The organism is Kluyvera sp. (genome assembly GCF_965301105.1).
Genome location: NZ_CBDKZX010000004.1, coordinates 1 through 55,674 on the forward strand (window position 1 = coordinate 1; position 55,674 = coordinate 55,674).

Consider the following 55,674-nt stretch of genomic DNA (forward strand, 5'->3'; position numbering starts at 1 on the left):
GGCTTATGAAGACATTACTAACATCGGGGTGTACTAATCAACGGGGAGCAGGTCATGACGTGTTGCGATGGGAGTATTATTATCGAAGTAATCGATATGCGTCAAATTAAATCGATAGACAGGGGCGAAAAAAAACAGCAGGTCATGACATGACCCACGAAATGTGGAAGGAGATAGAGGGGCTTATTTAGTAGGGGGAATAAGGTTTCTTTTTTGTAGATAGGCCTTTGCGAAATTATCAAGTTCCTCAAGACGCATGTCTATAAGGCTGATAATTCTCTCTTTTTCATCTTCAGTTGGTAACTGTTCAAACGCATTAAGAAGCCTTGCCTGGAGTTCAGAAGACGGCTTGATTTGAACGTTTGTCTCCCATGGGTCCCTATCTTGAGATACTTCACCATCTTCCATAAAAAACCATGAAAGCGGATAACCCGTTGCTGCCGGCAGAAGATTTAAGATTTCAGATCTAGGCAGAATATCAGAGTTACACCAGCCGCTTACCGACTGAGCCTTAACTCCCAACCTGCGGGCTAGCTCAGATTGAGATATGTCGAGATCTTTTATAGCCCTTTGCAATCTCTTTCCGAAGTTCATCTCTTCATCCAATTCATAAAGTTACCACTAATTATACAGATTTTTTCTGTAGGCCTAACTATCGAAATAATTTGACGATATCGATTTAATTTGTTTTATTGTCTTCCATCGACAACTAATGAGATCAACCGATGAAGACATCAACCCAAAAAAAACTCTTGAACATCTGCAGCCAAGCTGAGCTCGGCCGCCGTATGAAAAGGAGAGCCCAAACAGTTAATGGGTGGTTTAAAAATAAAATACCAGGAGAGCTAGTGATCAAGGTGAGCAAAGCTGTCGACTGGAAGGTAACACCACACGAATTGCGCCCAGATCTTTATCCGAACCCTGCTGATGGACTTCCAAAGGAGTAACCATGCAAACCATCTCTTTTGAAAATCATACCCCGGTGAAAGGTATGCAGCTGAAAACAGAAAATCAGTATTCGCCACGTCGCCGGGATGGCATGCAGTGTCAAAAAATCTATGCCGCCGTGCAGGAGTGGGAATCCACCATCCCCGGAAAATCTCAGGAGGTGGTGGCTCAGCTGGTGGCCGAACAATGGGAAAAACAAAACGGTCGAGGAATCAGCGTTAACAAACAAAACCTGTACCGCTATCTGAAGAACGAAGCCGGTTCCGAAAAGTACACCAGTTATGTGATCCAGCTTTCCTCAGCAATTGCTGATGCGATGCCGATCGAAATCGCCCGTAAATATGGGTTGAAGCACGGGTTAACGGAAACTGAGCTGGTGGCCAGTGCGATCAAAGAATGCAGCGAAGCTCACCAGGCGAAGTTGTTAGGCGCTCCAGTTCAGAAGCTTGAACGCGAGATAAGGGAGGCCGCAATTGCTTTGTTTAACCTGCTACCTGCAGATCTGGCGGGACCACTACTGGCGAGCGTAGCCGCCGTAGCGCCACAGTGTTTTTAATCGAGTTTAGACCAATGACCATAAATCCTCTGCAAGTCGAGGGTAGGAGTAACCATGGCAGCACTGCCTTACATGCAACTCTACATTGCTGACTATCTGGCAGACACCATGCATTTGTCTACAGAAGAGCATGGAGCGTACCTGCTGCTGATGTTCAATTACTGGCAGACAGGCAGGCCGATCCCAAAAAACCGACTGGCGAAAATTGCACGGTTGAGCAACGACCGTTGGATTGCCGTTGAAGCTTCGTTGAAAGAGTTTTTCAACGACAACGGTACGGAATGGGTTCAGGAACGAATCGAGCGGGACCTTGAAGCCGTAAAAATGTCGATTAGTCAGAAGTCAGCAGCAGGGAAAGCCTCTGCACAGGCTAGAAAAGCCAAAAAATCAACGAAAGGCCAACAAAACGGGAACGGTCGTTCAACGGGTGTTGATTCTCCGTTTGAACAGAACTCCAACGGAAACCCAACTAATAAAGATACAGATACAGATACAGATACAGATCTAATAAATAAAACCAGAGAGAGAGAAGCGCGCGAGCCCGACGAAGAACGGGACGGGAATAACCCCGAGTACATCGCGCCTTTCGGGAAATTCTCGATCACTCCTGAATGGAAGCCGGGGCCCGACTTCGTGAAACAAGCCGCTTTGTGGGGTGTTAATCTTGGCCCCGAACCGGGCTATTCACAGGAGGAATTACAGCAGTTTCGCGATTACTGGGGGCCAGAGGGGAAGGTGAAGCACCACCAGCAGTGGGAGCAGGCGTTTGCACAAAGCCTCAGAAACTCCCGGGCACAGCCACGGAACTTCACTGGCTGTTCGAAAAAACCAGCGGGGATAAAGATTTCTCAACCTGACACAACGATCCCACCGGGATTCAGGGGCTAGCCATGAAATCAACGAGTGACCTGTTTAGCCGTTTACAAAAAATGATGCCACCGGGTGTTCAGCCTCGCTTCCAGAACGCGCAGGAGTTGATGGAGTGGCAGCGCACGGAGGGGGAAAAACGAGCTGCCGAAGTCGAGAAAGAAAACCGGAAGGTGCGCACCGAAAAGATTTTCGGGCGGTCTGGCATCTGTGATCTTCACCGCGGCTGTACGTTCGCCAGCTACCAGGTGAACAACGAAGGTCAGCGCCACGCGTTGAGCATGGCCAAGAGCTATGCCGAACATTTCGGTACTGGATTCGCCAGCTTCATTTTCAGCGGTGGCTGCGGCACAGGAAAAAACCATTTGGCGGCGGCCATCGGCAACAGCCTGATCAAGCGAGATCACAGCGTACTGGTTATCACCGTGATGGACCTGATGCTGAAAGTTCGGGAGTGCTACGACGGTGGCCAGTCCGAAGCGTCTCTGCTGGATAGCCTATGCCGTGTTGACCTGCTGGTACTTGATGAAGTCGGAGTACAGCGCGAAACACGCGGCGAACAGGTGGTGCTTAACCAGATTATCGACCGCCGCCTGGCGGCAATGAAGCCGGTCGGGGTGTTGACCAACCTCAACCATGACGAGCTGACGAATATCTTAGGCGAGCGAGTTATGGATCGCCTGACGATGGATGGCGGTATCTGGGTGAATTTTACCTGGGGAAGTTACCGCAAAAACGTGACCCATCTACGGGTCGTTAAGTAACAAAGCGAGTTTTGACCAATGACCAAAAAGACCAAAAACCGAGTAACACAGGCGCAGCTGGTGCTCGCCATCGTGGACAGAACGCCAGATTGCGTCCTGCAGGATGTGTGTGAAGTTCTGGAACTCCCATCGAGCAGCGCTGGTAATCATCTGCGCAGCCTCCACAACGCCGGAAAACTGCGCCGGGAGCATAACGGCACCCAGTTTGTGTATTACGTTGCGGCTGGAACCGAGGTGCCTGATGTTGAACTACCGAACATGGAACCGCGGCCAGCAGTTGAGAACATGCAGGAAGTTCAGGCAGCGATAGGCCAGGCCAAAAAACTGGAAGGCAAAGGGTTGTGGCGCCGCGCTGCGACAGTTTATACGGCAGTCATGGGGATGGCCGGTACTTCAAACGAGCTGTGGAGAATCGCCAGAATGCGGTCTCGCTGCCTTCGTAATGCTCAGAGGTGCTAACGATGACCAGGAGAATGCGGAAGAAATGTAAGGACTGGTGCCGAGCTGAATTAATCGTTGTTCATCAGTGTAGCGGGAACATGAGAGTAAAACAGATTGGTTTGCTCATTGGGCGCTCAGAATCTGCGGTCAGAACGAAAGCCCGGGAAGTTGGTATTAATTTGCGACTCCGCGGCAGGTTCCACCAGTCGGTTAAATATCCGGAAGCGGATGTGGAGCTTGCGCGCGAACTGCACGCTGGTGGGGTGAAACTCCGGGATATAGCTGAAAAGTTAGAGCTGCCGCTGGGCATGGTGAAACGGTATGTGTATCTGGAGCGGAGAGCATGAACGAAACCACTGTGAAAGAAACCAAAAAGGCGATCGCAATTATCGCTGAATACCTCCAGCGCGCCAGCCGGAACGAGCAGCTGCAGGAAGCCAAAGTTCGCCTGGATAAGAAAATTGTTCTGCTTTCCGACGATGAGAACTGCGATCAGGGCATGCTGATGGCTGCGTTTGTACCGGCCATGACCAGCCACACCCGGGAGAAGTTTTTCGAAGAGATCGCCGCAGCACTCGAAGGAGCCAAGCAATGAGCAATCTGATTTTCCTGAAATGCATCAAAGACACCGTAGGTTACTGGTCTGAAGGTGAAATGTATCCGGCCCGTGTTGTTACTGGCGGCTTCGTTCTGGTTGGTGATGATGACGACCCAAGCGGCGAAGAATGGAGCGCAACCCCGATTGAATATCGGGAAGATGGTTCAATCGTCTATCAGATCGGCGGGGTTGAAGGCGACGTTTTATTTGAGGAGTCAGCCCAATGAACGATATCACCGTACTGGTAGAGCGTATGAAAGTGACATGAGGAAAAGATTTATAAACTATGATTGTTTTTATGCTTACTAAGCTGACGAAGTATTAGGTCTGATGCATAATTAAATAATACTCACATTCCTAAACTATCAGGTGATGTAATTAAATTAATCATAAATGTTGTCTTTGTATTAAGGAACCAGTTTGAAAAAGAGAACTAGTTGTTTAGTTATTAGCAGTATCCTGGGAAGCGCGGGAATGTTGACCGCACCAGCGGTTTGGGCTGACTGTACAGACCCCGCTGGTGTGACGGTAACGTGTAATAATAGCGTTACGGCACCGCAACAATTTCAAACTTATGGGCAAAGCGTGATTATTGAGTCAGGCACGCAGTTTAAAACGACGGGAGGAAGTGAAGCCGTCTACTTTTCCAGTCATGGCGCAAATCTACAGAATAACGGCAGCATTTCTTCGGATGGCGATGGTATCCGGTTCTTTTCCACAAATAATTCGCAGGTCATTAATAGCGGTACAATTAGTACGCCTGGTGATAACAGTAACGCCATAAACGTGGCAGAGGTATCTGATAGCGCGCTGGAGAATAAGGGGACGTTGACCACAACCGGCGCTGCTGGTAATGGGATCCTGCTGAACGCTGTCGCGCGGATGTCGGTTAAGAACTCGGGGAGTATCACCACATCAGGCGCAGTCGCTGATGGCATTCATGCAAACTCCACTCAAAGCAGTCAAATCGCCAACCAGGGGAATATCACCGTTAATGGCGCGGGCAGCAACGGTATCTATGTCGGGAGTAAGGTCAAGGATACGACCATTCAAAACCTTGATGGTGGTGTTATTTACGCGCCGAATGGGAATGGCATTACCGTTGGTGATTCTGCGGCGATTAGTACGTTGCTCAATACGGGGATCGTTGATGGCGGCGTTGCCGGCGTATACCTTGGCGGAACGTCTCAGACCGGTACGCTAGTCAATACGGGGACGATTATTGGCGGCGGTAGCGGCAATGCGGTCGTGATAGAGAATTCTGCCGTGGTAAACCAGTTCGAAAACAAAGGAATAATTGGCGCGTTAAACGGTGATGCGATTCAGGTGGCCAGCACCAGCACAATAGTGGGGGGCATCAATAACGAAGGGATAATTATTGGGCGTGTCAATGCTCCTAACAGCGCGATGAGTAATAGCGGTATTTTTGAGTTACTCAGCAGCCAGCAGCCCTCGACTGTAAATACTTACGTCCAGAATAGCAATGGTGTGCTGGCGTTGCAGGCAGATAGTACCAGCAGCTATGGTCAACTGAATGTTGCCGGTAACGCTGCCCTGAATGGACGGACGCTGGTGATCACCCAGGGTAGCACCAGCTTCGCTGATGGCGATGAGCTGGTTGATGTCGTCACGGCTAGTAATATCACTGGTTCACCTTCGGCGGTACTGGATGATTCGCTGCGTTATCAGTTTATTCAGGTGCAAACCGGCACCAGCTACTCGCTGAAAATTGCCGAGACGAATCTGACTACCGTCAGTAATACCATTGCTACCACCAGTGATAATCCATCATTAGTCGGCGTTGGGACCGCGCTGGATAACCTCATCAACAATAGTTATGGAGGGTCTAAGAACTGCAACGGCGCGCTGGCGAGTACCGTCTGTGCAATCACCTCGTCCTTTAATGCCGGTCAGGTTCACAAAAATGTGGTGCAGCTTGCCCCATTGATGGATGGCAGCATGCCCTACGTAGCAATGAATAACCTGCGTGCGTTTGGTGACATCGTCAGCGGTCGTCAGGAGTCCGTGCGCGGTCAGGGTTATACCAACGAGTTTAATCCGGAGAAATATCTGTGGATCCGCCCGGTGGGGCGCTGGGATAACCAGTCCAGCCGTGGAGATTACGCTGGGTATAATGCAGATACGCGTGGGTTCGCCATTGGTGCCGATGGTATCATATTAGATAAAACCCGACTGGGTCTGGCCTTAGGCATGAGTCGCACAGATGTTAACGATAATTCTGACGATATCAGGCATGACGCACGCGTGGACAGCTGGAACTTGCTTGCATATGGCGGATATGACTTTACCTCAGACACGGGGATGACCTGGCAGACTGGCTTCGGGCGCAATAATACGACGGGTAATCGTTACCTGAATATTGAAAACCCTAACGATGGCAGCACCGCTTACAATGGTGTGGCGCATTCTGACTACGATAGTGACACCTTCCAGGCCGGGCTTGGGTTCCAAAGCACCTTCCACCCGCAGGACAATGTGACGCTTACTCCTGAACTGCGTACAGATTACTATCGCGTGAAGGATAAAGGTTATCAGGAGACTGGCGCAGCGGATGTCGGCCTGAAGGTGAGAGGGGCCACAACCGAGGCTCTGATAGTTTCCAGCAAGTTGAAAGCGGGTATCAAGCTATCGGAGATTGTTGACGTACATGGTTATGTTGGGGCTGGTTACGATACGAAGAACGATCGCAGCGAGACCACCACGGCATTTATCGGTGCCGCCGACTCGCCATTTACCTATCGTGGCATGAGTGAAAGCCCATGGATTGCAATGGCTGGTGTTGGGGTAACGGCAAAGTTCAGCGATGTGCTTGACGGCACGGTACAATACGATGCCAGTCAGCGAACAAAATTCACCAGTCAGGGTATTAGCCTGAAGGTTCGTTACGCGTTCTGAATACCGTTCAAGACTATGATTAGCCAGCGACTGACTCTCGCTGGCTTTTTTATTTGATGAATCTACTATGCATGTATAAGCCGAAGTGTTTAGACATGGATAAGCTGTGGTATTGCGAATACACGTAGTGGTACATCATTGACCAGGACTACACGGGCAAAAAGTACCCGAAGGACAAGCAGGTTGCGCGCTGCGGTAACTCCGTGCCGCCTCCGTTCGCTGAGGCGTTGGTAAGGGCTAATTTACCGGAGCTGTGCCAGTCGAAACAAAAAGCGGCGTGATGATGAGATCTTATAGCGCTGCTATTCGTTACATTGATGAGAAAAAAAACAATCACTTAAGCCGCATGCCGCGGCTTTTTTCATGTCCCATAAACAGGGGGCGCAAGGATAAACAAGACATGATAGGAATACGTTGAGATTATGCATTTATCTACATGAACTTGAGCTACAACAAAATGACAATTGTTTTTATCCCACCACTGATACGACTACTCATTGTAAAAGAGAAGGAAGTGAGCAGACCACTCACCCGGGAAGAGGTGGAATCCATACGTGATAAAGCAACAGCCGTTGAATTACCAGAAGATGTTGCTGAGGCGATGACGGAAGAGAGGGGTTATCCTGATATCGACCCGGAACATGTATGGGAAGAATGGCTGTCTTTTAGATGACAGAACGCTAGCAACCTTCTCTTCTGTAAGTTGATATGTATCAAAGCCCACGCCGATACGTATTGTTAGCGCCAGATTGCTTTGCTGTTATGTGTTTATAAATTATGGATGCACAGAGATAGCAGGAGGCAGGGATGATAGTAAACAACATCAAACTGGCTAATGGGCTGCTCGCTAAAATCATACTCTGTATTGTGGTGCTTCTACTTTGCTTGGCGGTCTTTTTTACAACCAACACATCAAATAAATCACCTGAAAATATAGTGCGTAAGGAGCGTTTAGCCAGTGGGTTACAGTTATACGTTACAAAATTTGAAAGAAACACGGAAGAAAATGTCTTCAGTTACTATCTGAAGAGTGCGTCAACTCATGAATCGTCCCTTGAGGAGGAACTGTTGAATTTGCGACCAGTGTTTGTTTCAGACAACGGAGATGGTATTTTTTCCTGCAATGGCGGGACATTGAACGTATCCATATCTGGAATTATTTGGGCGTTCACCAGTATGAATATCCCCGCGGGAAGTTGTGGCAAGGATTCTTCTGATATACAGATTAATATTCAAACCAGGTAATCAGGATTGGCTTTTGAAGCTTCGTCAACTTCCATGAGAACTGACCAAGAACATCTTAACCCGCTACGGCGGGTTTTTTGTTGCTGATGTAAAAACACAATGGAAACAACGCGGTAACTTTCACAAAAAATGCTTTTTCGGGATTGATAAATCTCCTGTATGGGTATACTGTTTATTTATACAGTATTTCGAGCGGGAGGAATTATGAAAGTTGAAGTGACGATCGACAAAACCAAAAAACTGCCCACTGGCGCAGAAGATGCGCTGCAAACTGAACTGCTTCGCCGCCTGAATCAGAGCTTTGAAGATTGCAGGTTGATTGTGCGCCGCGCGGGTTCTGATGGCCTCAGCGTTATCGGTGGCGCAGATGGCGACAAAAAGCGAGTAGAGGAAATCCTGCAGGAAACGTGGGAAAGCGCAGACGACTGGTTTTATTAATTCGACGCTGACACATTGCCGTAGCGAGGGTTTTTTAGTGGAACAAAAACAGAATATGCCTGACCGTGGGTATGTTGTAATCAGGTGTGATGACGGCGTTATAGTCGCCAGGCTGGCGTCATTCCCCGTAACTGAACGTGCTTTGATGTACCGCCGCGGCGATATGGTTTCTTTCATGCCATTGCAGCCAGATGAAATTGTCGGCACTCCGTCATTATTCGCACAAATGATTGAAATGGCGAAGTCCAGACCCGGTTACCTCATTCCGTCTGGTTCTGCTAAACTCCCGTCATAGGCCTGAACAACCTATACCTGCTGCGCCACGGAGACACCATGGCGCAAAAAATACACACCACGAATTACTCCCTGATGTGCAGCCACGTCAGCGGTTTCTTTTTGTCTTTTTTCTGCCGGGGTACGGTATGAAAAGAGACTGGTTTTACCATGACAACCTGACCGAAGAACAGGCCGAAGAGCTGGTGGCCCGTTATCGCGCGAATAACATCATCGTAGAAAAAAGCCTCGATGTTGATCCTCGTTTTTGGGTTGTATCAGCGTTACTGCCTGTATCAAACGGCCACCAGCGTACACAGCGCTCTATGTGCTCGCGAGGGTGGAAATGAACGAGAAGGTTTTCAACATTACCCCGCTGGGCAAACCACGAATGACCCGCGCCGATAAATGGAAGAAGCGCCCGGAGGTTCTCCGGTACCGTGCTTTCTGTGATGAGGTGAGGCTGAACAATGTCTCGCTCCCGGAAAGCGGGTATCACGTTATTTTTGTGCTGCCGATGCCGCCGAGCTGGAGCAAAAAGAAACGGTCCCTGATGGACGGGAAGCCCCACCAGCAAAAACCCGATAAAGACAATTTAGAGAAAGCGCTGCTGGATGCCATTTTTGGCGAGGATAGCCATATCTGGGATGGACGTGTAACCAAAATCTGGGGCGAAACCGGAAAGATGATCATCCGGGAGGGGGAACCGTGCGAGCTCTCCTGATGCCTGAGATTGCCCGTCATATGGGAATTGTTCTGCTGAAGCCAGGCAAGGAGCTGATGGGCTTGTTCAGCGCCGGCCGCGTTCTGATTGAACAGCAACCGGACTCCATGAAGGATTTACCGTCGGGAAAAATAGCGGATGCTCGCCAGTTGCTGGCAGAAGACCCGACGTTAACCCCTTTCTTTCTGGATGCGCGTGTTGTTCGCGCTGCTGGTGGCGTTTCGGCGCTTGAAGACTGGCTGGGACGGCATGTTTCAAAATGCCAGTGGCCACACAGCAACTACCACCACCGCGAGCTGGTTATGTTCCGGCATGAACTGGGGGCGATAGTTGCCTGCTGGCATTGTGACAACGAATTACGCAACCAGAGCGACAAAGTTCTGGATGATTTGATCGCCAGAAACCTCACTGATTGGGTGATTGAATGTGTGCGGATCAAAACCGGCTGCGCGGCGGACAGAATGCTTTCGCTGGCTGAATTGTGCTGGTGGGCTGTATCTGAGGGGATAGGCGATGCAATAACCGAAAATATGGCGAGCCGCTCCATTGGCCTCAAAGATGACCCTATCCAGTCAGTCTACAAAGAAAGCGAGATAGTTCCGTCACGTCCTGCAGCGGACATACTCGCCGAACGAGTTAGTCTTGTTCCCGCTCGGCCAGCCGCTGCTGAACCACAAACGCAACCTAAAGCCGTAAAACCAGTTGTTCAGGTTCAGGTGGACGCTGAAGCCCCGGCCACATTATTCGCGCGGCCAAAGCGTATTCGCTGGATCTCTCCGCGCTTTATTGAGTGGGTTAAAACCCAGCCGTGTGTGTGCTGCGGGCAGCGGTCCGGTGATGCCCACCACCTCATCGGATGGGGGCAGGGGGGAATGGCAACCAAAGCCCACGACATTTTCACCATACCGCTATGCCGGGTTCATCATCGGCAGTTACATGACAATCCCGCCGCATTCGAGCGCGAGTATGCGCCGCAGCCAGTGTTAATCATTCAATTGCTGGACCGGGCCTATGCGCTCGGCGTTCTGGCGTAAAGGAGAAATTTATGCGTGATATGTATGAAGTAATGGATATGTGGGGCGCTTGGGCGGCCGCAGAAAGCAGCGGCGTTGACTGGCAGCCTATTGCTGCAGGGTTTAAAGGGTTGTTACCGCATGGAAAGAAATCACGTCTTCAATGTGATGATGATGAGGGGATCATGATTGATGGTTGCGTGGCACGCTTGCGTCAGTACAAGCCGGAAGATTACGAACTTATTGTTTCTCACTTTGTGATTGGTATTTCGTTACGCAGAATTGCAAAAAAGAGAAAGTGTTCAGATGGTACAATCCGGAAGGAATTACAGTCTGCTTTAGGTTTTGTTGATGGTCTATTATACCTTCTTAAGGGATAGACGGTATAAATTTTAGAGCAATACCTACGATGCCTACGCAGGTGGGCATCCAAGCTAAAGACAACAAACAGTCTAGAACATTTCTACAAAAAATTTCATTGTCATTTAGTTTATCTGTAACTTCTTTTAAGCTAATTTTAAGGTCGGTGGTATCATCTTTTATCCGAGTGTTTAATTGCTGGAATAAAACCTCCTTAGAATGTGATATGCGCTCAAGTTGTTTTTTTTGTGAGATTAACATTGCTGAGGAGATTACAGCTGTGATAATCACACCAACGAAAGTAATAACCCACTCCGAGTTCTCTGTGAATTTAAATATGGCTAGGGATGCAGCAAGGGAAATAGGTATTGCTAATGCTTTGTTTGAAATTTCAGAAATAATTTTTGATAGTTTTTCTGAGTATTCCATTTCGGCATCAACAACTTCTTTCCGAGCTTTATGGAAAGAAAACGCAGACATGTATGCAGCTAAGTTGTTGGAATATAACATACATATATCATTCCAATGTTTGATTATTCCTGAGAAAGAGTTGCCATTACTTTCTACGTATTCAATTATCGTATTTCTGAACGTGTTGATCTTTTCTATATAATGAATATCCACACTGGATTCTAGTGTTACAAGCGATTTTATCAAATCCAAATCAATAACTTCGTCATCTACAGTATCTGCCGAAAAATTAGTTTCAATTACGATGGATTTTGACTTTGATTCTGAATGAAGAACAAACACAAGTCTAAAAAAGGTTCCTTTGCTATCATTTTTAATGTCATGAAAATGAGCTAGCTTTGAAAGGTTGATGATAAGACCGCATATGCTTTCTATTTTTTCAATAAAAAGTGGTTTTTGCTTGTCCGCAGAATAATAATCATCTTCAACTATGTAATAAAATTCTGGCATCACTCCCTTTTTAAGTGTGTGTATTTTTATAAAATCGTTCCTGTTTTTGTAAAACCCATTAGCACTACCTTGATTAACCTTGAACGTAAATGACAGTTCTTTTGCTTTCTCTGGGAATTGTTTCACTCCATAATATGGGGTTCCATCGATTTCAACCTCGTCAATAGAACCGTATTTAGAGTTTAAATTGTATAATTTTTCAAATTAAGATTTTATGTTTGAGGTAAAATCAATGCATGCAGAGAACTTATCGCCATCAAAAGATGTGCGATTTGTTAATCTGAATAGTTCAACCACTAAACTAAAATCATTCATTTTAATTAGTCACCTTCACTTGGAGTGTTCAATTCTTTTAAGGCATTTCTAATCTTAGTTACTGCCTCTATAGGTAGATTATTAAAAGTTAAGCTCGCATCCTCGTCATTATAATATACTTTTGCATCAATAGTCGAGCCAAGTAAATCTTTATCGAAATTAAAGCTTAACGAGGGGGTTTTATAAATAACATTGCGAATTTTGTCTAATGAGTTTTTATTTATGACGAATTCAGAGGGAATCCGAACATCTTCACTGTTGAGATGTCTCATCAGCTTCTCAACTAACACAGTACGCTCACTCTCATCCATTGTGGACATTTGGTTAATAGCTACGGCTTCTATGTCAGCAAGTTTTGCAGAGTGTTTATTTTCGAACTGTTTTTCCAGATATTTGATCACATCATTTCTGAATATTTCAGCATGTGCTTTTAGTGCTGGTTCAGCCCTGCAAAAACGTCTTATCTCATCAGGAAGTTTCCTGGTCGCTCCAGCGGAAGCGATTCCTTTATCGCATCCTAAAGCCGCTATAAAGTAAGCTGCTGCTGATTGTCCGGTGGTTTTACTGATAAAACTTAAGTAGCTAAGTTCTGTCTTTTTGACTTCATCTGCAACTTGATATTCTTCATAATACCTAAAATTGATTTTTGCAGCCTGATTTATATTGCCTAGCTCCAAATGAATCATCTCTTCAGGTTCTAGATTGTCACTTATTGTTACACCGTTAGTTTTTTTAATCATTGTCACTAAAAGATAACGCAATCCAGAAATTATGTAATCAGTGAAAACGACGTAACCGCCAGATGCCCAAGGTTGACTTATTGCAGAATGATACATTTCTTTCATAACCTCTTTAGTTAAGGTTATAAAATCTTCTGAGACAGAATCCTTAACTAAGGAATAGTTGTGAAACAGACCGGGTACCGGGCCCTGTTTATTCTTATCACTGATAAAAATCCCGTAATGTGCGGAATTACCTTTCGAACCATATAAATCTATCACGCCATCAACAAGTTTCTTCACAATCTCGTTAGATTTATCGAGTTCAGTGTCACGTAAATTGTAAGGCTTCGAATGATCAAAATCCTTGTTCGATTCCTTTATCAACTCATGAACTATGACGTGTCTGATAGCCGTTTTGGTCATTTTTTGGACGCCCTTGTCGTAAAGCCGTATTTTCCGTATGAGATTAATAAAAAACTAACGCGTACGCAAAATCTATCTTAATGTGATAAGACTATTTGCTTAGTCACATCACTTAATCTATGAACCCCGTCTATTTGTTGACGGGTACTGCCGTTTCTCGGGCTGCCTTATGGCAGCCTTTTTTGTTTTCATAAACACACACCCGCATTCAGCGAGGTGAGAGCATGTATCGAATGGACAAACTGACAACAGGCATTGCCTACGGTGCATCAGCCGGTAACGCCGGATTCTGGGTGCTTCAATTGCTGGACAAAGTAACCCCATCACAGTGGGCCGCAATTGGAGTGCTCGGAAGCCTGATGTTTGGCCTGCTGACTTATCTGACGAACCTGTTTTTCAAAATCAAAGAGGATCGGCGAAAGGCCGCGCGGGGTGAGTGATGTCGAACAAAGTGAAGTTCAGCGCCGCAATGTTGGCCCTTCTCGCTGCCGGGGCAACTGCTCCTGAATTGTTTGATCAGTTCATTAGCGAGAAAGAAGGCAATGCGCTGGTCGCCGTAGTCGATCCTGGTGGCGTCTGGACGCTATGTCATGGTGTCACTGTAATCGACGGTAAACGTGTCGTTAAGGGTATGACCGCGACCGAAGCGCAGTGCAAGAAGGTTAACGCCGTTGAACGTGATAAGGCGCTGGCATGGGTCGACCGCAATATCAAGGTACCGCTGTCTGAGCCGCAGAAGGTCGGTATCGCGTCGTTCTGTCCGTATAACATCGGTCCTGGTAAATGTTACCCATCCACATTCTATAGCCGCATGAACGCCGGTGACATGAAGGGTGCCTGCGAAGCTATCCGTTGGTGGATTAAAGACGGTGGCCGCGATTGCCGCCTGACCAAAGGCCAGAAGAATGGCTGCTATGGTCAGGTGGAACGTCGGGACCAGGAAAGCGCGCTGACGTGCTGGGGGATAGACCAGTGAAGCCCATCAGCATCTGTATCATTATGGTTGTCGCATTGTCTGGAACGTTCCTCGCTGGTAGTGAGTGGACGAACCGCGGCTGGAAAATAAAGTGGGCTGAACGGGATAACGCCGAATCCTCACAGAAAGTGAATGCGCAGACCGCCGCGCGATGGATTGAACAAGGGCGAACCGTTGCCCGTGATGAGGCTGTGAAAGATGCTCAAGCTAAAGCAGCGAGCGCTGCCGTTACTTCTGCTGGCCTGGCTACCACTGTTAGCCAGCTGCAACAGCAAGCCAGAAAGCTCACTACCCGCTTGGACGCCGCAAAGCACACCTCAGATCTTGCCGCTGCCGTCAGAAGCAAAACAGCAGGTGCCGATGCCGCAATGCTCGCCGACATGCTCGGAAGTCTTGCAGAAGAAGCTAAATATTATGCTGGAATCGCTGACGAACGCTACCGCGCTGGAATGACGTGTGAGCGGATTTACGAATCAGTAAGGGGCTCGAATAACAATCCGTGAACTATGAATTAAGCATTACAAATGCTCACATGGTAGTGGGGTTAATAATGGTTATTGAATGTAAAAATGCGTCAGACATAATGGTACCTCCATATTACTGACGGAAGAATGTAAATGACTGACAACTTTGACTGGGATGACGAGCGCAAACAGCTTGAGCACTTGAGTGATGAAGAGTTGGAGCAGCTGGCTAGGGAGTACGATCTCCTTCCTGAAGGTGTATCTCTTGAAGATAAGTCCGAAGAGTTTGTTGATGGTCTTATAGGGGAAATTATAGAGGCTAAGGCTTATCATGATTCACAAGATGAAGAATGGAATGAGCAGCAAGACATCATCGAGCAGCAAAGACGTGATGCAAATTACTGATTACACATAATGTAGAAGAAGGTCGCGAAGGCGGCCTTTTTTATTACATTTGTTGATAATTACTATCATTTACGCGGGTCCTCCTGACGATTCTGAACACCGAGGGGGCGAGGACACGCGGAAAACGGCTAGTTTTTTGCATTTTATGGGTTTCATCATCATCCGTTTAACCTCTTGATATTTCAGTCCTGAGCATTTGCAGGATGTCGAAATGACTATTTTTTGTTCACCATCATGGATAACGAACTGAAAAATCTCCGGCTGAATATCACTCAGCTGGCAGCCATTACCGATCTGCACCGCCAGACGGTCGCAGGCAAGCTGGCAAATGTGCAACCCGCACACGGCAGCAATCCGAAACTCAAGCTTTATGCTGTCACCGATATTTTGCGGGAGCTGCTGACAAGCACCACACCGTCCGAGCGGGTGGACGTCGACAAAATGATCCCCCCGGATCGTAAAGCCTGGTTTCAGTCAGAGCGCGAAAGGCTCAAGTTTCAGCAGGAAACCGGGGAGCTGATCCCAGCATCTGAAGTCACCAGGGAGTTTTCCTCCATGGCGAAGGCGATGGTTCAGGTGCTGGAAACGTTACCCGATATTCTTGAGCGCGATTGCGCCATGACGCCTGCAGCGGTTGTCAGGGTGCAGCAGGTTATTGACGATCTGCGCGATCAGATAGCCCTCAAAGTTGAGCAGGCCGACTCACCGGAACAGGAGGATACGCCAGAAGAGGAGTAAGTCATGCGACAGGCCACGGCAGCGGAAGTCAGGCGTAATGCTTCCGCCATTCTCAAAGCCCCGCGCCGTATGCCTGTGGCTGAGGCGGTTCAGAAATTTATGCGCGTACCCATGGGGGCTGGTAACTCGGTACCGTGGGACCCTGCCGTTGCCCCGTATGTGATTGAGCCGATGAACTGCCTCGCGATGCGTGAATACGATGCGGTGGTGTTTGTTGGGCCGGCACGAACCGGGAAAACTATTGGCCTGGTGGATGGCTGGGTGGTTTACAACATCGTCTGCGACCCGTCCGATATGCTCGTCGTTCAGATGACCGAAGAGAAAGCCCGGGAGCACTCAAAAAAGCGACTGGCCCGAACCTTCCGAGTCAGTCCTGAGGTGGCAAAACGCTTGAGCCCGTTGCGAAACGACAACAACGTGCATGATCGTACTTTTCTGGCGGGCAACTATCTCAAGATTGGCTGGCCTTCAATCAACATCATGTCCTCGTCAGATTTCAAATGTGTGGCGCTCACGGATTATGACCGCTTCCCTGAGGACATCGACGGCGAGGGTGACGGCTTTACCCTGGCCTCCAAACGTACCACGACGTTTATGTCCGCCGGGATGACGCTGGTGGAGTGTTCTCCAGGTCGTGATATTCGTGACAGCAAATGGCGCCGTAAGTCTCCTCATGAAGCGCCACCGACGACAGGTGCGCTTTCTCTGTACAATCGCGGCGATCGCCGTCGGTGGTACTGGCCGTGCCCGCACTGTGGTGAATATTTTCAGCCAGCGATGGAGGCGATGACTGGCTACCGGGATGAACCGGATCCGGTGAAAGCCAGCGAGTCGGCCCATCTGCTTTGTCCGCACTGCAGCAGCGTTATCACCGCAGATAAAAAGCGCGAGCTTAACGGGGTGGGCGTCTGGTTGCGTGAAGGTCAAAGTATTGACCGTGACGGTAATGTTTCCGGTGAGCCACGCCGTTCGCGCATTGCGTCGTTCTGGATGGAAGGCCCGGCGGCTGCCTATCAGACCTGGGCGCAGCTGGTGTACAAGCTGCTGACAGCTGAGCAGGAATATGAGGCCACCGGCAGTGAAGAAACCCTCAAGGCGGTAATCAATACCGACTGGGGGCTACCGTATTTGCCGCGATCGGCAAGTGAACAACGCCGCGCTGATGCGCTGATGCTGCGTGCGGAGGATTACGGTAAACGCCTGGTGCCGCCAAAAGTACGTTTCCTGCTGGCCGCCGTGGACGTCCAGGGCGGCAAAAAGCGGCGTTTCGTCGTGCAGATTATCGGTTACGGCGAAAACGGTGAACGCTGGCTGGTGGATCGCTACAACATCCGCCAGTCGCTGCGCTGCAATGAGCACGGCGAGGCGGAGCCGATCCACCCAGGCGCGTATCCGGAGGATTGGCAACTGCTGGTCTCCGATGTGATGGAAAAAACGTATACCCTTCAGGCTGAACCGACGCGGCGTATGCCGGTGCTGGCCATGGCAGTCGACAGCGGCGGTGAAGAGGGCGTAACCGACAACGCCTATAAATTCTGGCGACAGTGTCGTCGTGACGGCCTGGGTAAACGTGTTTACCTGGTCAAAGGCGACAGCACAAAGCGTCAGAAAATCATCACCAAAACCCACCCGAACAATACCGAACGCAGCGACCGTCGCGCCGATGCGCGTGGCGAGGTGCCCGTGTATCTGCTGCAGACCGATCTGCTTAAAGATCAGCTCAGCAACAATCTGGACCGTGAGGCCCCCGGCGCGGGGTATATCCATTTCCCTGACTGGCTGGGGGAGTGGTTCTACGAGGAACTGACCTATGAAGAACGCGGTGTTGATGGCAAATGGCGAAAACCCGGCAAGGGCGCCAACGAAGCCTTTGACCTCTTCTGCTATGCGCACGCCGTGGCGGTTCTGCGCGGATACGAAAAAATAAGAGACTGGGAAAAACCTCCTGCCTGGGCAGAGCCGCAGGATCTCAATCCAAATATTCATGAAGGGGAACGTCCCCGGGAGATAACCGTGAAAAAAGCAAAACCTGTTCAGTCGCCTGTCCAGGCTGAACCTGAAAAGGGTACCGAGCTGTCCGGCAGCTGGCTGGGATCTTCCGGTAAGGGAGGCTGGCTGTGACAAAAGACGATATCTGGAAAACACTGCTGATGGTGCGCCAGTCTTACCAGGACTCGCTGGACGGCAAGAGTATCTCCTTTACCGGCGTAAATGGTCGCGCCATTACCAACCACGATCCGAAAGCGCTGCGCGACGAGCTTGAATACTGGGAGCGACGCTGGCGTACAGTTAACAGCCGTGGTGGTTCGTACAAACTCGCTAACTTTCTGTAAGGCGTCTTATGGGCATTCTTGAAAGAACACTGGGGGCTATTTCCCCCGGGTGGGCAGCAGCGCGTGCGCGGGACCGTCTCCGGCTCAATGCATATGAAGCGGCCAACCCGTCACGGCTGCACAAGGCCAAAAAGCAAAGCCAGTCTGCGGACACCTCGGTATTTGCAGCAGGCAAGTCCCTGCGGGAACAGGCCCGCTGGCTTGATGAAAACCATGACCTCGTGATCGGCCTGTTCGACAAAATGGAAGACCGGGTAATCGGTGCCCACGGCATCCATGTTGAGCCTCAGCCACTCGATCTGGAAGGCAATCTCCATTCCGATTTTGCCGGGCAGCTTTCGGCACTCTGGGCGGAATGGTCGGTGCGTCCGGAAGTAACCGGCATGTTTACCCGGCCGGAAGCCGAGCGCCTGCTGTTGCGTTCTGCACTGCGTGACGGGGAAGTGTTCACGCAGCTGGTCAGGGGCAATGTGCCGGGCCTACAGCATGCCACCTCCGTACCGTTCTCGCTGGAAATGCTGGAGGCGGATTTTGTACCTTTCAACCTGAACAGCACCGCCGGCCAGCAGGTTCGGCAGGGCATCATCGTGAACGACTGGGGCCGCCCTGTCGGGTACCGGGTTTACAAATACCACCCGGCGAACATGACGCGGTTCAGCGCTGAACTCAAAACCGTCTCAGCTGACAACATGCTTCACCTGGCGCAGCGCAAGCGACTGCACCAGCTACGGGGTATTAGCCTGATCCACGGGGTCATTACCCGTCTGTCAGACATTAAGGATTATGAAGAGAGCGAGCGCGTGGCCGCCCGTATTGCCGCTGCGCTGGGGTTTTATATCAAGCGTGGCGATGCGCAGTCTCTTGGCGATGAAAGTGAGTTTTCACCGCCCGGTGGTCAGCGTCACTACGATATCGCGCCGGGCATGATTTACGACGAACTCCGGCCCGGCGAAGACCTGGGCATGGTGGAATCAAACCGCCCGAACGTTCATCTCTACGAATTCCGAAACGGGCAGATGCGGGCCGTGGCCGCAGGTACGCGCGGCAGCTATTCCAGCATTGCCCGGGACTATAACGGTACCTACAGCTCCCAGCGTCAGGAGCTGGTGGAGAGCTTCGAAGGGTACAACGTCCTGCAACAGTGGTTTGTCGGCCAGCACAGCCGGCCCGTTTACCGCGCATGGCTGGCGATGGCGTTGCTGAGCGGCGTTGAAGTCCCGCCGGATGTGGATCCGAATTCTCTCTATAACGCGCTTTATCTCGGGCCGGTGATGCCGTGGATTGATCCGGGCAAAGAGGCGAACGCCTGGAAAGCCATTGTGCGTGGCGGCGCGGGTACCGAAGCGGAATGGGCGCGGGCCAGGGGAAAAAATCCTCAGGAGGTTAAGCGCCAGCGACTGCGTGAAACAGAATTTAACCGTAAACACGGGCTGGTGTTTGATTCCGACGCCGCCAATGACAAAGGAGCGATGCCAGATGCAACGGCAAAACCAGACGATAAACGGCGTGAGCCGGACGATGATGATTGACCCCCGCGCCAGCCTGGCGGGTGTCGATGCGGCAAACGGTCAGTGCTGGTACGAAATCCGCGCGCTGGCTGCCGGACGGGTCGAAATATTCCTTTATGACGTGATCGGCGACTGGGGCATTACTGCCCAGCAGTTCGTCACTGACTGTAAAGAGGCGGGGGTGTTTGAGGCCAGCGCGTTGGATTTGCATATCCATAGCCCCGGCGGCGATGTCATGCAGGGCTTTGCCATCTACAACACCCTGTCTCGGTTGAAAGCGAAGATCGATATCTGGGTGGACGGTGTGGCGGCCAGCATGGCCTCAATGATTGTCTGCCTGCCGGGCGCCACGGTGCACATGCCGGAAAACGCCTGGATTATGGTTCACAAACCATGGGGCGGTATCGCCGGGGATTCTGACGACATGCGCGATTACGCCGCATGGCTTGATCGTAACGAAGCCCTGATGCTCAGCGCCTACATGAACAAAACCGGACTGGTGCGGGAGGAACTGGAAGCGATGCTGAAAGCGGAAACCTGGCTTAACGGTGCCGAGGCGGTGGAAAAAGGTTTCGCCGACACGCTTGAACCTGAACTGCAGGCCGCGGCCTGTGTGAATGAAAATAAACTGAAGGATTACCAGAATATGCCAGAACAGATTAAATCTCTTTTCACGCCGCGCGCCGAAGCCCCGGTGAATCAGCCACAGCAACCTGCTCCGGTACATCAGCCAGCGCCGGTACAGGCAAACCTTACCCCGCCAGCGCCACAACAGCCTGCGCCGCAGATGGCAAATATCGATATCACCGCGCTGGCCCAGCAGCTGCAACACCAGATGCAGACGGCGAACGCGGAGCGTGTGAATTCCGTCTCAGCCGTATTTGAGGCGTTCCCGGCCTTCGCGACGCTGAAGGCTGAATGCCTGGCCGACTTCACCTGCAACGCTGAAAAAGCCCGCAATAAACTGCTGCAGGCGCTGGCGGCGGGCACCACTCCGAGCGCTGGTCCGGGCGCAATTCATCTTTATGCCGGTAATGGCAATCTGGTTGGTGATTCCATTCGTGCTGCAGTAATGACCCGCGCGGGCTATGCGCAGGCCGAGAAGGATAACGCATACAACGGTTACACCCTGCGCGAACTGGCACGCGCCTCCCTTGTCGATCGCGGTATCGGTATCTCCGGCGCAGGCACGGCACAGGCGATGGTCGGCCTGGCGTTCACCCACAGCAGCAGCGATTTTGGCAATATCCTGATGGATGTGGCACACAAAGCGGCTCTGATGGGCTGGGATGAAGCCACCGAAACCTTTGAACAGTGGACCCGTAAAGGCACGCTGACCGATTTCAAAACTGCGCACCGCGTCGGTCTGGAATCGCTGGCATCGCTTCGTAAGGTCCGCGCCGGGGCAGAATATAAATATGTCACCATTAAGGATCGCGGCGAGCCAATTGCCCTGGCGACCTACGGAGAACTTTTCAGCATTGACCGCCAGACAATCATCAACGATGACCTGGACATGCTGACCCGTATCCCACAGGCAATGGGCCTTGCTGCCCGTGCTACCGTGGGCGATCTGGTGTGGGCGGTGTTGACCAGCAACCCGAAGATGTCCGATGGTAAGCCGCTGTTCCACGCCGATCATGGCAATCTTGTATCCGCCGATCTGAGTATCGAAGGCCTGGATACGGCGCGTAAGGCGATGCTGCTGCAAAAATCGGGCGATCGCCGTCTGAACATTCGCCCGGCCTTTATGCTGACGCCAGTGGCAATTGAGTCACGGGCAAACCAGTTGATCAAATCTGCAAGCGTACCGGGCGCAGATGCCAACAGCGGTATCGTGAACCCAATCCAGAACTTTGTGACGGTGGCTTCCGAGGCTCGCTTGGATGACAGCAGCCCGACGGATTACTACCTGACCGCTGCGCAGGGACGCGACACCATTGAAGTGGCGTATCTGGACGGTATTGATACGCCTTATCTGGAACAGCAGCAGGGCTTCACCGTTGATGGCGCGGCCTTTAAGGTGCGCATTGATGCTGGTGTGGCACCGCTTGACTGGCGCGGGCTGGTTAAAGTCACCAAAAAATAATGACCGCCGCCCTGGCGGTTTTTTTCTATCTGAAGGCAGCCAGGCTGCCTTTTATCGGAGAATTACAATGGCTACAAATTATCAGCAGGATGGTCACACTCTCGACTTTCTTAACGCGGGTGCGGCGACGATTCTGTCGGGCGAATCGGTTGCCGCTGGCACTCTGGTTGGCGTGGCGCACGGGGATATCTCTCCGGGGGAATGGGGAGTGCTGCACACGACCGGAGTGTTTACTTTGCCAAAAGCAGCTGAGGCTGTGGCTGTCGGCCAGAAGTTGTATCTGGTTGACGGTAAGCTGAGCATCGAAGCCGGCACGGCTGAAGCACCGAATTCCCTTGCAGGTACCGCCTAGGCGGATGCTGCTGCCGATGTGGATCAGGTTCCCGTTCGACTGGGTTACTGATGAATCGTTTTCGCGAACGTCTGATGAAAGCGGATGCCCGGATAAGCCGGGCATTTGCCGAAGAGGTTCCAGCCATGTTGTCTATCGGCGATGAACAGCACGCGGTGACGGTGATTTTTGAATCGCCGGATGCGCCTGTCAGCGTGCCGGGTGGCGGTGAAATTCAGGACCACTCACCGGCATTCAGCGCCATGACAGCGGATATTGTCGGATTATCAAAGCACGATAGCGTGGTGATGAACCAGGTGGCGTACCGTGTTACGCACGTCGGTACCGATGAAGAGGGGCGGACACGCGTCACGCTGGCGTATGGTGAGCCGGGTAAACCTCAACCGGCTATTGATAAATGGAGCTGATATGTCCCGTGAATCGCGCCTGCGACGGGATTTACCCGTTGATATTGATGTGAATGCAATCTGGCGTATTGCTGACCAGATTGGCGCCACCCAGAAACAATTCCGGGCTGCCTACACGCGAGCGCTCAGCCGAACGGCTGCAACGCTTCGGAAAAAGGCGATGGCTGACCTGAAGGACGGACTGGCACCACGAAGTATGAATCTTGTGCGCCGCCGTCTGTTGTCGTTCCGACTCGACAGGGGATCACAACTGGATAATTTCCGTCTCTGGTTCGGTCTGAACGCTATCAAGGTGAAGGATTTAAAGGGGCGCATTTCCGGACGGATCCGTCCTCGCCACTCCCGTCGGGATAAATCGACAGGGCGTTATATCAAAGCTAACAGACAGACGCAGGAGGCGGGTTTTGCACCTAAAGGCAATCTGCTGCCCTCTCAGACGTTCACCAACGGGGAGGTCGCCCGGTCGCGCCGTGACAAGCAGCGAACGGTTGTGATTCGTGATCCGCAAACGCGGCGAACCCGGGAGGCGGAAGTGGATATTTACGAACCCATGCTGAATTACGTAGAGGACAATGCGTTTGCGGAGGCGATGGATATTTTTATGCATCACTTTGAAAGCGACATCCGCGGAAGGGTGAAGGCAAAAATTTCGGTATGAGGTGAAAAATGGCTGAGCCACTTCTGCTGGGGCTGTATCACGATGCGGTGATCACCGCGTTGAAAAAAATTAGCTGGGTTCGGGATGCTGACGCTTACCCGGAAAAAAATGTACCTCGTTTTTCCGGCCTTGTAACGCCAGCGGTGTATTTCACTATCAATAGCTGGGAGCAGGCCGGAGGCAATGAAGGCCAGCTTAACATCGGGCTGACGTGCGATCTGTTTGTGGTGGTGGATGCTGCCGGAGCTGGCACCTCTATCCCGGAGATTTTTGTGCGTACAGCGGCGGCAGACATTACTCAGTGGATTGACGGGCAGCAGTTTGGCCTGGGTAATATCGAACCAGCGGTGTTTACGTCAGCAGAGCGCGATGAGTTCGATCCCCGTATGGACGATTACCTGGTATGGCGTATTTCGTTCACTCAGGCAGCAGCGTTTGGTATGGATCCGTTTGCCAGTCACGGCGTACCGCTCAATCAGGTCTGGCTGGGTAAAGCGCCCGAAGTTGGCCGCGCGCACGTGGATGATTACTGGAGGATCTGGGAGACAAATTTCGATGAGTGATATTGAGGGCGACCTGCAACGCCGGCTGGCAAATCTGGTACGACGGGGCGTCATACACTCCGTGCGTCATGACAAGATGCCGAAATGCCGGGTTGACCTGGGCGATATCGTCACCACCTGGCTTCCTCTGTGTCAGGGATTCTCTGGCGCTAACCGCTCGGACTCCAATCCTTATGCGGTCGGTGATGCGGTTACAGTTCTGTCGGAGGCGGGGGAATTAAATAATGGGCGCGTGTTTCCCGGGTGGAACACCGGCGGGAGTCCGACCCCTGAGGGAAGTGAAAGTGAACATATCACCCGGTACAGCGATGGCACAGAAATCCGCTATGACCGAGAAGCTCATGCGCTGACGATCACCCTGGCTGCGGCCGGGACATACACCATTGTCGGCAAAGGGACGCTGGACGGCCCGGTGGAAATCACGGAGACCCTGACCGTTAAGGGAAAAACGACGATGGAATCAGGGGCGCAGGTGACCGGAAGCCTTGGTGCAACGGAGGATATCTCCGACGGTACCGGCAGCATGGGTGAAATCCGTGAAAAGTATAACCTTCATGATCACGACGGAGACAGCGGTGGAACCACCGGGAAGCCAAATCAAACAATGTGACCTGCTACGGCAGGTTTTTTTACGCCTGGAGATAAAACATGGCTCAGTTACATGGTGTTGAAACAATCGAACTGACGTCGGGCACAGTGGCCGTCACGACGATCCAGACTGCAATTATCGGTCTGGTGGGGACGGCGCCGGATGCGTCGGCGGGGGCAGCGGCCAGCGGCACGTCGGGGACCCCGATTCTGGATAATGTGGTGAATTTTGAGGCCACGCTAGTCGGCAGAGCTGGCAATGTGTTGCGGGTTGTAGCGCAGGCGGCTATCCCGGATTCTGATAATCCCGCCGCTGTTCCCACGGCTGTTGTCTGGGATGCAGCAGCGCTGATGCTGACTATCACGCTGGGATGTGATGACAACGGTGTGCTGACGGCGACAGCGGATGAGGTGGTTAGTGCTGTTGAGGCTGTCGCGGAAAGCAAAGTTAAGGCCACAGGGGAAGGTGCCGGGCTGGTTGTTCCGTTCAGCTTGCAGCTGGCGGGGGGGGAGGATGAGCCTTTTCCACTGAATACGCCGGTGGCGATTGTTGGAACCACCATGCTGTCGCGCCTTGGCGATAAAGGTACGCTGAAACAAGCGCTGACGGAAATTAACGATCAGCGAAATGCGCTGGCTGTGGTGGTTCGTGTTGCTGAAGTTGATGACCAGAGCAAACAGCGTGCCGCGGTCACCGCTGGTATCGGCGCGCTATCCTCCAGCCGGTCAGTCACGACATATCAGCCCCGGATCCTGATTGCCCCAGGGTTTAGCGAAGATGATGCCACAGGCAAGGCGCTGGAAACGATGGCAGGAAAACTTCGCGCGGTAGCTTACGTGGATTGTGCGGCCGGTGCCACCCTGCAGGAGGTGGTGCAGCGTCGCCAGTCTTACGGTGCAAGAACTGAGCTACTACGTCCACGTGTACAAATCAGCGATACAGACGGCCTGCTGGTTTACCGTCCTTACTCGCCTTCAGCGGCGGGTCTGCGTGCGCGTATTGACTACGAGAAGGGCTGGTGGTGGAGCAAATCGAACCAGGAAATTAAAAACATTCTTGGTGTAGAGCAGATCGATGAATTTATCCTTGGGGAGGAAAATTGCGATGCCAACCTGCTCAATATGCAGAACGTCTCTACCATCATTCGCCGCGCAGGCTTTAAGCATTGGGGCAACAGACTCTGCGCGACCGACCCGCAGTGGCGCTTTGAGTCAGTCCGCCGCTCGGCTGACGTCATAGAAGACAGCATTCAGGAGACCATGCTGGAGTATGTCGATCGTCCGCTGGATCGTGAAAATGCTGATGACATTATTGGCACCATCAATGCTTATATGCGCCAGTTGGTGGGTCTTGGTGCCATTTTCGGTGGGCGGGCCTGGCTGGATGAAGAACTGAACACGGCGGAAACCATGGCATCGGGTGTCCTGTACATCAATTATGACTTTGGGCCGAAATCGCCGACTGAACTTATCAGCCTGCGCGTCCGGGTGAACAATAACTATGCGCTTGAGGAGATGCTTGCAGCATGAGCGATAAAAACACACTACGTGTCTGGACCTTCTTCCGTCAGGGGATCCGTATTCAGGGGGCACATGAATTTACGCCACCGGCGCTGGCCATCGTCAAGACAGACTTGCGCACCGGTGCCCAGGATGCGCCTACACCCGTTGATGACGGGATGGAAGCGCTGACCTGCCAGCTTAAATTCTATGGTCTGGATGTGGATATGCTGACAGCCTTTGGATTTGTCAGCGGGAGCCGCCCACGCTTCACTGCCTACCAGGGCTATCTGGCCAACGGGACCGCACGGGGCACTATCGAGGAAATCGAAGGCTTCGTGCATACCGTCACACCGGATGCGCGCGGTAAGGACAACATGTCAGAGAATGCCATCACGGTTGATATTGCAGTGAGCTATTACCGGCAGACTCTCGATGGCCGTGAACTGATTGCTATCGACACTGAGCGTTTTGCGCGCCGCGTGAACGGAATTGACGTTCTGGCAGGACTGGCGGCGAAGGTCCGACTGTAAATCTCTTTCATTCTTTCTACGGCCTGCGGGCCGTTTTTATTTCAGGAGACATTCATGAGTTTTCCCGGTGAAACCCGCATTATCACACTTCACTCACCTGTCGCGCTGGATAGTGGTGTCACGCTTGACACCATCACCATGCGCGAGCCGCTGGTGCGTGACCGCATTGCTCACTCGAAGGACCGTGGCAATGAAGAGGAAAAAGAGGCACGCATGATTGCGCAGCTCTGCAACCTTGAAGAAAAGGATATCTGGCAACTGACTGCAGCGGACTATGCCCGCCTGCTGGACACCTTTAATGTTTTTATGCTCCCGCCCGGGGAGCGTCCGAAAGAGGGCTCCTCCGGGCAGTAAGGTTTCTCGGCCGCCGTCTGCATTTTCCACTCGGGGATTACCTCGATATGCCTTTCAGTACGTTCTCCGATTTTCTTTTTGATGAACTTGAGGTGGTAAACCGTGGCAGGAGCAAGCCAGAATCTTAAGGCCGTCATTACGTTTGGCGGCAATATTGACAGTTCGTGGAACCGTTCCGCCAGTAGCCTGCAAAAAAGCCTGAAGGATGTTGGTAAACAGTCTGAAAAGCTGACCAAAGACCAGACGAAACTGGCGGCTGAAATTAAGCGTGCGAAGATCGCCGGGGAGAGTCTCGGTGATCTGAAACGCCGCTATACCGATGTGTCCCGGGAGATCCGTAAAACAGAAAACGAGCAGCAAAAGCTTAATGCCCAGATGCAAAAGGCGCAGCGGATGGCGGCTTTTAAAGGGGCCGGAAAAGGGCTATTTCGCCGCGGGCTGGGTATTGCCGGTCAACTGGGCGGCATGATGTCACCAGGACTTGCCATTGGTGGGGGGGGGATGATCGCGACGGCCATGGGCTCACTTATTGCCCCTGTAGCGACGAATGCCGAAACCGCCAGACAGACTGGCGTGGCGAGAAGTTATGGTGTTGATATTGGTACGTTTAACGCCTGGGATACACTGGCGAAACAGTACGATATGAACGGGGAGAACATTGGCGATCTCTTTGAAGAGTATCTGCATAAAGCCGGGGAGTATAAACAGAACGGCAAGCAGGGGTCACTGCAGGATGCGTTTGAAACGCTGGGATTTAAAGCGGGTGACTTTGCCGGGCTGAGCAATATGGCGCAGTTTGACAAGATTGTTGAACGCGCGTTGAGCCTGAAAGATGATTCTAAATCCTCATTTGCGCTGGATTCTCTTTTCGGTGGCGAGGCCAGTAAGCTGCTGATGCTTATCAAGCAGTCCGGGAGAAGTTACCGCGACCTGATGGACGAGCAGCGTCGCTACAACATGGTGACCAAAGAAGGCGCGAATGGAGCGGTGGAAGGTAACCGGGCCATTACCAATTTGCGGACGGTTATGTCATCTGCCATTGCCGAAATCTCCGGACAACTGGGCAACGAGCTTGCACCGGATATCCGCCGTCTGACCGATGATCTGGCGGAGTGGTTTAAGGGCGGAGGTATCAGTAAAGTCGTCAGCTTCCTGCGTAATGAGCTTTATCCCGGTGTGCTGACCTTCGGGCAGGGTGTGGTGTTCGTGGGAAAAATTGTTTATGCCCTGGCGAAAAAACTCTCCTGGATGCTTCCTGATGAACGGGGGGAGCAAAAGGATGTGTTGAAATCACTGGCAATGACCGGTTCAGTTGATATCGCCAGAATGACCGCACAACGTAATGGGCAGGGTGATTGGTTCGACCAGCAACTGCAACAACACCCTGATCTTCCGGACCGGGTCAAGCAGTCATATACCTTGACACGCGGTTTTTTCAGAGATGATAACGAGGCGTTCGATAAGTCACTTAATGACTATCTGACACCAGAATCCAGCGGGTTCGACTGGGCTGGAGCCTTTAAAAACAATATGCCGGGTACCGGAGAAGATCCGTCCGGCGGGAGTGGTTACTGGGATTCGTTGCTACAGCGCCTGGACGCGACCGATAAGCAAGCGGAACAGCGGCAGATCACCGACAACCGCAAATTCGATTATCATTTTGAAATTAACGCGGCTCCTGGACAAAGCGAGCAATCTGTTGCGGATGCCGTGGTGGGCGTAACGAAAACCAGCCCGGCATTTACTGGCAATAACAGCATGACAGACGGAGGCGATATCTGGTGAGTGAAATAATTCCCCTTATCGAAGACTCTGGACGAGTGCAGTCATCGGCTACCCGTGGCGCTCAAGAGGCGCGCGTCATGATGATGCTGGGTGACTTTGCTTTCTCTATAGACACCACGGCATACAGCCAGCTCACGCGCGAGGCCAGCTGGCGCTGGAGCGATCAGGAGCGCATTGGCAAACAGGACTTGCTTCAGTACACGGGCAAGCCAGGCCGCACTGTACGTCTTGAGGGTGAGACTCATGCCTTTTTCCGAAAGGGCGTGGATGCGGTTAACGATCTCTATGACCTGGCTGACCAGAAAAAGCCTCAACAACTGGTCAGCGGTGCCGGGGATGTGATGGGTTGGTGGGTGATTATCGATTTCTCTGATACGTCTACCCGCTTTCTACCGGGGGGCGGCCACCGCAACAAAAACTGGACGATGACGCTGAAACATTATGCCGACGATATATCAAACCCGTGACGGGGATGTACTGGATGCTATCTGCGCCACGCATTACGGTACGGAAAACCTGTCTCTAATACTGACGCAGGTTCTGGAATTTAATCCAGGGCTGGCGGCGTTGGGTGCTGTTTATCCGGCGGGTCTGTTCATTACCATGCCAGATCTTACCCCGCCGGTGGCTGAATCACCTTTTAGCCTCTGGGAGTAACATGACTGAGCAAATCATAAATCCGGAGTACGCGCCGGCGTTCAGCGTCAGTGCTGAGGGGCGGGATATTACCCGCGCGCTGCGTGAGTGCCTGGCTGAACTGGTGCTGACTGATAACGGTGGCGCAACGGCAAAAGCTGATGAATTAAAAATCACGTTGTTGTCTGAAACCCTTGCGCTGCCATCTAAAGGCGCTCGCCTGCGGCTGGCATTGGGGTTTAATGACAATCTGGTGGATAAAGGCTGGTTTGTCGTCTCGGGTGTGGGCAGTGGTGGTCCACCGAGACGGATAGAGATTTACGCCACTGCGGCGCCAATGAACGCGCAGAAGCAACCTGGCGATGTGACAAGCCATAAAACCCGCAGCTGGGATAATCTTCGACTGGCTGATTTGATTAAGACGGTGGCCGCCGATAACGGGTTGATGCCTAAAGTGGCCGCAGAGCTGGCTGATATTCATATTGACCACGTGGACCAGGTTGCTGAGTCAGATGCCAATCTCCTGTCGCGTCTGGCCCGGACCTATAATGCCGTCAGCAAACCCGCCGGCGGATTCTGGCTATTTCTGAAACAAGGGGCAATGGCCACTGCGTCAGGCAGACAGATTGGCAGCATAATAATCACACCTGAAGAGGTATCAAACTGGTCATACAGCGAAGGGCAGCGCGGGAGTTCAACCGGAAAAGCGACAGGAAAGGACGCGGGCGAGAAAGGAAAAGGGAAAATCGGGGTGCGTTATTATGACGAGGCTGATGGTCGGACCAAAATGAGTACAGTTGATCACGACGGTCCATCCCTGACGAACCCATATACTCAACCGGCAAAAGCTACCGCAGATCAGCATGCTAAATCTCGTAAAACACAGGCGCAACGTAATGAGCAGAAAATGTCACTTAGCGGCCCCTGCCGGCCTAAGCATATTGCTCTGACCGCTGAATCAGGTGTCACAACGTCGGGTTTTGGTTCCCGTGAGGATCGCGACTGGAATGTGGAATCGCTGACTTTTTCTCTGACGTCAGCGGGGCTAAGTTACGCTTACAACCTGGTTGTGGATATCCGTAAAACTGCCAAATCATCGAAACAATCCAGCAGTAAAGACAAATCTGGCCCGAACTATTTCGGCTAACCCACCGCTTTAAGTTAACAACATACGGAAAAAATCATGAACGGTGTTAATAACCGGACTGGCAAACGCCTGTCTGGTGCTGCGCATTTGCGCCAGTCAGTCAGCGATATTCTGACAACTCCGATCGGTAGCCGTGTTCTGGTCAGGGATTACGGCAGCGATTTGTTTTCGCTGGTGGATAACCCCCGGGATGATCTGACGCGGTTGCGTATTATCGCGGCGACGGCAACGGCGCTTGCACGCTGGGAACCGCGTCTGAAGGTTAACCGCGTTGTGGTTTCCTTTCCGGAAAGTGGAGTCGGGTGTGAGGTTGAAATTGAGGGGGTGAATACTGAGAACGGCCTACCCATCAGTACTGGAGGAGTAAAGATTTATGGCAAGCAGCTATGACGTAATTAACCTGTCTGAACTGGCCGTTCCGGACGCCATTGTGACGCCGGATGCCGCAGAGATTTTTTCACGATGGCTTGCACGTCTTCGCGAGTTGGATCCTGAATTTGATGCGCTGGTGGAGTCGGATCCGACCTATAAACAGGGAGAGGTGAACGCTTACCAGCTGACACTGGCCTTTCAGCGGGTTAACGATGCGGTGCGCGCGGTCTTCCTTGCCAGCGCTAAAGGAGACGATCTGGATCAAATTGGTGCGGCTTTTAACGTACAGCGCTTTGTTATTACGCCAGCCGATCCCGATGCCGTTCCACCAGTTGATGCTGTGCTGGAAGATGATAATGCCTTTCGGGAACGCATCCAGCTTTCCTGGGCGCAGCTCAACACGGCCGGCGCGCGTAATGCGTACCGCTTTCACGCGAAATCGGCAGATGAAGATGTGCTAGATGCTGATGCTTATGGTCCGGAAACCCACGACAGGCCGGGTGAGGTTGACGTATATGTCCTGTCCCGAACCGGCGACGGGACTGCGTCAGACGTATTGCTCGAGGTGGTTAACAGCAGGCTAAGCGCGGATGAAATCCGCCCCTTGACCGACTTTGTGTCTGTGAAAAGTGCCCTGATTGCCAGTTATGAAGTGACTGCTGAACTGGAGATCCCTGAGGGGCCCGATGCACAAACTGTACTGGCTAATGCCACTGATGCATTACGAGCCTATACGCTTCTATCCCATAGAATCAGGGCGCTGGTCCCATTATCTGCTATCTATGCGGCGCTACAGCAACCCGGGGTAACGAGGGTGAGGTTATTGTCGCCTGTCACCGATCTGGAAGCGGTCGCGGGCACGGCGCCATGGTGTACCGGGATTAACGTTACACGCTCAGAGGAAAGTAGTGATGGCGAATAAATATCGTTCCCTGCTGCCGCCTGGCGCTATTCAGGCTGAGAGAGCTCAGGAGCAGGCTGGGGGAGAGTTAATTCTGTCACTGGATACAGACATGGTACGGAAAGCGAAAAATCCCGATACCTGTCCCGCACATCTTCTGCCATGGCTCGCCTGGGAGTTTGCGGTTGATTTCTGGGAGGATAGCTGGACTGAGGAACAAAAGCGTAAAGTCATAAAGGATGCAGCGTATGTTCACCAGCACCGGGGAACTGCTGGCGCTGTCCGACGGTCATTATCTGCAGTTGATTTGCCCACAACCGTAATTGAATGGTGGGAGGATGAACCAAAGAGACTGCCCTATACATTTCGCATTGAAGTCTACAGCCTTCAGGCGATAAATGATGCGCTCTATACACGTATCCGGCGGCAGGTGGATAAAGCCAAGAATCTGCGCAGCCAACTCAGCAGCATTGATGTGATTGCTGATCTTGGCGCTGAAGGGGCATTTTATACTGGCGGTGCGCTCACTGCATGGATTGATGCAATTATTGAAGCCGGAGAATAAGCATGGCGGACACCAGGTATTACAGCACACTCACCATCCGGGGAAAGGAACTTGAAGCAGAGTCATCTGCAAAAGGGATCCCGGTTATCATTCAGAATTTTGTCATTGGTGATGGTAATGGTAAGCCGACCATTCCGGATCCAGTCAGAACGTCGCTTATTAATGAAGTTTACCGGGGCACCATTTCCTCGCTTGAGGTATCGCCGGAACAGGATAACCAGTTCATCGCACACCTTGTTATTCCGGCCAGTAGTGGCGGATTTACAGTACGGGAAGCCGGATTACTGACGGATGCCGGAGAGCTCTATGCCGTGGCGAACTGCGCGGCGATTGAAAAGCCGCAAAAAGGGGTCAGCATCAGCCTTCAGTTCCGTCTTGCGGTTTCTGATACAGCTGAAATTGAACTGAACGTCGCCACTGGCGAGGGATTATTCCTGCGCCAGGATGCCAACTTGGGTGATGTTAAGGATGTTGTAGAGGCACGAGAATATTTAGGATTGAAGGAATTATCTGTACTGGAATTAAATGATGTATATCCAGTTGGAGCTCCGATTCCATGGCCTTCTGATACACCACCATCCGAATTATATGCCCTTATGCAAGGGCAGGTATTTGATACAAAAAAATATCAGAAATTAGCAATCGCCTATCCATCTGGCATAATTCCTGACATGCGGGGATGGATGGTAAAAGGTAAACCAGCTAGTGGACGTGAGGTGTTATCTCAAGAGCAGGATGGTATTAAATCTCATACTCATATAGCAACTGCAGAAAATACTGATTTAGGTACAAAATCCACTGCTTCATTTGACTATGGCACTAGAACATCAAGTGCATTTGACTACGGAACTAAAACAACAAACACAACGGGCGGGCATACACATACGTTTAGTATTCTTGAGTCGGATAGTCATGGCGCTTCTGCAGCAGATGGTAGTGGTAATGCCACTGCTTGGCCTTCGACGAGTTACGCTGGTGACCATGCGCACACTGTTTGGATCGGGGGACATAATCATACGTTAGATATTGGTGCTCATACACATAATCTTGTTATGGGAGCACATAGTCATACCATCAATGTGACAGCTACAGGTAATACAGAAAACACTGTCAAAAATATCGCATACAATTACTTAGTGAGACTTGCATAATGACTTTTACAATGAGTGACAAAGCACAGATAATAGAGATATTTAACCTGCGTGCTGATACCAATGAATATATTGGGCGCGGCGAGGCATACATTTCCCCGCATACAGGACTGCCTGCACATAGTACGGATGTTACTCCTCCTGATATTCCATCTGGAAAAGTCGCTGTATTTGATTCAAGCAAAAAAACTTGGTGTCTTATCGAAGATTATCGAGGATTGACAGTTTACAATACTAAGACTGCGGAACCAATTTGCATCTCTTTGCTGGGTGCACTACCTACTAATGTAACGACCATAGCCCCTGACGGTGAATATCAAAATTGGAATGGGACAGCATGGGTTACGGATCTTGTAGCGATGTATACAAATAAAGCTGAGTCGGAACGGCAGCGTTTACTAACTGAGGCAAATACAACCATTGCTGATTGGTTGATTGATTTACAGTTGGGGATGATCTCAGAACAAGATAAGACTCGATTGAAAAGTTGGTGGTCTTATATAAAAAACATCAAGGAGCTTGATTTGTCAGAAGTCAAGGATGAAACTAGATACCAGTCGATTATATGGCCTGTTTCTCCACGATAAAGCTATAATAATTATAATTGATGGATGATTGTATTTTCTCGCAAATCAAAATGTAACTCCTACGCCTTGGCAATGGCGCTATATTTCTTTAAACAGCAAGTTATCATTGATAAAGAGATTGCATTCCGAACCTGGTATTGAATGTTTTATTGAATGGTGATAGGATTCGCTTTTATTTCTAGAGGCAAACACCATGAAAAATGCCACCCCTATTTATTCTTTTAGATGGAAAAAATCCCATGAGGAATATCTTATGGACAATAAGGTCTATCTCGTTCAGGGAGGGACATCGAAAAAAGTAAAAGGGGTTTATTCTAGGCGTAATTTATTATTGTTTAATCGTGGTGAGAAAATAAATATTCATGGCGATATTTTTGCAGAAGAATTTTCAATGATGCCATTTCGTGGATTTTGTTCTGTCGGCGCTTTTTCCGAACCTGCGTGCAACTTTAACAATAGTGTCGTAATTGGTCGCTACTGCAGTATTTCTAGTGGTGCTAAAGTTATGGGAGGGCAGCATCCTTATAATCGATTCACTACAAGCAGATTAACATATAGAAAAGAGTTTGAAAAAATAGCAAAAAATTTAGGTGGTGATTGGAAAATAAAACCACATGAGACTGTTGTATCTGGTCCTGTAATTGGTAATGATGTATGGATTGCAGACGGTGCTTTAATAAAGGCAGGGGTCCTAATTGGAGATGGTGCAGTTATCGCGGCAAATTCAGTGGTGACAAAGGATGTTCCTCCTTATGCAATAGTTGCTGGAGTTCCTGCTAGAATAATAAAATATAGATTTTCAGAATCAGTTATTAACGAGTTGTTAGAATTAAAGTGGTGGAATTATAGATTTACAGATTTACCTGACAATCAATATTGTGATGACATCGGCTATTTTATAAAAAAATTATCATTAGACATTGAAAGAGGTGATTTAACGCCGATTAATTACAATAAAATAAATTTAGGTAAGGCGTTAAGTGAAGTGTAAAACATGACTAACCATTATTTTAGGTTGGTTTAAAGCAACTCGGCTAATCTACTAACTAGAGTTCTAATGCAGCAACTTACGATATGTAAATGCAAGTTTCTGTTATAGGCCAGGTGTTCATGCCGTGGCGCTGTCGCAAGTATAGGGTAAATTGCTCATTCATGTTGGTATACTATCTGGTGAAAAATGGGTAACTTATTGAATATAATAGATATGAAAATAGATGGATATACCACTTATCAAAGGTAACTTTTTGATTTACGGTGAGTTGCTTCCGGTCTCGAAAATCGGTGTGATGGAGGGCGCAGCACATGGTTTTTGAGTGCTGAGCCAGCCCGTTAGCTACATTAGCATGGACTCGCTCAAATACTTCCTCAGCCATGATGCGAACAGGTCTGAATGTCGGCTTTGAGCGATGAGCGGACCTAAAGATATAGCTTCAAACATGCGATGATGATTGATATCCAGCCAGGTTTCAGAAAGACCGACAGACTGCCGGTCCTGCGGGGAGATTACTTCAGCTCCAGCATACTTATCACATGGGCAATATCCGCGATATCGCCTGCTGACAACGGCTGCAAAGGACGAGGCAGGCAATCCATGTCGGTTAGCCCAAGCACACCAGCAGCTGTGGCAATAACACGAAGACTTCCACCATATTTACGGAACAGCGCCCACAAAGGTTCAAGGTGGGCTGTCAGGGCAGTAACGCGTTGATGATCCTTTACCGCCGCGGCTTCAGTAATTTGTTTCGCCATCTCAGGGAACAGACCGCCACACACGGAGTACCAGACTTCACAACCAGCGTTTAATCCCAGCCCCACATAAGCGTCGCCACTGATACCGATTGTTACACCAGGGCGCAGATGTTGACGTAACGCATTCACCCGCTCAGTCGCTGCAGCGGGGCTATCCGGTACGCCAGGGATCTTGACCGAGCGAATCCCCTCAAGTGATGAGAGACGACCGTGGAGTTCATCCTTAAAGGTAAAATGCGTAGTGCCCGGATTATCATAGATACACACCGGTACAGACACGTGCCGGGTAACGGTCTCAAAGAGTGAGAATACTTCTTCGTCACGGAGTGGCTGGTAGCTGACCGCCGGGAGTAACAGAGCATTCGCGCCGGCTGCCTGCGCGTCATCTGCCAGATGCAGGATAGCATCGGTACTGACCGCTCCCACACATACCATCATTGGGATATCCCCGGCATGCTGTTTTGCCAGCGTTGCTACGCGCTTTCGCTGCTCCCGGGTCAGATAGGCGTAGCTTCCGGTTGACCCCAGGATGCCCATAGAATCAACCCGAGCTTCTGTCAGGCGGGAAAGAATATGGCTGAAACCCTTTTCATCCACGCCGCTGGCGGTGAGTGGGGTTAATGGAAACGCCGACAAACCTGTAAACATAAAAGTTTCTCCTGAATGATATTACTGCTGTTGTTCTTCGATGAGAGCAACCTCAAACCACAGACCGGGCATCATTTTTTCCAGGCCGTCGGTCAGCATCTTCCCGGCTTCGTGAAGTCTCTCCAGCGGCATCTGCGGCAGGCTTTCCAGAATAAACCACATTTGCTGAGCTTCCACACCTAAGCGGGTTCTGATCCCCTGTCGCCAGTTCCAGCGACGGCAGGTCACGCCGATATCATCACACCAGATGATCTCGCCTTGTGAAGGATATTCAACGGCCTTTTCCCCCTCTTTGACTGTGTCAAAAGGCTCTGTTCCTTTTGCCACAGCCAGACATGGTGAACCCTGATAGGCAGCGATATTCTCTCCACCCACCGGAACGGCGTAGCGGAGACTAACGGCATTATAAAGATCAACGATGGGATCAAGTGCTGGCATCGTTCCGTCACGTAATACGCGCTTGCGTAACGCATCCGCTGAGCAAGGGGTACGTTTAGGTTTAGCACCAAACTTTTGAAAAACCTCTGCCCATGCGGTCAGATGCGCTTCCGCCCACTCAGGCTCACCGGCCAGAACCGCTTCACAGGCTTCTCGCAGCGCTGTTTCTCCGATATCGGAGTTAAGCACTGGTGCAGCTTTTACGTAGACACTGAGTGCCCGAAAACCAGGCGCAATGCGATAAATTTCAGGGGCAATTGACGGAGAGACTGTTAACACGTGATAATCCTGTAATGACCAATTTATCCCATGATAATGACCGATGACCAAGAAAGTCAATTTAATGACCGATGCAGATTCTATCGTCAGCACCGTAAATGAAGCCGTATCTCAGCGGATTAAGCTGTATCGTAAGCAAAAGAAAATATCGCTCGATGAACTCTCCCGCCGGGCGGGCGTCAGCAAGGGCGCGCTGGTTGAGATTGAGGGATGCCGGGCAAATCCCAGCATAGCCCTGTTATGCCGCCTGGCTGCCGCGATGGGGGTTTCGGTAGCCGATTTTGTGGATGTCAGTTCCAAACCGACCGTGCATCTCATTGCTGAAGATGAGATCCCAGAATTGTGGGCTGGTGAAAAAGGAGGGAGAGCAAGGTTGCTCGCTGGTTCGGGCGGCCCTGATATGACCGAGCTCTGGATGTGGGAAATGCAACCGGGGGAAAAGTTTGCTTCGCCCGGCCACACGGAAGGGACGCTTGAGCTGTTTTATGTTCAGACAGGCACGCTCACGCTGGGTGTGAAGGACCACCTGTATCAGGTAAAAACCGGCTGTTCAGCAACAGCCAGAACGGATGTTCCTCATTTCTATGAAAACCAGGAGGAGGGACCATTGGTGTTCATCATGACAGTACATGAGAAAACATCCTGATTGTCGCCCGGCAAGCAATAGGGCTTGTTTTATCACAGGTAAGTTTGCATGGAGTGGTTCAGTGGATAATCAACATCTGAGTTTTGCCAAAAGCCAGTTTACTGTCACAACCGATCCCGCTTTTTTTCAACTGGAAGCCATTCACGATTACCTCTCGCAATCGTCCTGGGCTCCAGGCATTGATGCCGAAACGGTCAGAATATCAATCCAGAACAGCCTTTGTTTTGCGCTTCTGGATGGAACAAGACAAATCGGCTTCGCCCGCCTTGTCACAGACTATGCCACTTTTGGTTATTTGTGTGACGTCTACGTATTAAACGATTATCAGAAAAGTGGTCTCGGCCGCTGGCTGATCGAATGCTGTCACGCCCATCCGTTGATGTCACGCCTGCGACGGATAATGTTGGTCACTGACAGCGCGCCCTGGCTATACCAAAAACTGGGTTATAACCCATTGAACCGGAAAGATTTTGTCTGGCAGATCAATCGGCCCGAGATTTATCGTAATGCCGGACAAAAATAAGAATACTTTTCAGAGAGTAATGATAAATGTTAATCCGTAGGGCCAGTTCCTCTGATGCAGAAGAGCTGGCTATTTTAGCCGAGCGAACCTTCAGAAAGACTTTCCAGGATGGTAATACTCAGGAGGATATGGATCTTCACTGCCATGCAAGCTATTCAACTAATATCCAGTTGAAAGAAATCCTCAGACAAGACTGGATTACATTAGTCTGCGAATACGAGAGCAAACTGATTGGGTACGCTCAACTAAGGTGGGAAGAGTTTCCTCCCTGTGTCAATAGCATCCATGCCGGAGAAATTCTGTGTCTGTATGTCGATGAGCCCTACCATGGTAAAGGATTTGCACAGGCACTGATGCAAAAGTGCTTTGCTGAATTTGAGGCAAAGGGATCGGATCCTGTCTGGTTAGGTGTCTGGGAACATAACCCAAGGGCCATCTCTTTTTACCGTAAGCTTGGGTTTACCGAGGTGGGTGAGCATATCTTTCAGGTTGGGTCAGACCCGCAGAGAGATATCATTATGAAACGCTCAACTTACGCTAGCTGAACACACATTTTGACGTCCGCTTTTGGCACAAAGCGGACGTTGTCACACGAAAACCGTTCTGCAAAACTATTTTTATCTCTATGAAAATCAGATAGTTAAAATCTCAAGAAATGAACCCACTTTGAAAGTGAAAATGGACGATTTAGCTTTGCAAAACATATAGATAGAACGTTCATTTGGTCGTGTCGGTCTGGTATATGGATATCGACACCAACGTGAAGTTTAAAGCTAACGGCGTGAACCAGAGCGTCAGTACCAGACTGGATCCGTGGGTGTTTATGTTCTCGGCTGGTTATCGCTTCTGATTTCTCCCGCAAAACTGGCCATTATATGGCCAGTTTTTTCCCATCCTTTCCCGCGTGAATCGTGGTGACGATCTGTCATGGCTACACCCGAAAACCGGGTTCGTGCAGGCGCAGAGATCCCCGAAGTTGAATTGCCTGATAGTCGCCGTGTTCTGCACCAGAAAACCAGAAGCGCTGGCAAAGGCCACCGCTGCCTGCATAGCCCAAAGGTGCTAATGCACAGCACAGACAATGTAAGGCCCTGAGGTATTGGAAATGACCATGTCCCCTGAGGGGAGCTGCCGAATGTTTACAACTCGATATGAACCAGGCTGTATTTGACCCAGATATTTCCGGGTGAGTTCGGCAGGAACATCATCGGTACCGGTTGGGGTAACACTTATAGCATGTAACTTATAGTCAGCACTGCCAATGCGTACATAGTCATAAATGATGGTTCGGTTGATCGTATATATATTATCTTCATTATGGATTTCACCCGATATATTGACTAATGCCTCTCCCTTCAGGGAGAACGTTACATTTTGAGTGAAATTTAAAAAAGGACTATTTCCTTCATTCGTTGAAAAAGACGCAGTTGAAGACGAACAAGTAAAACTGAGGTTATGTTGAAAATGCCAATATCCGAGAACTAAAAATATTGCCAGTAACGCGCCCGCGGAAATAAATAAAATAGTGAAATTTTTCATTAACGTATCCAGGAAAAATAGTAAATATTTTGACAAGTGTTTCGGCTGTCGCTCCATTCAATACACCGACTGAATAATATCTTAGCTGGTTTATGTAAGTGTAGCGTTTCCTGGGCGTAAATATAGAAAGCAGTGGTTGCAGTACAAATTTGATTGTTTTTTTCCAGCGCTTCTTTCGCAACAGCAAAAATGGATGCATCTGTAACATCACTCTTTACCCCGGAAATATCATAAACAGGACATCCCTTCAACTCACCAATTTTTCGTGGAGTGATTTTTTTGGGTTGATCTGTATATAAAAACGAACCCAGGAAAATAACAACCAGAGTCATCACGGCCATAGCGTATTTTAACATATGAGGCAGCAGGTTTCGCTGATGGCGAATCTGCGTCGATACATCGATGTCTTTGCTCAGATAATATCCTGCCCGCGGTACAGTGACAATAATGTCCCCTTCACCGAGATACCCGGCTAAGGTTTTTCGCAGCTGACTGATGTACTGATTTAAAGTATTGGAAGAGGATACGATCCCTGCTTTTTCCCACACTTCAGTGAACAACGTATCTCGGGTTACCAATTCGCCGTGGTGTAGCACCAGGTGGTGCAGAATTTTACTGGCGATAATCGTCAGTTGTGTCGTCTCGTCCGCTTTACTATTGGTATGGCGCAATGTGCCGTTCACGGAATCATAGATCACCCTTTCATCAAAGGTATACAACATCGCTCGTCTCCTTTAATTGAGCATCTTTACATGATAGATCTTTCTTTTCTTCCTGTTCAGGTATGTCATACCGATTCAATTGTATAGTATATAAATCTATATTTCATGCTTTACGCAGTATTCCTTCCAATAAATTAGCGTGACAGTGGATTATAATATTGTTCAGCTAGGGAATATTCTGAATACTGAGTCCATCAAGGGGGAGGTATCTTGTTGCCCGGGATTACGTTGCCGAGCTATGTGGAAGAGCCGGTGCAGGGCGTGGCGGGTATTCACGTTAGTTCTAGTCAGGAATGGAAAACAGGAAGAGGCGGTCGTATCTTCCTGTTTAAGTGGGGCATGATAGTGACTTATAGCATTGAGACCAGCAATAACTACATGCGGTTCGCCCTGGAATATTTGTATCAGCAAAACAGATTTTCTCATCGAACCTGCATTATTGATGTTACTTCGTTTTATTCTATAAAGGATATTATTCACTGCGTCAGGCGGAATGTTTATAGCACACGATTTATGTTTATTGGCGATGCCGGCGTGCATTCTCGGGCATTGTTGCCTCTCATCACAATAGAAAGTAAATGGCCATTGTCCAGATATTACGAAGCAATCCGCCACTGTCCTGGTGTTGACTACGAAACGGTTATGGATATTCTGTTAGCGCATAGGAATATGGAGCATTTCTCACACCGAGAAAAAACGACGGTTTACGGACTGTTGCTTAAAGAATCTATGATTGATGCAGCAAATGAAATTGGTGTACGTCCCAAGTTGTTTTATCAACGAGTCGATCGATTGGCTAAGATGCTAAATATGCGCAGTCGTCTTCAGGTACTTCAGTTTTTTAAGTACGAGTATCATCCCAGTTTTGTGCTTGCGAAGATCAACAATCAGGTCAGGGTGTCCGTAAGGAAGCAGTTAAGTACCTGGTAAAGCAACATCAGGTCGATACAAACCCACTTCGGTGGGTTTTCACATTGTACAAATGTAATGGACACAAGTTGTGCCATCTTTAGCGCATGAGCCTAAATTCTGTATTGTTGCAATGAATCACTACTTTTGAAGGCATTTTCGAAGAGCGTGTTGTAATAAAAAAAAGTCAATTCCGCGATCCTTAGTAAGCATTAACGTTTATTAACGCATAGAAAAACAGGGGAGTGGACATTTTCAATAAGATACGCGTTCTGAATGGCATGTATTTTTATTGTTCTTTTTTGCCCCTCAGGAACATAGAAGAAATTCATCTTAAAATCCTCATCACTTGCCGTATCTTTCAGGTTTTTGGCATATCGCATGTTTTTGAATGAGACTTCATCCGGGTTTTCAATTTCGTAGTCGAATAACATGCTGCGTGATATGACTTGAGAGCTGCCGTCCTTTTGAATGTTCCCGCTAAGAGCCACTTGGCCGGTATGGTTTCGTTGCAGTCGGAATGTGAGATCAAGGGTGGCAGAGAGATCAGGGTCTTTATGTGCCAATTGTAATATCGTTGAGCAGTAGATACTCATGCTATTGCTCGACTGACGCACAAACAGTAAATATCCGGAAAACAACAACGACGCAGCGGCGACGAAAATGGTGAAATACATTACCGGATTATTTTTCTTGTTCATAACCACTCCAGTAATAATTCAAACATGAAATAAAGCCAGTATTGTTTGTCGTACAGCGATTAATGAAAATTCGGCCCGTTTTACCATAAAGATAGGACTCTGACGCCTGGTATAAGAATGTTGTCCCGGGTAGGCATGATATTTTTTCTCTTTCAACTTTTTTTATGAATACCTCTTTTTTAAGCTCAGTTAGCGCGGCTGAATTTTTTTGAGTGGTATAAACGGAACAACCTTTGAAGTCAAATAAAAAATATGTTTTTAACTCGCTGTGATTTTTGCTGGTGCCTGATGTTGATGTATTTTTATATATTAGTGTACTGGTTAACACAACCGCAAGAGATAATATAATGACTAATGCAGAATACACGTAATTGATTTTTTTATGGTTCGCGATTGCTGTAGTTGCAACATCAGCAAGTGTTACGGGACTTTCTGATGCGACAGGAATAAGGTCCTGCGTTGTTTGCACATCAATATCACTGCTGAACATGAATCCAATTCTTGGAACGGTGATGATGCACTCATCTTCCAGACCAAAAGCAACGAACTGCTTTCTTATCTCAGAAACATATTTATTCAGGGTGTTGTTTGAGGAACGCAGGCCATAAGAGTCCCAGACATTCTCCAGTATTTCATCACGAGAAATAACCTGACCTCGGCGTGCAAGGAGGTACGAAAGCAACCTGTTCATCGTCACTGTTAACGTGATGATGGTTGATTCATCCTTGATGAGCCACATTGCACCATCATCGGTTCGATACATAACGACTGAGCCAATCTGGTACACCATCATGCTTCTCCATGCATCACAAGGGAAAGATACCGGCAGGTATAAAACGGGTAGATATCTCCACTCTTTAAGTCTCATCCATTATGTCATACAAGGCCGATCTCACAACTTATTAGGTTTATTGGTTTGTATTTTTCTTGTATTTGAGAATAAAAAATTGAAAAACAGATAATTGTCAATACAAATTGCTGATTTTGTGGCGGGTGGCTAGGATTGTTCTCACCCCAAATCCAGAGGCCTGTTTCTGAACGACGAAGAGAGAGGCTTGGCTGGATGAAGCCCGATGAATCGTCCGCGGACAAGAGGAGTAAACCGGTGATGATGAAAACAAAGGTACTACAAAAAGCTGAATCGCTGGTTTGCCGCATGCTTTCCCGAGTGAAGAAAATGCGTCTGGAAAGAGAGCTTCTTAACTGTGAGTTTGTCCCTTTTATACAACCCATTTATCGGAACCATGAGCTGGTGGGGTGTGAAGTTCTTCTGCGAGTGAAAAAAGACGGTGTTTATCATCTCCCCGGAAAATATCTGAAGGAGCTTGAGACATCGAAAGTCATTAATGACGTGACCTGCGAATTGATGGAAAAGGTAAAGGTATATTTTACGGGACATATGGCGAGCCTACCTGAAGGGTTCTATTTCTCGTTTAACATTTGCGCAAAACAACTGAATGTCGCCAAAGTGGTCAGAGCCATACACCACTTTAGTGAACATTTTAAAGGACGCGCAGGCCTTGTTCTGGAGATCATTGAACGAGGTACCGTGGAATTTGATGAATTTGCCCTGGATACAATGGATGAACTTGTTCAAAAAGGCATTCGGTTTGCAATAGATGATTTTGGTAGTGGGAGTTCATGCCTTAAATATGTTGAGCATGTCGGTTTCTGTATGCTGAAGATAGATAAGAGTTTAACGGTGATCAGTGATGGAAAACTCGTGTATTCATCAGTGATTGATGCCATCAAGACGATTTCTCACCAATTACAAATGCAGGTTATTGCCGAAGGAGTTGAAACTCATGAGCAGTTGACCCTTTTGCAGGACAAGGGAATTGAAAACTTCCAGGGCTATCATTTTTCCAGAGCGATTACTATGCACGACTTTTTAAATAACTTTTTGAAGTGAATTGCTATAAATATACCGTTGGGGATAATTATGAAAAATATTAAAATCACGCCATTAGCTTTAATGGTGTCTTTAGCCATATATGGAACATCACAACCTGTTATAGCCTCATTTGAAGTCAATTATGGTGATGAGACGAATGAATTTGTTGTTGGTGTAAATGAAATTCAGAATGTAAATAATGGAGGCATTGCTAATGGCACTATTGTTTACAGCGATCCGATTTCTGGTGGTGTTCAGAATGTTAATATAGGTGGGGTCGCAAACGATACAGTATTGGCACCTTCATCTCTTGAAGATCCTATGCAACCGCGAGTTGGTAGCAGCCAAAATATTTATAAAGGCGGCGTGGCTAATGGCACACAAATTAATGATTATTCTTTCGGTGTTCAAAATGTAGAGGGGGAAGGTGTTTCTAATCAAACGCATATTGGGCTTACTGGCACTCAAAATATAAAAGAAAATGGCGAGGCGAATTACACCAGTATAAGTCGAGGCGGTGAGCAAAACGTAAATGGCGGCGAGGCTAATCATACTGTCATTAACATAATTCCAAATAATTATAGCTGGGATGATTATGCTCATGCTAATCAGAATGTGAATGAAGGTGGCGTGGCTAATTTTACAGAGTTGAGCGGTTATCAGAATATATGGTATCAAAATGATGGGGGGCTGGCCTGGAGTCCACCTAATTATGCTCGTCAAAATGTCAATTTTGGTGGTGTAGTCAATGATACAATGCTGTATGAATACTCAGAGCAATATGTAAATGATGGTGGTGTAGCCAATAATACAATACTGTCTGGTCTACAATCGATTTTTCCCTCTGAGTATGGGGATAAAAATAGTTATGCACGGCAATATATCTCTGAGGGTGGAGTCGCCAACGATACAACGCTTAATGGCAATTCAGAACAGCATGTCAATGGTGGTACCGCTAACGGTACCACTTTGTATGCGGCGACAGCGTGGCAATATATTCATGACGGAGGTATTGCGAATGGAACAAAAATCCATGATGGCAATATTATTGTCTATGGCGGCGGTGAATCTCATCATACCGAGGTCAGGGGTGGGCAGTTCTCTTTGTTAACCGGTTCGTTGGCTAGCGGTGAGACGTTTGTCAGTGGTTATAGTGAGATGCTGATGGAGGCGGGAGCTCACGCGACAGATGTGACGCTGCAAGGTGCGACGCTTTCTATTACCGATCTTTCTCCGCAATCCCGTATGCAAACTGTGGCTCGGGTAGACAAACTCGTTATGGACGAAGGGCTGGTTTCTTTCCTGCGCGATAGTCATGGTGAATTTGCTGGTCTGAGTATCGGTGAGTTATCCGGCACCGGTAATTTCTATTTTAATATCTCGGTTGCTGAGGCTAACGGTAATTTCGTCACGATAGAACAGGGCACCGGTAACTTTGGGATTGCAGTTGTAGACTCAGGAAGGGAGGTCGCTTCCCACAAGGACCTGACGGTTAATCTTATTCACGAAAAAAATGGTGATGCACAGTTCAGTCTTGTTCAGGCTGATGGCCGAATCATTCGGGCTGTCGATGGCGGTACTTACATGTATACGTTACATAGTGAACAGGACAAAGATGGCCTTGCGGGGAATGTCTGGTATCTGGCTGTACCGGCGAAGGGGGACGGTGATGGTGATGGGAATGAAAACGGCAACGAAAACGGAAATGGGAACGAAAACGGGAACGGCAGCGGCAATGGCAATGGCAATGGCAATGGGGAGGTTCCGCAGACCACCCCAGCGACAGATGCGGTTCTTAGCATGGCTACCGCTGGCTTGAATGTCATCCGCTCCGAACTGGAGAGCCTGCGTGTATACCGAATGAGTCAGAATAGCGCACTGAAACATGGCGAGGCCAACGTCTGGGGCCACTATCTTGGTAATAAGAGCGCAATTAATAACAGCAATGATGCGGCATACAAACTTCATCAGAACGGTTTTGAGCTGGGAGCTGACATCACTACCGGGTTCGCACGTGGCAATCTGGTCACCGGTGGCTACATGACGCTGTCAGATAACCGGGTGAATCACGCCAGAGGCGGCAAGAGTAAAATGGACAGCTACGGCCTCGGCGCTTATGCCACCTGGTATGATAACAGTGGCTTCTATGTGGATGGTGTCGTGAAAGCTAACCGTCTGGAAAGCAACCTGAATGCCCGGATGACTAACGGTGGTGCAACCAGCGGTAATTGGCACCAGTATGGAATCAGTACTTCGTTGGAAGGCGGCTATACCTTTAAACCAATGGATATATTGACCATTGAACCCTTTGTTCGCAGTACTGCTACACAGATCAACAATGCAAACGTCACGCTGTCTAACGGCATGATGGCTGAGACGGGCAAAGCGCGCTCTTTGACGGCGGAGGCGGGGGCTCGTCTGGGAACCCAGTTTGCTTTTGGCTCAACACAATTCGCACCTTATATCAGTGCCAGCGTGGAGCAGGAATTCGCCAAATCGAATACCACCACGATTAATAGCATCAACCGTTTTGATAACAACCTGAATGGAACATCCGGCAAATACTCAGCGGGTCTAGCCGCGCAACTCTCGAGAGGGACAACGCTGTACGGTGAGGTCAGTTATCGTCAGGGTAGTCATGTTGAAGAACCCATTCAGGGCGTGGCGGGTATCCGCGTCAGTTTCTGATCGGTTGTCGCTTCTGAAATAGAGCGTGACGCGCGCTTTGGTAAAACTGGCCAGTATATGGCCAGTTTTTTTCACGCTAAAACTTCATCGCGGCAGTCACCGCTGTTTAGTGAACAGATCAGGTGCCCAGGGTGTGGGATCAACATCCATAAACGGTGCGCGTTCAAACCGGGACTTCAGCGCCCATGGAACGGTGCAGTCAAATATGGTCTTACAGGTGATGCCGTTGGCGCGGATGGAGTGACTGTAATCCGGCGCTTGAGACGGATCCAACTGATGACCGCGAAGTCCCGGCAGATTGGTGATGCTGACATCACCCTGCATTCGGGTGGTCATGGCCCAGAGAATGTCATCGCTGTCGAAAATATCGACGTCTTCATCGACGAGAATAATGTTCTTAAGCTCGGAATAGGTGGCTAACGCAATGAGTGCCGCCTGGCCCTGACGTCCTTCATCTGACGGTTGGCGTTTTTTCACCTGCAAAATACCGAGGAATTTACCGCCACCGGCGGTATGCGCGTACACATTTTGCAGAAAACCGGGAATCGCCTCTTCAACGGCGTTGCGAATGCTGGCTTCCGTTGGCAGCCCGGCAAGCGTGGTGTGCTCTTCACCCGGCCCCACTAGCGTTTGTAAAATCGCCTGGTGACGCATGGTGACCGCTTTCACTTTAATAACGGGTAACGAGGGGTTGGCTTCGCCACAGTAGCCGGGGAACTCCGGCATAGCGTGTCCGCTATCGGTATGCTGATCTTCTCTGACACGAACGCCGGGCAGCAGCTCGCCTTCAATAATGATCTCCGCGCGGGCAATCGCCTTTTCCTGGACCGCCACGCCTTGTACCAGCTCCACCGGCTGCTGGCGTAATGCGCCAGCGACGCCCAGCTCGTTGTAACCAAACGGTGTGGTAGGGGCTTCAAAACACGCGCCAATATAGATAGCCGGATCCAGACCCATATTGATGGTCACTGGTAGCGGTTTGCCCGCTGCTTCTGCTTTTTGACGGAACACTTCAATATGGCGACCGGCAGCAAGAAACATCGATAGCTCGTCGCGCTCCTGTACGCAAAGGCGGTGGATGGTCACGTCGGTCAGTGAAGCATCTTCAGGATCGCTTGCCAGCACCAGCCCAAGACAGAAGAACGGGCCTGCATCAATGGGGGTGTTGGTCGGGGCCGGGAGAAGTTTACGCAGATCGAAGTCAGGATCGTCTGCGTAAAACACCTGTTCCTGGCAGGGCGCCTGCGAGGCCGGAACGACGATGGGGGCAATCGGCGCTTTGACCGCCTGGCCGACGTGCTGCGCGAGCTTTGCGGGTTCACAGCCTAACAGTCGCGCGGCTCTTTCCCGGCTGGCATGCATACCGACAAGAATTCGGGAGCTTGGGTAGCCTTTAATGTTATTGAACATCATGGCAGGGCCAATGCGGGTCGGTCGTTTTACCGTACCGCCTGCACCGATATGACGGTAAACACCTGCCAGTTCTGCATTGGGATCAACGGGATGATCGGTTTCAATATACTGGCCCTCGTGGCGCTGGAGTAATGCGATAGCGCTTCTGAGATCGTTAATCTGGTTTTTCATGTTTTGCTCCTGCTAATCAATACCTCCATTTTTATTCGAACGAAACAGATCATCAATTGCATCATTTATGCTATTTTGATATGAATTTTATTATCAATTTTTGGGTGTGAGTGATGCAATTTCGACTGATGCGCAATTTCATTGTGGTGGCTGAAGAACTCCACATGCATCGAGCCGCAGAGCGGCTAAATATGGCGCAACCGGCACTGAGTCAGCAGATTAAAACCCTGGAGGAGCGTTTAGGGGTCACGCTGTTTAGTCGCGCAAACCGCCGTTTGACGTTGACGCCTGCCGGCACCGCATTTCTCAAGAAAGCCAGAATTGCCATCGCCATGGCCGAGCAGGCCGCTGTTGATGCCAGGCAGACGGCCAGAGGCGAGCAGGGGGTACTGAATCTGGGCTGCGTGTCGAGTGTGATGCTCGATAGCAAGCTGCCAGCCTGTCTGCGCCAACTGCACGCGCAGTGGCCAGCCATATCAATTTCAATGATGACGGGCAATGTGCAAAATCTCTACACCGCCGTGCAGAGCAACCAGCTGGATGTGGCCATCATCCGCGCACCGATTCCGGTTCTGCCGGAAGACCTGCAACGCCGCGCTTTTACGACAGAAAAAACGGTGTTGGCGATCGGCAAGCAGCATCCTCTGGCGGGCTCATCGGCGCTGACGCTGGCTTCCGTTAAAGACGATAAGTGGATTTCCTTGCGGGATCCCGAAGGGGTAGGCCTGGAGCAATATCTCTATGATGCCTGTCATAGTGCGGGTTTTCAGCCGCATGTTATCCAGAATGCGAGCGACGTACTCACTGTGCTTAGCCTGGTTTCCGCCGGCTTCGGCATCGCGTTGCTGCCCGTTTCCGCGAGGGCGGTCAGCCTGGAGAATGTCGTCTATGTCGATATCATCGACAGGCTGGAGGAGAGCGAACTCACCCTGGTGTGTCATCGGATCATTCGCTCAGAGGTCCTGAATAAATTTCTACGAACGCTTGAACGTCCCTGCAAGGGCGTGGAGTGATGCTGCTCCACCGGGCGTTATGATGGCCCGCGCTCGGAGGCAATCTTTACCGCGAGCCCGGTCAAAACGCCCCCCATTAGCCAGCGCTGGATGATGCCAAAAGACGGACGGCGCACCAGAAATAACGCGATGGTTCCTGCCGAGATTGCCACCATGGCGTTTATCGAAACGCTGATCACAATCTGCGTCATGCCGAGCAACAACGATTGCCCCAGTACGCTGCCGTGCGCCGGGTTGATAAACTGGGGTAGCAGCGACAGATAGACGATGGCAATTTTAGGATTGAGCAGGTTGGTCAGAAACCCCATCAGGAACAGCTTGCGAGGGCTGTGTCGGGGTAATTCCTTCAGTTGAAACGGCGAGCGCCCGCCGGGGCGCACGGACTGCCATGCCATCCACAGCAGATAAAGCACGCCAGCAATGCGCAGCGCGTCGTAGGCATAGGGAACGGCCATCATCAGCGCGGTCAGGCCGAAAGCGGCACAGACCATATAGAAGATAAAGCCAAGCGCCACGCCACCAAGAGAGACCAGCCCGGCCGCTCGCCCCTGAGAGATGGAACGAGAGATGAGATAGATCATATTGGGCCCTGGCGTGAGCGCCATACCAAGAGAGACGAGCGCGAAAGCGAGAATGTTATGGGACTCTGACATGACGGACTCCTGCGAGGCGATGTTTTTTTATCCTATGCGATTCTGTTTTTTTCCGCGAGGCAATTGTTAGTAGGGGATTCATTCAGGTCGCAGGTACGTTTATATCTGTATGGCACGGCGGTCGGACTAAAAAAAAGCCCGCATTGGATGCGGGCAAAAATACTGGAAGCAATGTGAGCAATGTCGTACCGAATATCTGAGTGTTTAACTCAACTATTCGTTAATGAGAAAGATAATGCTTCTCATTTAATATATCAACCCTGTTTTTTGTGTGCAGACAGAATGGCGTCGGCCAGCATGGAAAGGGGGAAGCTGGAAGGCCGCCCAGAGGATGCCGGGCGGCCTGAGAGGTTACGCTGCTTTTGTCGCTGCTTTCATGCTTTGGACAAAACTTTTCAGTTCATTGAGCATCGCCTGCGGATTCTCGACGTTGCGTTCGATGATCTTCACAATTGCCGAACCGGAAATGGCCCCGGCGGCTCCGGCATCAATTGATGCCGCAACCTGATCCGGCGCAGAAATCCCAAAGCCCTGCAGCGGCGGTGCGGCGTTGTACTCTGCCAGCTTCGCGACCAGATGGTGCAGCGGCAGGGCGGCGCGGGTTTCGGTGCCCGTTACGCCTGCGCGGGAAAGCAGATAAGTGTAACCACGGCCATGTTCGGCAATCTGGCGCAGTAAATCATCATCGGCATTTGGCGGGCAGATGAAAATTGGCGCGACGTTGTGACGCAGGGCCGCCTGACGGAACGGTGCAGACTCTTCCACCGGCACATCAGCAACCAGTACTGAATCCACGCCGACGCGAGCGCATTCTGCGTAGAACTCATCGATACCACGGTTGAATACCAGGTTTGCATACATCAGCAAGCCGATAGGGATGGCTGGGTATTTCTGGCGAATCGCCGCCAGCATTTCGAAACACTGGGTTGGCGTTACCCCTGAAGCAAATGCGCGCAGGGTCGCGTTCTGGATGGTTGGACCGTCAGCCAGCGGATCGGAGAACGGAATGCCCAGCTCCAGGGCGTCAGCACCGCCTTCGATCAGCGCATCAATGATTTTTAGCGACTGCTCCGGGTTCGGGTCACCTAAGGTCACGAAGGGGACAAAGGCGCCTTCCTTGCGGGCCTTCAGTTGGGCAAACAGGTTGTCGTAGCGTTCCATCAGATTTCCCCTCGCGCTTTCAGAATATCGTGTACGGTAAAGATGTCTTTGTCGCCGCGGCCGGACAGGTTCACTACCAGCAGCTGCTCTTTTTCCGGGTTTTCGCGCATCATTTTCAGCGCGTGGGCCAGGGCGTGGGATGACTCCAGCGCCGGGATAATCCCTTCGTGACGGCTCAGCTCTTTGAAGGCGTCGAGCGCTTCATTATCGGTAATCGACACGTACTCGGCGCGACCAATGCTGTTGAGGAAGGCGTGCTGCGGGCCGACGGACGGGAAGTCGAGACCGGCAGAGATCGAGTAAGATTCTTCAATCTGGCCTTCGTCGGTCTGCATCATCGGTGATTTCATGCCGAAGTAGATGCCCACGCGGCCATGCTTCAGCGGTGCGCCGTGCTCGCCGGTTTCGATACCGTGACCGGCCGGTTCTACGCCAATCAGGCCGACGCTGGTCTCGTCAATAAAGTCGGCGAACATACCGATGGCGTTGGAGCCGCCGCCAACGCAGGCAATCACCGCATCCGGCAGACGACCTTCTTTTTCACGCACCTGCACTTTGGTCTCTTCACCGATCATGCGTTGGAACTCACGCACGATGGTTGGGAATGGGTGTGGGCCCGCGGCGGTACCGAGCATGTAGTGCGCTGTTTCGTAGCTGCCAGACCAGTCGCGCAGCGCTTCGTTACAGGCATCTTTCAGGGTCGCGGAACCACTGTGTACCGCGATGACTTCCGCGCCCATCAGGCGCATACGGAACACGTTCGGTGACTGACGCTCGATATCTTTAGCGCCCATATAGATACGGCACTTCAGGCCGAGCAGGGCACAGGCAAGCGCAGAAGCCACGCCGTGCTGACCGGCGCCGGTTTCGGCGATGATTTCGGTTTTGCCCATTCGTTTTGCCAGCAGCGCCTGGCCCAACACCTGGTTGGTTTTGTGCGCGCCGCCGTGGAGCAGGTCTTCACGCTTGAGGTACAGCGTGGTTTTGGTGCCAGCCGTCAGGTTGCGGCACTTAGTGAGCGCCGTTGGGCGGCCAGCATAGTTTTTCAGCAGGTCGGTAAATTCGGCCTGGAAGTCAGGATCTTTCTGCGCGCTAACAAACGCTTCTTCCAGCTGGCGCAGGGCCGGCATCAGAATCTGCGGAACGTACATACCGCCAAATTCGCCGAAATAGGGGTTCAGTAAAGTACTCATTATTGCTCCTTAATATGCGCGCAGCGTCTGAAATACCGAGGCCAGTTTGCTGGCGTCTTTAATACCCGGTTTTGACTCGACACCTGAATTGAAATCCAGCCCGGCGCAGCCGCTTTTGGCTGCGTCTACGCAGTTGTCTGCGCTTAACCCACCGGCCAGCATCACGTTGCTGAGATCCTGACCTTGTAACAGAGACCAATCAAAACGCTGACCGGTGCCGCCCTGACCATTGTCGAATAGATATTTGTCGACATGATTCAGATTGCGCGGCGGCAGTGTGTCGGCCACGCTCAGCGCTTTCCAGATTTGCACGCCATCCGGCAATTGCGCACGCAGAGCGTCAATATAGGTTTGGTCTTCATCACCGTGCAGTTGCACCGCGCTCAGCGATAGCGAGGTGGCAAGCGCGATCACCTCGGCTTGCGGCGTATTGCGAAACACGCCGACGTAGCTCAGCGGCGCGGCGGCCATCACCTCACGGGCCTGCTCCACGCTGACCGCACGCGGCGACGCGGGAACGAAAATCAGCCCGCCGTAAATCGCGCCGGCCTCATAGGCTGCCTGGGCATCCTGGGCGCGGGTCAGCCCACAGACTTTATTTTCCCCCAGCAGCACGCGGCGGACGGCGGCATTGAGGTCATCATGAGACATCATCGCCGAACCAATCAGAAAGCCGTTGGCGAAGTGCGCCAGCTCGCGAACCTGCGCGTTGGTGTTAATCCCGGACTCGCTGATAACCGTCACATCGTGCCCCAGACGCGGCGCCAGCTGGCGGGTACGGTTGAGGTCGATGGAGAGGTCACGCAGATCGCGGTTATTAATGCCGACGACTTTGGCCTTCAGCGCAATGGCGCGTTCCAGCTCTTCCTCGTTGCTCACTTCAGTCAGCACGCCCATATTCAGACTGTGCGCCACGGCGGCAAGCTGGCGATACTGCTCGTCGTCCAGCACCGAGAGCATCAGCAGGCAGGCATCCGCCTGATGGAAGCGCGCCAGGTAGATCTGGTAAGCGTCGATGATAAAGTCTTTGCACAGAATCGGCTGCGGCGCGATTTGGCTGACGATTGGCAGGAAATCGAAGCTGCCCTGGAAATACTTCTCGTCAGTTAAAACCGAAATCGCCGAAGCGTAGTGTTTGTACACGTTGGCAATACGCGCCGGGTCGAAATCATCGCGGATCACCCCTTTCGACGGCGAGGCTTTTTTACATTCCAGAATAAAAGCGGTGCGGGTGCCGCGCAGCGCGTCATAGAAACTACGCTGGCTTGGCTGCACGTCGTTCTGGAAGGACGCTAACGGTTGTTGTTGTTTGCGGGCTGCTACCCAAATCGCTTTATCGGCCACGATTTTTGCTAATACGGTCTGCATTTTTTATCCTCTTGCCGCTAATGCGGTGACGCGGTCGTAGGCTGCGCCGCTGTGCAGCACATCCAGCACTTGCTTGACGTTGGCCTTCAGGTCTTCATGACCGTAAAGACGCATCAACATGGCGACGTTTACCGCCACAGCGGATTCATGCGCAGCTTCACCTTTACCTTGTAGTAAGCGCGTCAGAATGTCACGGTTTTCTTCCGGGGTGCCGCCGGCCAGCTCGGCCTGATGGTAAGGCTTGAGGCCGAAGTCATCCGCAGTAAGCTGGTAGCTCTTAATCTCCCCGTTATTCAGCTCGGCAACCACCGTTGGCGCATGGAGCGAGACTTCATCCATCCCGCCGCTGTGTACCACTGCCGCACGTTCATAACCCAGTACGCGCAGGGTTTCGGCGATCGGCAGTACCAGTTCTGGGCTGTAAACGCCAATCAGCGCCAGCGGCGGGTGTGCCGGGTTAATCAACGGACCCAGCACGTTGAACAGGGTGCGGGTTTTCAGCTGTTGGCGAACCGGCATCGCATGGCGGAAACCAGTGTGGTATTTCGGTGCGAACAGGAAGCACACGCCGAGTTCATCCAGCGCCTGACGCGATTTGTCGGCGTTCATATCCAGATTGATGCCGAAGGCGGCCAGCAGATCGGAAGAGCCCGATTTGCTGGAGACGCTGCGGTTGCCGTGCTTGGCGACTTTTAGCCCACATGCGGCGGCGACAAAAGCGCTGGCAGTGGAGATATTGATGCTGTTGCTGCCGTCGCCGCCGGTGCCGACGATATCGGCAAACGGGTAGTCCGGACGTGGGAACGGCGCGGCGTTTTCCAGCAGCGCGGTGGCGGCACCGGCGATTTCGTTCGGGCTTTCGCCACGAATTTTCATGCTCACCAGCGCGGCGGCCAGCTGCTCTGGCTTCACTTCACCGCGTACTACGGCAGAGAACAACACGTGACTTTCCTGCTGGCTCAGCGTTTGTGCCTGATACAGTTTTTCCAGAATCGGCTGGAGTGTGTTGCTCTGCTCCAGCTTCTGCAGCGCCCATGCCAGGGTTTGCTCCAGCAGGCGTGCGCCCTGAGTGGTGAGGATCGATTCCGGATGGAACTGGAAACCGCAAACGCGATCGGCATCGTGCCGGACCGCCATCACCATACCGTTGAAGTGGGCGTTGATGGTTAAGCCTGCCGGAATATTGCTGCCTACCAGCGAGTGGTAGCGGGCGACCGGCAGCGGGTTGCTTAAGCCGTCGAACATCGCCTGACCGTCGTGTTCAATGCTGGAGGCTTTACCATGCAGAATTTCGCCAGCCTGGCCGACATAGCCGCCGTAGGCTTCAACAATTGCCTGATGGCCAAGACAGATGCCGATAATGGGCAGCTTGCCGCGCATGCGCGTCAGCAGCTCCGGCATGCAGCCCGCTTCAGAGGGGGCTCCCGGGCCGGGAGAGAGCATCAGCACCGGGTTGTCCATGGTGCCGAGGCGGTCGATTAAGGTTTGTGCCGGAACGTGGTTACGGTAAATCACCACGTTGTGCCCATTTGCGCGCAGCTGATCTGCCAGGTTGTACGTAAAGGAGTCGATATTATCGAGCAGCAGAATGTCAGCCATCAGAAAATCTCCTGTGCATGATGGGCGGTGGCGATGGCGCGCAGAACTGCACGCGCTTTATTACGGGTTTCATCGGCTTCAGACTGCGGGACAGAATCCAGCACCACGCCTGCTCCGGCCTGTACGGTGGCGATCCCGTTTTCAACAAACGCTGAACGAATAACGATGCAGGTGTCGAGGTCACCGTGGGCGGTAAAGTAACCCACCGCGCCGCCGTAGCTGCCGCGGCGT

The 55,674-nt window shown here is 50.7% G+C and carries 65 protein-coding genes and 3 pseudogenes (1 of these 68 only partly in view); 52 read left to right on the top strand and 16 right to left on the bottom strand.

Annotated features, from left to right (window positions below; genetic code table 11):
* Nucleotides 1-183: 183 nt before the first annotated feature.
* Nucleotides 184-594, bottom strand: a complete 411-nt coding sequence (locus ACW14G_RS02440; RefSeq protein ID WP_223802914.1) for a helix-turn-helix domain-containing protein — start codon at nt 592-594, stop codon at nt 184-186.
* 131 nt (nt 595-725) lie between these two features.
* Between ACW14G_RS02440 and ACW14G_RS02445 the strand changes: the two genes are divergently transcribed.
* From ACW14G_RS02445 to ACW14G_RS02520, 16 genes are all read left to right on the top strand, one after another.
* On the top strand, nt 726-947 hold the full coding sequence (locus ACW14G_RS02445; protein ID WP_042897101.1) for a transcriptional regulator: 222 nt from the start codon (nt 726-728) through the stop codon (nt 945-947).
* 2 nt (nt 948-949) lie between these two features.
* On the top strand, nt 950-1,504 hold the full coding sequence (locus tag ACW14G_RS02450; protein WP_455648432.1) for a toxin YdaT family protein: 555 nt from the start codon (nt 950-952) through the stop codon (nt 1,502-1,504).
* 54 nt (nt 1,505-1,558) lie between these two features.
* Nucleotides 1,559-2,392, top strand: coding sequence for a DUF1376 domain-containing protein (locus ACW14G_RS02455; RefSeq protein WP_455648433.1), 834 nt, complete (start codon nt 1,559-1,561; stop codon nt 2,390-2,392).
* 2 nt (nt 2,393-2,394) lie between these two features.
* Complete coding sequence (locus ACW14G_RS02460) at nt 2,395-3,135, top strand: ATP-binding protein (RefSeq protein WP_455648434.1); 741 nt, start codon at nt 2,395-2,397, stop codon at nt 3,133-3,135.
* Nucleotides 3,136-3,153: 18 nt separating this feature from the next.
* A complete protein-coding gene (locus ACW14G_RS02465) occupies nt 3,154-3,594 on the top strand; it encodes a PerC family transcriptional regulator (protein WP_064546126.1) in 441 nt (146 codons plus the stop codon).
* Nucleotides 3,595-3,608: 14 nt separating this feature from the next.
* Nucleotides 3,609-3,923: a DNA-binding protein gene (locus ACW14G_RS02470; RefSeq protein WP_455648475.1), complete on the top strand. Its 315-nt coding sequence runs from the start codon at nt 3,609-3,611 to the stop codon at nt 3,921-3,923.
* Nucleotides 3,920-4,171, top strand: coding sequence for a hypothetical protein (locus ACW14G_RS02475; RefSeq protein WP_455648435.1), 252 nt, complete (start codon nt 3,920-3,922; stop codon nt 4,169-4,171). Before ACW14G_RS02470 ends, ACW14G_RS02475 begins: the two co-directional genes overlap by 4 nt.
* Nucleotides 4,168-4,401 (top strand): hypothetical protein, encoded by a 234-nt coding sequence (locus ACW14G_RS02480; RefSeq protein WP_455648436.1) that lies wholly within the window; start codon nt 4,168-4,170, stop codon nt 4,399-4,401. Before ACW14G_RS02475 ends, ACW14G_RS02480 begins: the two co-directional genes overlap by 4 nt.
* Before the next feature lie 193 nt (nt 4,402-4,594).
* A complete protein-coding gene (locus tag ACW14G_RS02485) occupies nt 4,595-7,090 on the top strand; it encodes an autotransporter domain-containing protein (protein ID WP_455648437.1) in 2,496 nt (831 codons plus the stop codon).
* A 436-nt stretch (nt 7,091-7,526) separates the two neighbouring features.
* A complete protein-coding gene (locus ACW14G_RS02490) occupies nt 7,527-7,763 on the top strand; it encodes a hypothetical protein (RefSeq protein ID WP_455648438.1) in 237 nt (78 codons plus the stop codon).
* A gap of 134 nt (nt 7,764-7,897) precedes the next feature.
* Nucleotides 7,898-8,335: a hypothetical protein gene (locus ACW14G_RS02495; protein ID WP_455648439.1), complete on the top strand. Its 438-nt coding sequence runs from the start codon at nt 7,898-7,900 to the stop codon at nt 8,333-8,335.
* Nucleotides 8,336-8,539: 204 nt separating this feature from the next.
* Complete coding sequence (locus tag ACW14G_RS02500; protein ID WP_455648440.1) at nt 8,540-8,773, top strand: DinI-like family protein; 234 nt, start codon at nt 8,540-8,542, stop codon at nt 8,771-8,773.
* Between the two features lie 422 nt (nt 8,774-9,195).
* A complete protein-coding gene (locus ACW14G_RS02505; RefSeq protein WP_455648441.1) occupies nt 9,196-9,396 on the top strand; it encodes a hypothetical protein in 201 nt (66 codons plus the stop codon).
* Nucleotides 9,393-9,770: a RusA family crossover junction endodeoxyribonuclease gene (locus ACW14G_RS02510; protein ID WP_455648442.1), complete on the top strand. Its 378-nt coding sequence runs from the start codon at nt 9,393-9,395 to the stop codon at nt 9,768-9,770. Before ACW14G_RS02505 ends, ACW14G_RS02510 begins: the two co-directional genes overlap by 4 nt.
* Nucleotides 9,755-10,804, top strand: coding sequence for a DUF968 domain-containing protein (locus tag ACW14G_RS02515; protein WP_455648443.1), 1,050 nt, complete (start codon nt 9,755-9,757; stop codon nt 10,802-10,804). The genes ACW14G_RS02510 and ACW14G_RS02515 overlap by 16 nt, the downstream gene beginning before the upstream one ends.
* 11 nt (nt 10,805-10,815) lie before the next feature.
* Nucleotides 10,816-11,163: an antiterminator Q family protein gene (locus tag ACW14G_RS02520; protein ID WP_455648444.1), complete on the top strand. Its 348-nt coding sequence runs from the start codon at nt 10,816-10,818 to the stop codon at nt 11,161-11,163.
* On the opposite strand, the gene ACW14G_RS02525 is transcribed toward ACW14G_RS02520, so the two are convergent.
* Both ACW14G_RS02525 and ACW14G_RS02530 read right to left on the bottom strand, forming a co-directional pair.
* Nucleotides 11,153-12,190, bottom strand: coding sequence for a hypothetical protein (locus tag ACW14G_RS02525; protein ID WP_455648445.1), 1,038 nt, complete (start codon nt 12,188-12,190; stop codon nt 11,153-11,155). The genes ACW14G_RS02520 and ACW14G_RS02525 overlap by 11 nt on opposite strands.
* Before the next feature lie 194 nt (nt 12,191-12,384).
* Nucleotides 12,385-13,524, bottom strand: a complete 1,140-nt coding sequence (locus ACW14G_RS02530) for a nucleoid-associated protein (RefSeq protein WP_455648446.1) — start codon at nt 13,522-13,524, stop codon at nt 12,385-12,387.
* 224 nt (nt 13,525-13,748) lie between these two features.
* Here ACW14G_RS02530 and ACW14G_RS02535 point away from each other — a divergent pair, with 224 nt between their 5' ends.
* The 28 genes and pseudogenes from ACW14G_RS02535 to ACW14G_RS02670 all read left to right on the top strand — a co-directional run bounded on the left by ACW14G_RS02535 (nt 13,749) and on the right by ACW14G_RS02670 (nt 35,127).
* Entirely contained in the window at nt 13,749-13,964 is a 216-nt protein-coding gene (locus ACW14G_RS02535) for a class II holin family protein (RefSeq protein WP_455648447.1), read from the top strand.
* Nucleotides 13,964-14,500, top strand: coding sequence for a lysozyme (locus tag ACW14G_RS02540; RefSeq protein ID WP_455648448.1), 537 nt, complete (start codon nt 13,964-13,966; stop codon nt 14,498-14,500). Before ACW14G_RS02535 ends, ACW14G_RS02540 begins: the two co-directional genes overlap by 1 nt.
* Nucleotides 14,501-14,523: 23 nt before the next feature.
* Nucleotides 14,524-15,003, top strand: coding sequence for a DUF2514 domain-containing protein (locus ACW14G_RS02545; protein ID WP_455648476.1), 480 nt, complete (start codon nt 14,524-14,526; stop codon nt 15,001-15,003).
* A 114-nt stretch (nt 15,004-15,117) separates the two neighbouring features.
* Nucleotides 15,118-15,369, top strand: coding sequence for a hypothetical protein (locus ACW14G_RS02550; RefSeq protein WP_455648449.1), 252 nt, complete (start codon nt 15,118-15,120; stop codon nt 15,367-15,369).
* 234 nt (nt 15,370-15,603) lie between these two features.
* Complete coding sequence (locus ACW14G_RS02555; protein ID WP_455648450.1) at nt 15,604-16,107, top strand: DUF1441 family protein; 504 nt, start codon at nt 15,604-15,606, stop codon at nt 16,105-16,107.
* A 3-nt stretch (nt 16,108-16,110) separates the two neighbouring features.
* Nucleotides 16,111-18,228 (top strand): phage terminase large subunit family protein, encoded by a 2,118-nt coding sequence (locus ACW14G_RS02560; RefSeq protein WP_455648451.1) that lies wholly within the window; start codon nt 16,111-16,113, stop codon nt 18,226-18,228.
* Entirely contained in the window at nt 18,225-18,440 is a 216-nt protein-coding gene (locus ACW14G_RS02565) for a hypothetical protein (RefSeq protein ID WP_167576089.1), read from the top strand. The genes ACW14G_RS02560 and ACW14G_RS02565 overlap by 4 nt, the downstream gene beginning before the upstream one ends.
* Before the next feature lie 8 nt (nt 18,441-18,448).
* Complete coding sequence (locus ACW14G_RS02570; protein ID WP_455648452.1) at nt 18,449-19,969, top strand: phage portal protein; 1,521 nt, start codon at nt 18,449-18,451, stop codon at nt 19,967-19,969.
* On the top strand, nt 19,959-22,037 hold the full coding sequence (locus ACW14G_RS02575; protein ID WP_455648477.1) for a ClpP-like prohead protease/major capsid protein fusion protein: 2,079 nt from the start codon (nt 19,959-19,961) through the stop codon (nt 22,035-22,037). The genes ACW14G_RS02570 and ACW14G_RS02575 overlap by 11 nt, the downstream gene beginning before the upstream one ends.
* A gap of 67 nt (nt 22,038-22,104) precedes the next feature.
* On the top strand, nt 22,105-22,389 hold the full coding sequence (locus tag ACW14G_RS02580; protein WP_455648453.1) for a capsid cement protein: 285 nt from the start codon (nt 22,105-22,107) through the stop codon (nt 22,387-22,389).
* A gap of 50 nt (nt 22,390-22,439) precedes the next feature.
* Nucleotides 22,440-22,796: a head-tail joining protein gene (locus tag ACW14G_RS02585; RefSeq protein ID WP_455648454.1), complete on the top strand. Its 357-nt coding sequence runs from the start codon at nt 22,440-22,442 to the stop codon at nt 22,794-22,796.
* A gap of 1 nt (nt 22,797) precedes the next feature.
* Complete coding sequence (locus tag ACW14G_RS02590) at nt 22,798-23,454, top strand: hypothetical protein (RefSeq protein WP_347289881.1); 657 nt, start codon at nt 22,798-22,800, stop codon at nt 23,452-23,454.
* Nucleotides 23,455-23,462: 8 nt separating this feature from the next.
* The gene (locus ACW14G_RS02595) at nt 23,463-24,017 is read left to right on the top strand and encodes a hypothetical protein (protein ID WP_455648455.1); all 555 of its coding nucleotides are present in this window, start codon (nt 23,463-23,465) and stop codon (nt 24,015-24,017) included.
* Nucleotides 24,010-24,627 (top strand): phage baseplate assembly protein V, encoded by a 618-nt coding sequence (locus ACW14G_RS02600; protein WP_419057453.1) that lies wholly within the window; start codon nt 24,010-24,012, stop codon nt 24,625-24,627. The genes ACW14G_RS02595 and ACW14G_RS02600 overlap by 8 nt, the downstream gene beginning before the upstream one ends.
* Nucleotides 24,628-24,665: 38 nt before the next feature.
* On the top strand, nt 24,666-26,135 hold the full coding sequence (locus ACW14G_RS02605; RefSeq protein WP_455648456.1) for a phage tail sheath C-terminal domain-containing protein: 1,470 nt from the start codon (nt 24,666-24,668) through the stop codon (nt 26,133-26,135).
* Complete coding sequence (locus ACW14G_RS02610; RefSeq protein WP_347289877.1) at nt 26,132-26,638, top strand: phage major tail tube protein; 507 nt, start codon at nt 26,132-26,134, stop codon at nt 26,636-26,638. The genes ACW14G_RS02605 and ACW14G_RS02610 overlap by 4 nt, the downstream gene beginning before the upstream one ends.
* A 54-nt stretch (nt 26,639-26,692) precedes the next feature.
* Nucleotides 26,693-26,992 carry a phage tail assembly protein gene (locus ACW14G_RS02615; protein WP_455648457.1) on the top strand — a complete coding sequence of 100 codons (300 nt, stop codon included), beginning with the start codon at nt 26,693-26,695 and terminating at the stop codon, nt 26,990-26,992.
* Between the two features lie 102 nt (nt 26,993-27,094).
* Complete coding sequence (locus ACW14G_RS02620) at nt 27,095-28,777, top strand: hypothetical protein (protein ID WP_455648458.1); 1,683 nt, start codon at nt 27,095-27,097, stop codon at nt 28,775-28,777.
* A gap of 5 nt (nt 28,778-28,782) precedes the next feature.
* Nucleotides 28,783-29,244 (top strand): phage tail protein, encoded by a 462-nt coding sequence (locus ACW14G_RS02625; RefSeq protein ID WP_455648478.1) that lies wholly within the window; start codon nt 28,783-28,785, stop codon nt 29,242-29,244.
* Complete coding sequence (locus ACW14G_RS02630) at nt 29,219-29,434, top strand: tail protein X (RefSeq protein WP_347289873.1); 216 nt, start codon at nt 29,219-29,221, stop codon at nt 29,432-29,434. The genes ACW14G_RS02625 and ACW14G_RS02630 overlap by 26 nt, the downstream gene beginning before the upstream one ends.
* A gap of 1 nt (nt 29,435) precedes the next feature.
* The gene (locus ACW14G_RS02635) at nt 29,436-30,560 is read left to right on the top strand and encodes a contractile injection system protein, VgrG/Pvc8 family (RefSeq protein WP_455648459.1); all 1,125 of its coding nucleotides are present in this window, start codon (nt 29,436-29,438) and stop codon (nt 30,558-30,560) included.
* A gap of 36 nt (nt 30,561-30,596) precedes the next feature.
* Complete coding sequence (locus tag ACW14G_RS02640) at nt 30,597-30,950, top strand: GPW/gp25 family protein (protein ID WP_455648460.1); 354 nt, start codon at nt 30,597-30,599, stop codon at nt 30,948-30,950.
* Nucleotides 30,934-31,854, top strand: a complete 921-nt coding sequence (locus tag ACW14G_RS02645) for a baseplate assembly protein (RefSeq protein WP_455648461.1) — start codon at nt 30,934-30,936, stop codon at nt 31,852-31,854. The genes ACW14G_RS02640 and ACW14G_RS02645 overlap by 17 nt, the downstream gene beginning before the upstream one ends.
* Nucleotides 31,844-32,398, top strand: a complete 555-nt coding sequence (locus ACW14G_RS02650; RefSeq protein ID WP_455648462.1) for a phage tail protein I — start codon at nt 31,844-31,846, stop codon at nt 32,396-32,398. Before ACW14G_RS02645 ends, ACW14G_RS02650 begins: the two co-directional genes overlap by 11 nt.
* Before the next feature lie 2 nt (nt 32,399-32,400).
* A pseudogene (locus ACW14G_RS02655) lies at nt 32,401-32,799 on the top strand (phage tail protein); the annotation flags it as partial.
* 132 nt (nt 32,800-32,931) lie between these two features.
* Nucleotides 32,932-33,549: pseudogene (locus ACW14G_RS02660) on the top strand (phage tail protein); the annotation flags it as partial.
* Nucleotides 33,550-33,560: 11 nt separating this feature from the next.
* Entirely contained in the window at nt 33,561-34,136 is a 576-nt protein-coding gene (locus ACW14G_RS02665) for a tail fiber assembly protein (RefSeq protein WP_455648463.1), read from the top strand.
* Between the two features lie 193 nt (nt 34,137-34,329).
* On the top strand, nt 34,330-35,127 hold the full coding sequence (locus ACW14G_RS02670; protein WP_455648464.1) for a CatB-related O-acetyltransferase: 798 nt from the start codon (nt 34,330-34,332) through the stop codon (nt 35,125-35,127).
* Between the two features lie 512 nt (nt 35,128-35,639).
* On the opposite strand, the gene ACW14G_RS02675 is transcribed toward ACW14G_RS02670, so the two are convergent.
* Both ACW14G_RS02675 and ACW14G_RS02680 read right to left on the bottom strand, forming a co-directional pair.
* Complete coding sequence (locus ACW14G_RS02675) at nt 35,640-36,533, bottom strand: dihydrodipicolinate synthase family protein (protein ID WP_455648466.1); 894 nt, start codon at nt 36,531-36,533, stop codon at nt 35,640-35,642.
* A gap of 21 nt (nt 36,534-36,554) precedes the next feature.
* Nucleotides 36,555-37,250, bottom strand: a complete 696-nt coding sequence (locus ACW14G_RS02680; RefSeq protein WP_455648467.1) for a B3/B4 domain-containing protein — start codon at nt 37,248-37,250, stop codon at nt 36,555-36,557.
* 43 nt (nt 37,251-37,293) lie between these two features.
* Here ACW14G_RS02680 and ACW14G_RS02685 point away from each other — a divergent pair, with 43 nt between their 5' ends.
* From ACW14G_RS02685 to ACW14G_RS02700, 4 genes and pseudogenes are all read left to right on the top strand, one after another.
* Nucleotides 37,294-37,896 (top strand): helix-turn-helix domain-containing protein, encoded by a 603-nt coding sequence (locus ACW14G_RS02685; RefSeq protein ID WP_048998203.1) that lies wholly within the window; start codon nt 37,294-37,296, stop codon nt 37,894-37,896.
* Nucleotides 37,897-37,957: 61 nt separating this feature from the next.
* A complete protein-coding gene (locus ACW14G_RS02690) occupies nt 37,958-38,419 on the top strand; it encodes a GNAT family N-acetyltransferase (protein WP_061067072.1) in 462 nt (153 codons plus the stop codon).
* Nucleotides 38,420-38,445: 26 nt separating this feature from the next.
* Nucleotides 38,446-38,964, top strand: a complete 519-nt coding sequence (locus tag ACW14G_RS02695; RefSeq protein ID WP_035897605.1) for a GNAT family N-acetyltransferase — start codon at nt 38,446-38,448, stop codon at nt 38,962-38,964.
* Nucleotides 38,965-39,140: 176 nt separating this feature from the next.
* A pseudogene (locus ACW14G_RS02700) lies at nt 39,141-39,269 on the top strand (OmpW family outer membrane protein); the annotation flags it as partial.
* A gap of 212 nt (nt 39,270-39,481) precedes the next feature.
* Here ACW14G_RS02700 and ACW14G_RS02705 read toward each other — a convergent pair.
* Both ACW14G_RS02705 and ACW14G_RS02710 read right to left on the bottom strand, forming a co-directional pair.
* Nucleotides 39,482-39,958 (bottom strand): hypothetical protein, encoded by a 477-nt coding sequence (locus tag ACW14G_RS02705; protein WP_455648468.1) that lies wholly within the window; start codon nt 39,956-39,958, stop codon nt 39,482-39,484.
* On the bottom strand, nt 39,958-40,680 hold the full coding sequence (locus ACW14G_RS02710) for a winged helix-turn-helix domain-containing protein (RefSeq protein ID WP_249021944.1): 723 nt from the start codon (nt 40,678-40,680) through the stop codon (nt 39,958-39,960). Before ACW14G_RS02710 ends, ACW14G_RS02705 begins: the two co-directional genes overlap by 1 nt.
* Nucleotides 40,681-40,908: 228 nt before the next feature.
* Here ACW14G_RS02710 and ACW14G_RS02715 point away from each other — a divergent pair, with 228 nt between their 5' ends.
* Nucleotides 40,909-41,610 (top strand): hypothetical protein, encoded by a 702-nt coding sequence (locus tag ACW14G_RS02715; RefSeq protein WP_419058786.1) that lies wholly within the window; start codon nt 40,909-40,911, stop codon nt 41,608-41,610.
* Between the two features lie 191 nt (nt 41,611-41,801).
* Here the strand turns inward: ACW14G_RS02715 and ACW14G_RS02720 are convergent, their stop codons facing one another.
* Nucleotides 41,802-42,290, bottom strand: coding sequence for a hypothetical protein (locus ACW14G_RS02720; protein WP_419058784.1), 489 nt, complete (start codon nt 42,288-42,290; stop codon nt 41,802-41,804).
* Complete coding sequence (locus ACW14G_RS02725) at nt 42,274-43,083, bottom strand: winged helix-turn-helix domain-containing protein (protein ID WP_419058782.1); 810 nt, start codon at nt 43,081-43,083, stop codon at nt 42,274-42,276. The genes ACW14G_RS02720 and ACW14G_RS02725 overlap by 17 nt, the downstream gene beginning before the upstream one ends.
* Before the next feature lie 315 nt (nt 43,084-43,398).
* Here ACW14G_RS02725 and ACW14G_RS02730 point away from each other — a divergent pair, with 315 nt between their 5' ends.
* Both ACW14G_RS02730 and ACW14G_RS02735 read left to right on the top strand, forming a co-directional pair.
* Entirely contained in the window at nt 43,399-44,202 is an 804-nt protein-coding gene (locus ACW14G_RS02730; protein WP_419058807.1) for an EAL domain-containing protein, read from the top strand.
* 30 nt (nt 44,203-44,232) lie between these two features.
* Entirely contained in the window at nt 44,233-46,872 is a 2,640-nt protein-coding gene (locus ACW14G_RS02735) for an autotransporter outer membrane beta-barrel domain-containing protein (RefSeq protein WP_419058780.1), read from the top strand.
* Between the two features lie 96 nt (nt 46,873-46,968).
* Here the strand turns inward: ACW14G_RS02735 and ACW14G_RS02740 are convergent, their stop codons facing one another.
* Nucleotides 46,969-48,456, bottom strand: coding sequence for a UbiD family decarboxylase (locus ACW14G_RS02740; protein ID WP_249021942.1), 1,488 nt, complete (start codon nt 48,454-48,456; stop codon nt 46,969-46,971).
* A gap of 113 nt (nt 48,457-48,569) precedes the next feature.
* Between ACW14G_RS02740 and ACW14G_RS02745 the strand changes: the two genes are divergently transcribed.
* Entirely contained in the window at nt 48,570-49,469 is a 900-nt protein-coding gene (locus tag ACW14G_RS02745; protein WP_419058779.1) for a LysR substrate-binding domain-containing protein, read from the top strand.
* 17 nt (nt 49,470-49,486) lie between these two features.
* On the opposite strand, the gene ACW14G_RS02750 is transcribed toward ACW14G_RS02745, so the two are convergent.
* The 6 genes from ACW14G_RS02750 to ACW14G_RS02775 form a co-directional block, all read right to left on the bottom strand.
* Nucleotides 49,487-50,122, bottom strand: coding sequence for a LysE family translocator (locus ACW14G_RS02750; protein ID WP_163448899.1), 636 nt, complete (start codon nt 50,120-50,122; stop codon nt 49,487-49,489).
* A 351-nt stretch (nt 50,123-50,473) separates the two neighbouring features.
* Complete coding sequence (gene trpA / locus ACW14G_RS02755; RefSeq protein ID WP_163448900.1) at nt 50,474-51,283, bottom strand: tryptophan synthase subunit alpha; 810 nt, start codon at nt 51,281-51,283, stop codon at nt 50,474-50,476.
* Entirely contained in the window at nt 51,283-52,476 is a 1,194-nt protein-coding gene (gene trpB / locus ACW14G_RS02760; protein ID WP_163448901.1) for a tryptophan synthase subunit beta, read from the bottom strand. Before trpB ends, trpA begins: the two co-directional genes overlap by 1 nt.
* 9 nt (nt 52,477-52,485) lie before the next feature.
* Nucleotides 52,486-53,844 carry a bifunctional indole-3-glycerol-phosphate synthase TrpC/phosphoribosylanthranilate isomerase TrpF gene (gene trpCF, locus ACW14G_RS02765; RefSeq protein WP_249021940.1) on the bottom strand — a complete coding sequence of 453 codons (1,359 nt, stop codon included), beginning with the start codon at nt 53,842-53,844 and terminating at the stop codon, nt 52,486-52,488.
* Between the two features lie 3 nt (nt 53,845-53,847).
* Nucleotides 53,848-55,443: a bifunctional anthranilate synthase glutamate amidotransferase component TrpG/anthranilate phosphoribosyltransferase TrpD gene (gene trpD / locus ACW14G_RS02770; protein WP_163448903.1), complete on the bottom strand. Its 1,596-nt coding sequence runs from the start codon at nt 55,441-55,443 to the stop codon at nt 53,848-53,850.
* A protein-coding gene (locus ACW14G_RS02775; RefSeq protein ID WP_249021939.1) for an anthranilate synthase component 1 crosses the window boundary here: on the bottom strand, nt 55,443-55,674 show its 3' portion. The gene runs 1,331 nt beyond the window's last position; the window shows 232 of its 1,563 coding nt (coding positions 1,332-1,563); the start codon falls outside the window, past its right edge; the stop codon is at nt 55,443-55,445. The genes trpD and ACW14G_RS02775 overlap by 1 nt, the downstream gene beginning before the upstream one ends.

Excerpts from the sequence above, each read along its gene's own strand:
- trpB (WP_163448901.1), bottom strand. The coding sequence starts at position 52,476 with ATGAGTACTTTACTGAACCCCTATTTCGGCGAATTTGGCGGTATGTAC.
- ACW14G_RS02635 (WP_455648459.1), top strand. The coding sequence starts at position 29,436 with ATGACTGAGCAAATCATAAATCCGGAGTACGCGCCGGCGTTCAGCGTC.
- ACW14G_RS02640 (WP_455648460.1), top strand. The coding sequence starts at position 30,597 with ATGAACGGTGTTAATAACCGGACTGGCAAACGCCTGTCTGGTGCTGCG.
- trpD (WP_163448903.1), bottom strand. The coding sequence starts at position 55,443 with ATGGCTGACATTCTGCTGCTCGATAATATCGACTCCTTTACGTACAAC.
- ACW14G_RS02745 (WP_419058779.1), top strand. The coding sequence starts at position 48,570 with ATGCAATTTCGACTGATGCGCAATTTCATTGTGGTGGCTGAAGAACTC.
- ACW14G_RS02535 (WP_455648447.1), top strand. The coding sequence starts at position 13,749 with ATGTATCGAATGGACAAACTGACAACAGGCATTGCCTACGGTGCATCA.
- ACW14G_RS02650 (WP_455648462.1), top strand. The coding sequence starts at position 31,844 with ATGGCGAATAAATATCGTTCCCTGCTGCCGCCTGGCGCTATTCAGGCT.
- ACW14G_RS02645 (WP_455648461.1), top strand. The coding sequence starts at position 30,934 with ATGGCAAGCAGCTATGACGTAATTAACCTGTCTGAACTGGCCGTTCCG.
- ACW14G_RS02555 (WP_455648450.1), top strand. The coding sequence starts at position 15,604 with ATGGATAACGAACTGAAAAATCTCCGGCTGAATATCACTCAGCTGGCA.
- ACW14G_RS02495 (WP_455648439.1), top strand. The coding sequence starts at position 7,898 with ATGATAGTAAACAACATCAAACTGGCTAATGGGCTGCTCGCTAAAATC.
- ACW14G_RS02575 (WP_455648477.1), top strand. The coding sequence starts at position 19,959 with ATGATGATTGACCCCCGCGCCAGCCTGGCGGGTGTCGATGCGGCAAAC.
- ACW14G_RS02455 (WP_455648433.1), top strand. The coding sequence starts at position 1,559 with ATGGCAGCACTGCCTTACATGCAACTCTACATTGCTGACTATCTGGCA.
- ACW14G_RS02590 (WP_347289881.1), top strand. The coding sequence starts at position 22,798 with ATGTCCCGTGAATCGCGCCTGCGACGGGATTTACCCGTTGATATTGAT.
- ACW14G_RS02445 (WP_042897101.1), top strand. The coding sequence starts at position 726 with ATGAAGACATCAACCCAAAAAAAACTCTTGAACATCTGCAGCCAAGCT.
- ACW14G_RS02450 (WP_455648432.1), top strand. The coding sequence starts at position 950 with ATGCAAACCATCTCTTTTGAAAATCATACCCCGGTGAAAGGTATGCAG.
- ACW14G_RS02630 (WP_347289873.1), top strand. The coding sequence starts at position 29,219 with ATGCCGACGATATATCAAACCCGTGACGGGGATGTACTGGATGCTATC.
- ACW14G_RS02580 (WP_455648453.1), top strand. The coding sequence starts at position 22,105 with ATGGCTACAAATTATCAGCAGGATGGTCACACTCTCGACTTTCTTAAC.
- ACW14G_RS02440 (WP_223802914.1), bottom strand. The coding sequence starts at position 594 with ATGAACTTCGGAAAGAGATTGCAAAGGGCTATAAAAGATCTCGACATA.
- ACW14G_RS02530 (WP_455648446.1), bottom strand. The coding sequence starts at position 13,524 with ATGACCAAAACGGCTATCAGACACGTCATAGTTCATGAGTTGATAAAG.
- ACW14G_RS02490 (WP_455648438.1), top strand. The coding sequence starts at position 7,527 with ATGAACTTGAGCTACAACAAAATGACAATTGTTTTTATCCCACCACTG.
- ACW14G_RS02520 (WP_455648444.1), top strand. The coding sequence starts at position 10,816 with ATGCGTGATATGTATGAAGTAATGGATATGTGGGGCGCTTGGGCGGCC.
- ACW14G_RS02720 (WP_419058784.1), bottom strand. The coding sequence starts at position 42,290 with ATGAACAAGAAAAATAATCCGGTAATGTATTTCACCATTTTCGTCGCC.
- ACW14G_RS02710 (WP_249021944.1), bottom strand. The coding sequence starts at position 40,680 with ATGTTGTATACCTTTGATGAAAGGGTGATCTATGATTCCGTGAACGGC.
- ACW14G_RS02740 (WP_249021942.1), bottom strand. The coding sequence starts at position 48,456 with ATGAAAAACCAGATTAACGATCTCAGAAGCGCTATCGCATTACTCCAG.
- ACW14G_RS02540 (WP_455648448.1), top strand. The coding sequence starts at position 13,964 with ATGTCGAACAAAGTGAAGTTCAGCGCCGCAATGTTGGCCCTTCTCGCT.
- ACW14G_RS02550 (WP_455648449.1), top strand. The coding sequence starts at position 15,118 with ATGACTGACAACTTTGACTGGGATGACGAGCGCAAACAGCTTGAGCAC.
- ACW14G_RS02470 (WP_455648475.1), top strand. The coding sequence starts at position 3,609 with ATGCGGAAGAAATGTAAGGACTGGTGCCGAGCTGAATTAATCGTTGTT.
- ACW14G_RS02510 (WP_455648442.1), top strand. The coding sequence starts at position 9,393 with ATGAACGAGAAGGTTTTCAACATTACCCCGCTGGGCAAACCACGAATG.
- ACW14G_RS02705 (WP_455648468.1), bottom strand. The coding sequence starts at position 39,958 with ATGAAAAATTTCACTATTTTATTTATTTCCGCGGGCGCGTTACTGGCA.
- ACW14G_RS02460 (WP_455648434.1), top strand. The coding sequence starts at position 2,395 with ATGAAATCAACGAGTGACCTGTTTAGCCGTTTACAAAAAATGATGCCA.
- ACW14G_RS02500 (WP_455648440.1), top strand. The coding sequence starts at position 8,540 with ATGAAAGTTGAAGTGACGATCGACAAAACCAAAAAACTGCCCACTGGC.
- ACW14G_RS02545 (WP_455648476.1), top strand. The coding sequence starts at position 14,524 with ATGGTTGTCGCATTGTCTGGAACGTTCCTCGCTGGTAGTGAGTGGACG.
- ACW14G_RS02475 (WP_455648435.1), top strand. The coding sequence starts at position 3,920 with ATGAACGAAACCACTGTGAAAGAAACCAAAAAGGCGATCGCAATTATC.
- ACW14G_RS02605 (WP_455648456.1), top strand. The coding sequence starts at position 24,666 with ATGGCTCAGTTACATGGTGTTGAAACAATCGAACTGACGTCGGGCACA.
- trpA (WP_163448900.1), bottom strand. The coding sequence starts at position 51,283 with ATGGAACGCTACGACAACCTGTTTGCCCAACTGAAGGCCCGCAAGGAA.
- ACW14G_RS02585 (WP_455648454.1), top strand. The coding sequence starts at position 22,440 with ATGAATCGTTTTCGCGAACGTCTGATGAAAGCGGATGCCCGGATAAGC.
- ACW14G_RS02685 (WP_048998203.1), top strand. The coding sequence starts at position 37,294 with ATGACCAAGAAAGTCAATTTAATGACCGATGCAGATTCTATCGTCAGC.
- ACW14G_RS02595 (WP_455648455.1), top strand. The coding sequence starts at position 23,463 with ATGGCTGAGCCACTTCTGCTGGGGCTGTATCACGATGCGGTGATCACC.
- ACW14G_RS02615 (WP_455648457.1), top strand. The coding sequence starts at position 26,693 with ATGAGTTTTCCCGGTGAAACCCGCATTATCACACTTCACTCACCTGTC.
- ACW14G_RS02695 (WP_035897605.1), top strand. The coding sequence starts at position 38,446 with ATGTTAATCCGTAGGGCCAGTTCCTCTGATGCAGAAGAGCTGGCTATT.
- ACW14G_RS02465 (WP_064546126.1), top strand. The coding sequence starts at position 3,154 with ATGACCAAAAAGACCAAAAACCGAGTAACACAGGCGCAGCTGGTGCTC.
- ACW14G_RS02735 (WP_419058780.1), top strand. The coding sequence starts at position 44,233 with ATGAAAAATATTAAAATCACGCCATTAGCTTTAATGGTGTCTTTAGCC.
- ACW14G_RS02670 (WP_455648464.1), top strand. The coding sequence starts at position 34,330 with ATGAAAAATGCCACCCCTATTTATTCTTTTAGATGGAAAAAATCCCAT.
- ACW14G_RS02675 (WP_455648466.1), bottom strand. The coding sequence starts at position 36,533 with ATGTTTACAGGTTTGTCGGCGTTTCCATTAACCCCACTCACCGCCAGC.
- ACW14G_RS02505 (WP_455648441.1), top strand. The coding sequence starts at position 9,196 with ATGAAAAGAGACTGGTTTTACCATGACAACCTGACCGAAGAACAGGCC.
- ACW14G_RS02570 (WP_455648452.1), top strand. The coding sequence starts at position 18,449 with ATGGGCATTCTTGAAAGAACACTGGGGGCTATTTCCCCCGGGTGGGCA.
- ACW14G_RS02750 (WP_163448899.1), bottom strand. The coding sequence starts at position 50,122 with ATGTCAGAGTCCCATAACATTCTCGCTTTCGCGCTCGTCTCTCTTGGT.
- trpCF (WP_249021940.1), bottom strand. The coding sequence starts at position 53,844 with ATGCAGACCGTATTAGCAAAAATCGTGGCCGATAAAGCGATTTGGGTA.
- ACW14G_RS02480 (WP_455648436.1), top strand. The coding sequence starts at position 4,168 with ATGAGCAATCTGATTTTCCTGAAATGCATCAAAGACACCGTAGGTTAC.
- ACW14G_RS02600 (WP_419057453.1), top strand. The coding sequence starts at position 24,010 with ATGAGTGATATTGAGGGCGACCTGCAACGCCGGCTGGCAAATCTGGTA.
- ACW14G_RS02610 (WP_347289877.1), top strand. The coding sequence starts at position 26,132 with ATGAGCGATAAAAACACACTACGTGTCTGGACCTTCTTCCGTCAGGGG.
- ACW14G_RS02725 (WP_419058782.1), bottom strand. The coding sequence starts at position 43,083 with ATGATGGTGTACCAGATTGGCTCAGTCGTTATGTATCGAACCGATGAT.
- ACW14G_RS02665 (WP_455648463.1), top strand. The coding sequence starts at position 33,561 with ATGAGTGACAAAGCACAGATAATAGAGATATTTAACCTGCGTGCTGAT.
- ACW14G_RS02730 (WP_419058807.1), top strand. The coding sequence starts at position 43,399 with ATGATGAAAACAAAGGTACTACAAAAAGCTGAATCGCTGGTTTGCCGC.
- ACW14G_RS02560 (WP_455648451.1), top strand. The coding sequence starts at position 16,111 with ATGCGACAGGCCACGGCAGCGGAAGTCAGGCGTAATGCTTCCGCCATT.